The following is a 41,417-nucleotide window of genomic DNA, read 5'->3' as shown; positions in this document are numbered from 1 at the left end:
GGGCATCCAGCCAGCTCGCCAGGGCGGCGACCAGCGAGCCGGCGTGCAGCGGGCCGGTGGGCGAGGGCGCGAAGCGGCCGGTGTAGGCCATCGCACCCGGCTATGCCACGGCCAGCGCCAGCTCCAGCCCGGAGACGAAGGCGTCTTCCACCCGGTGGCCGATGCACCAGTCGCCCGCCACGCCGAGGCCGGCCTTCGCGTCCCACAGGTGCGAGCGGCCCAGCGGCGTCTCGGTCTTGGCCTCGGTCCACAGGCGCGCCTCGGCCAGGGTGGGCGTGGCGAGGATGCCGGTGATCTCGGCGAAGGCGCGCAGCAGCTTGGCTCGCACGCGCGCCGCGTCGTCGCGCAGGTGCTCGCGCGACCACTCGGCGCTGGCCTGCACCGTCCAGCGCTCGATGGCGCCGCGGCCGGGCTTGGAGGATTCGCGCGCCAGCCAGGCCACACGGTGGTGGGTGGAGCGCGCGCAGTTCCACTGCGGGCCCAGGTGCGGCAGGCCGGGCTGGCTGGCCTGCGCGAAGGCCAGGTGCAGCGACCAGCACGGCGCGATGCGCACGTCGGCCACCTGCCGCGCCAGGCCGTCGGCCACCGGCGCCAGCAGCGCTCGCGCGGCGGTCGGCGGCACCGCCAGCAGCACGGCGTCGAAGCCGGCCTGCACGGCGGTGTCGTCGGCCTCGCCCTGCGTGCGCAGCTGCCAGCGGCCGGGCTGCAGCGAGTCGGCTTCGATGCGAACGACGGTGGTGCCCCGGTGCAGCGCATCGCCCAGCGGCGCGGCCCAGTGGGCGGGCAGCGCGTCCATGCGCGGCACGGCGACCCAGTGCGGCTCCAGGCCCGGCAGCGCGGCCTCGACCAGCCGGCCGGCCGGGTCGAGCACGCGCACGGCGTTGGCGCTCCAGCGCCGGCAGGGAGCGCCGGTGGCGTCCAGCGCGCGGCGCAGGCGCTCGTCGCGCACGGTGAAGTACTGCGCGCCGCTGTCGAAGCTGCCGTAGGGAGATTCCCAGCCGGCCAGGCGGCCGCCGGGTCGCGCGTCGCGCTCGAACAGCGCGACCGCGTGGCCCGCCTGCACCAGCGTGCGCGCCGCCGTCAGGCCCGCGAGGCCCGCACCGACGATGGCGATGCGGCGGGGCGGCGGGGTGTGGCGGTCGGCGATGGGCATGGTGGCGGTGTGCGGTGAGGGGATGGCGCCCGACTCTAACCGCTCGGCCCGCGCCCGCGGTGCCGCGTGAGCAGCGCCTCGCGGGTGGTCGGATGCTCGAACTGCGCCAGCCACCACTTCAGCGCCAGCCCCGGCTGCGCGGCGCTGCGCACGCGCCAGGCGCAGTGCATGCGGCCCAGCGGCGCGGGGCGCTCGGTGGCGAGTTCCACCAGGTGCCCGGCCTCGACGTAGGGCCGCGCCATCGGCTCGGGCAGGAAGCCGGCGCCCAGGCCGTGCAGTTGCGCGTGCAGCTTGGCCTGCAGCGTGGGCACGGTGAGCACGTCCTGCCCTTCCAGCAGGTTCACGCTCATGCCCTGGCGCTGGCGGGCCGAGTCGGCGGCGGCCACGGCGCGATGCGCGCGCATCTGCGCCTCGGTGAGGGGCTGCGGCGCCCCGGCCAGCGGGTGGTGCGGCGCCACGGCGTAGACGAAGCGGATCTCGCCCAGCAGGCAACTGCGGATGCCGCCGCCGGTGAAGGCCAGGCTCTGGGCGTCGAGCACGGCGCCGATGGCCAGGTCGGCCTCGCCGCTGGTGAGCGCCTCGATGGTGCCCAGCAGCGTTTCGTCGCGCAGCTTCAGGCGCGTGGGCGGGTTCAGCGCGTAGAAGGCGCCGACCAGGTCGTACAGCGGGTCGCGCGCGATCGCGCTGTCGATGGCGATGGTCAGCTGCGGCTCCCAGCCGGTGGCGATGCGGCGCACGCGGTTGGCCACGGCGTCGATCTCGGCCAGCAGCCGGCCGGCGTCGCGCAGCAGCTCGGCGCCGGCCTCGCTCAGCCGCGCCTGGCGGGCGCTGCGGTCGAACAGCAGCACGTCCAGCGCGTCCTCGATCTGGCGCACGCGGTAGGTCAGGGCGCTGGGCACCACGCCCAGCGCGCGCGCGGCAGCGGCGAAGCTGCCGCGCTCGGCCACGGTCTGGAGCATCGCCAGGGCGTCGGGGGTGAGGACTTCGCGGGCGCCGGGCATGGGCGGATTGTCATTCAAATCGTTTGAATGGTGTCTTCAAGACGGCTGCCTCCCGGAGCCGGTTCCCCGGCCTAAAGTACCTTCCATCGCGGTGCAGTCCGGCACCGCCCACGAGAGGGCAAGGCATCCACGAGGCGCCCGCTGCCCGCATTCGAAAGGGTTCAACGATGTTGCAAGTCCGCAGCTCCCAGGAACGCGGCTACGCCGACCACGGCTGGCTCAAGTCCTTCCACAGCTTCTCGTTCGCGGGGTACTACGACCCGGCCTTCATGGGCTGGGGCAACCTGCGCGTGATCAACGAGGACCGGGTCGCCGCCGGCGCCGGCTTCGGCACCCACGGCCACCGCGACATGGAGATCATCAGCTACGTGCTCGACGGCGCGCTGGCGCACAAGGACAGCATGGGCAATGTGGAGTCGATCCCGCCCGGCGAGGTGCAGCGCATGAGCGCCGGCCGCGGCGTGATGCACAGCGAGTTCAACCACGAGGCCGACAAGACCACGCACTTCCTGCAGATATGGATCGAGCCGAACGTGCGCGGCATCACGCCGGGCTACGAGCAGAAGAAGGTCGACGCGGCCGACAAGCGCGGCCGGCTGGCGCTGGTGGCGGCGCCGGAAGGCGAGGGCGCGGCGGTGAGCATCCACGCCGACGCCCGGATGTACGCGGGCCTGTTCGACGGCGGCGAGGCAGCCGAACTGGCGCTGGACCCGCACCGCAAGGCCTACGTGCACGTGGTGCGCGGCGAGGTGCAGGTGAACGGCCGGCAGCTCGGCGGCGGCGATGCGGCGATGATCGCGGACGAATCGCGCCTGGCGCTGTCGCACGGCAAGGACGCCGAAGTCCTCGTCTTCGACCTGGCGCCGTAAAGTGCCGGTGCCGCGGCCTCGCAGAACGGGCCGCGGCTTTCCTTTCCCTCTTTTCACATGTTTGTCTTTTTCAACGCAAGGAGCCCTTCCATGGCCATCACCCAGACCTCTTCCACCACGCCCACCCAGGACGGCCTCGCGCTGCTGGGGCGCATCTTCCTGGCCGCGCTGTTCATTCCGGTCGGCTTCGGCAAGATCGCGGGCTTCGCCGGCACGGCGGGCTACATCGCCTCGGTGGGGCTGCCGATGCCGCAGGTGGGCGCGGCGATCGCCATCGTGGTCGAGCTGGGTCTGGGCATCCTGCTGCTGGTGGGCTTCAAGACGCGGCTGGCCGCGCTGCTGATCGCGCTGTTCACGCTGGCCGCGGCGCTGTTTTTCCACAACTACTGGTCGATGCCGGCCGACAAGGTGATGATCAACCAGCTCATGTTCTGGAAGAACATCGCCATCGCCGGTGGCCTGCTCGCCTTCACGGCCTTCGGCCCCGGCCGCTTCAGTATCGACAGGAAATAACAACCCCCATGCCGCTTCGCGGCTCCCCCTTCTCTCGCTTCGCGGGAAGGGGGCGCACCCGGCGGCCTGGCAAAGCCAGTTCCGCGGGTGCCCTGGCATGGCCTGCTCCGCGGCCACCTGATATTGAACGAACTGAATCGAGCACACGAACATGAGCGGCATCGTCATCGTCTACCACTCCGGCTACGGCCACACCCAGCGCGTGGCGCAGGCGGTGGCTGAGGGCGCGCAGGCCGAACTGATCGCCATCGACGCCGACGGCAACCTGCCGGTCGGCGGCTGGGAGGTGCTGGCCGCGGCCAGGGCCATCGTGTTCGGCTCGCCCACCTACATGGGCGGGCCGAGCTGGCAGTTCAAGAAGTTCGCCGACGCCTCCTCCAAGGTCTGGTTCGCCCAGGGCTGGAAGGACAAGCTCTTCGCCGGCTTCACCAACAGCGCGACCATGAACGGCGACAAGTTCGCCACGCTGACCTACCTGTGGCAGCTGGCCATGCAGCACAGCGGCCTGTGGATCAGCCTGGGGATCAAGCCGACCAACGACAAGGCGGCCACGCGGCACGCGCCCAACTACGTGGGCGGCTACGGCGGCCTGCTGACCACCTCGCCCTCGGACGCCAGCGCGGCCGAGGTGCCGCAGGGCGACCTGGACACGGCGCGCGCCTTCGGCGAGCGCATCGCGCAGGTCGTCGCGGCGCGCGGCTGAGGCGGCGCCCGCCTTTCCCACCGGCATCCGGACAAAGACAAGGAGCACCCCATGACCGATCCCCTGCAACTGCTCAAGCCGCACGACAAGGACCTGGGCGGCGGCTTCCTCGTGCGCCGGCTGCTGCCCGCCGCGCAGCAGCGCTCGGTCGGGCCCTTCGTCTTCTTCGACCACATGGGCCCGGTCACCGAGCATCCCGAGGACCGGCACGACGTGCGCCCGCACCCGCACATCGGCCTGGCGACGGTGACTTACCTGTTCGAGGGCGCGATGATGCACCGCGACAGCCTGGGCTCGGCGCAGGAGATCCTGCCCGGCGCCATCAACTGGATGACCGCGGGCCGCGGCATCGTGCACTCGGAGCGCAAGCCCGAGCGCCTGAAGGGCGGCACCTTCGTCAACCACGGCCTGCAACTGTGGGTGGCGCTGCCGCGGGAGCACGAGGAGGCGGAGCCGAGCTTCGTGCACACCGCCGCCGAGGCGATCCCCGCGCTGACGGAGCAGGGCGCGGCCGTGCGCGTGCTGGTGGGCGAGGCCTTCGGCGCGACGTCGCCCGTGGCCACGCTCAGCGAGACGCTGTACCTGGACATCCGGCTGCCGGCGGGCGGGCGCTTCGAGCTGCCGGCGCTGGCGCCCGAGCGCGCCGTCTACCCGGTCGACGGCGACGTGCGGATCGACGGCGATGCCGTCGCGCAGCACGCGATGGCGGTGCTGCCCGAAGGCCGCGCCGTGGTGATCGAGGCCGACGCGGCGGTCCGGCTGGTGGTCATCGGCGGCGCGCCGCTGGACGGGCCGCGCTTCATGGCGTGGAACTTCGTCTCCAGCCGCCGCGAGCGCATCGTCGAGGCCGGCGCGGACTGGGCCGCGCAGCGCATGGGCCAGGTGCCGGGTGAGACGGAATTCATCCCGCTGCCGGACCTCCCCGCCTTCAAGGCCGGCTGACGACCCAGGCCAGCGCCCGCAGCCAGTGCGGCTGCCAGGTGAGCACGAGGCTCACGGCGAGCGCGGCGCAGGCCAGGGCCATGACCCACACGAGCACCGCCATCGAGGCGTGATCCACGCGCAGGCACAGCGCCAGGCCTGCCGCCAGGCCGAGACCGCCCAGTGCGCGCAGCCGCAGCACGGCCGCCCGCGTGGGCGCGTCCGGCCGCACCTGCGTCCAGTGCGTCTCCATCGCCAGCGCCAGCCAGCCCATGCCGGCCACGCAGGCCGCCAGCGCCGCGGCCAGCAGCGCCGCCTCACGCATGTGCCGCCTCCGCGCGAGGGGCCGGCCGGACGCCTGCGGCCGCGCGACGGCCGAGCCGGCGCGCGGCCCCCGCCGCCAGCGCGGCGCTGGCCAGCAGGAACAGGTCCACGCCGGCCACCGGCCAGTAGGTGTCGATGAAGACCGTCCTGGCGAGGTGGTCGCCGGTGGTCAGCCAGTTCAGCAGCACGGCGGCCACCGCTATCGCCGCGACGGCCCAGCACTGCTCGCGCCACGCCGGGTTGGGCCGCCCCTGCGCCACCGGGGCGCTGCGCGCGAAGGCGTGCGCCATCGCCAGCGCCCAGCCGGCCCAGAACAGGTACTGCTCCAGGTCGCCGCGCGGCGGCCAGCCGGCCGGCAGCGATTCAGGCAGGAGGCGGTTGGCGATCAGGATCGTCAGCGCGGCCAGCAGCATGCCGGTCACCGTGGTCACCGCCAGCGCATCGACCACGCGGCTTCCCTGGCTGCCGGCGGCGGCGTGCTGCTTCTTGCGCTTCTCGACGAAGAAGATGAAGCCGGTGGCGATGCACACGCAGCCCAGCAGCCCGCCCAGCACGTACAGCCAGCGCAGCAGCCAGTGGCGGAAGTGCTGCAGGTGCAGCCCGGTCAGGAAGGTGTTGACGCTGTCCACCGCCGTGCGCGGCGGGTCCTCGCGCAGCAGTTCGCCGGTGCCGGCCTTGAAGTGGATGCCGTCGCCCACCAGCGCGATCCGGTCGGTGCCCGCGCGGTACACGCTGACGTAGCCGTTGGCGTCGCCGACGTGGCTCACGGTGAGCAGGCCCACCTCGCCGGCCATGCCCCTGGCGGCCCAGCGGCGCTGCGCCTCGGCGGCCATGGCGTCCACCGAGGCCAGCGGCGCGGCGACGCCGGCGCGGTCGTGCGGCAGGCCGGTCTCCTCGGCCTCCAGCTTCTCGTGCAGCTCATGCAGCGGGTTCAGCTGCGTGTGCGTCACCGGGAAGTAGATGCCCGCGAAGATCACCAGCCCGGTGAAGGCGAAGAAGAAGTGGAAGGGCAGCGCCAGCACGCCCGTCATGTTGTGCAGGTCCAGCACGCTGCGCTGCGTCGACTTCTTCGGCCGGAAGGTGAAGAACTCGCGGAAGATCCTGCGGTGCATCACCACGCCGCTGACCAGCGCGGCCAGCATCGTCAGCCCGGCCAGGCCCACGATCCAGTAGCCCAGGTCCTTCCAGCTCAGGTTCAGGCTGTAGTGCAGCGGATAGAAGAACTGGCTGCCGATCTTGAGCCGGTCGTCGGGCAGTGCGACGCCGGTGCGCGGGTCGATGGTGCGGTTGCCGCGGGCCGCGTCGTCGGGGTCCCTGGCGTTGGGCACCTCGTAGCTGGTGAACAGCGACAGCACCGGATCGCGGTGGGTGGTGTAGGCGCCCCAGCTGCGCACGGTGTCGAAGCGCGCGGGCAACGGTCCGTCGACCCGGTCGCGCAGGTAGTCCAGGCTCTCCTTGCTGGGCTGCATGTCCTGGAAGATGGGCTGCAGCAGCCTGTCGAACGAGGGCATGGACTGCGCGGCATGGCGCGAGGCGGGAATGGCCCAGCGGTCGATCTCGCGGTCGAACACCGACAGCGAGCCGAAGAAGAAGCAGGCCATCAGCACGAAGCCCAGCGCCAGGCCGAACCAGGTGTGCACCCAGGCCATCGCCTGGCGGAAGTTGGGGAACATGGCGTGCGTCCTTCAGAGCAGGGTCCGCTGTACCAGCGAGGCCGCGCCGGCCATCAGCGCGCCGCCGCCGGCCAGCACCAGCCACACGCGCGCCAGGCGGCGGGCCGCGAAGGCCCACAGGAAGGCTGCCAGATACAGCAGCATGCCCAGGATGCTGCTCAGGTGCTCGGCGTCGTGGAAGGGCATCCCCAGCGCGAACAGGCCGCTGGTGGCCAGGGCGATGAAGCCCCAGCAGAAGGCATAGCCGCCCAGCACGGCGGCGGCGACGCGCAGCGCGGCGTGCAGGCGGGGGCGGGAGGCAAGGCTGGCGGTCATGCGGGATCGGAAAGCCGGGTGGAATCGGGCCGCGGCGCTTCGGCGGGCGGCGGAAGCGCCGCATTGTGCAGGAGCATGCCCGGCCCCGATGCTGTCGGGGCCTCGCACGGGGTGCGCGGCCGCGGAAAAGAGAAAGGCCACGCCCTCGCGGGCATGGCCTTCCTTCCTGTTCCTGCCGTGCAGGACGCGGGTCAGTAGCCGCGGCGGCCGCCGCCGCCGAAATTGCCACCACCACCACCGCCGCCACCGCGGCGCTTGTTGCCGCCGTAGCCGCCGCCACCACCGCCGCCGCCGCCGCCGGTGCGCCGGTTGCGGCTGAAGGTGGCATCGACGCTGGTGCGCAGCGGGTCGGGCTGGCCGGCGCCGCCGCCGAGGGATTCGGCACGGCGGTGCGCCACCTGGTCGGCGTGCGAAGGGCTGGTCGTGTTGCCGTAGTGCTTGGGCTGGCGCTCGACGCGCTCCTCGTAGAGCGCGTGCGGCTGGGCCGGGCTGGGGTTGTGGTGGCGCTTGGGGGCGTGCTGGCGCGGCGGCTGCGCGCCGTCGCGCTGCTGGCCGCGGCCGCCGCCGGCATTGCCGTTGCCGTTGCCGCCGCCCGGCTTCTTCGGGCCGCGTCCGCCTTCCTGGCCCTTGTTCTCGCGGATGCGCTGCATCATCTCCTGGCGCGCGGCCTTGGCGGCGGCAGCCATCACCTCGCGGCTGGGCGGGCGGCCGGCGCCGCCCCACAGCGTCTGGCGGCCCATGGCGATGGGCTCGGCCCGCTCGCCCTCGTCGGGGCCGAAGCCCTCGATCACCTGCACGGGGATCTGCTGCTTGGTGAAGCGCTCGATCTCCTGCATGAAGCCTTCCTCGTCCAGGCACACCAGGCTCACGGCCTGGCCTTCCTTGCCGGCGCGGCCGGTGCGGCCGATGCGGTGGACGTAGTCCTCGGGCACGTTGGGGATCTCGTAGTTCACCACGTGCGGCAGGTCGTCGATGTCGATGCCGCGGGCGGCGATGTCGGTGGCCACCAGGGCGCGGATCTCACCCGTCTTGAAGCCACCCAGCGCCTGGGTGCGCGCGCTCTGGCTCTTGTTGCCATGCAGCGCCATGGCCGTGACGCCGTTCTTGTTGAGGAAATCGGCCACGTGGTTGGCGCCGAACTTGGTGCGGGTGAACACCAGCACCTGGCTCCAGTCGTGCTGCTGGATGATGTGCGCCAGCAGCTGCTTCTTCTTGGCGCGGCCCACCGGGTGCACCACCTGCGTGATGCGCTGCACGGTGGTGTTGCGCGGCGTGACCTGGATGCTCTGCGGGTTGCGCAGCAGGCCGTTGGCCAGGTCGCGGATCTCGTCGCTGAAGGTGGCCGAGAACAGCAGGCTCTGCTTGTCGTCGGGCAGCAGGGCCAGGATCTTCTTCACGTCGTGGATGAAGCCCATGTCCAGCATGCGGTCGGCCTCGTCCAGGACGAGGATCTCGACGGTGGACAGGTCCAGGTGCCCCTGCTGCTGCAGGTCGAGCAGGCGGCCCGGGGTGGCCACCAGGATGTCCACGCCCCGCTTGATGCGGTCGATCTGCGGATTCATGCCCACGCCGCCGAAGATGACGGTGGAGGTGAGGGGCAGGTTCTTGCCGTAGGTGCGCACGGACTCCTCGACCTGTGCGGCCAGTTCGCGCGTGGGCGTCAGCACCAGGGCGGCGATGCCGTCCTTGCCGAACTTGTTGGTCCTTCCCTGGCCCTTGGAGAGCTTGTGCAGCATCGGCAGGGTGAAGGCGGCGGTCTTGCCGGTGCCGGTCTGGGCGCCGGCGAGGAGGTCGCGGCCCTCGAGCACGGCGGGGATCGCCTGGGCCTGGATGGGGGTGGGGGTTTCGTAGCCTTGCTCGCGCACGGCCTCGAGGATGGCCGGGGCCAGCTTCAGTTCGTCGAAGTTCATTGAATCGAAAGAGCGCCTGACACGGCGCGGTGTTTCAGTGGCGTGACCGCCCGCCGCGGGCCGCCTTGAAGGGGGCGGCCGGGCCAGTCGAGGGCATGTCGAGTTGGGGGGTGGGAGCCTGCGAGGCGGGTGCCTCGTCGTCCCCGGCAGGAAGCCGTGTCGCGGATAACTGTGTCCGGCAACGGCGCCATTGTCGCACGACTCGGCAGGGGCACGCTGCGCCGGCTTGCCTCACGGGGGATAATCCACGTTTTGCGCCGCCCGGCACCCGGGCCCTTCGCCGCGCACACCCACCCCCGAAGCATTCGCAGGTAAGCAAGCACCGCCATGGCCCAGTACGTCTACACCATGAACCACGTCTCCAAGACCGTGCCGCCCAAGCGGCAGATCTTGAAGGACATCTCCCTCTCCTTCTTCCCCGGCGCCAAGATCGGCGTGCTCGGCCTCAACGGCTCGGGCAAGTCCTCGCTGCTGAAGATCATGGCCGGCGTGGACAAGGAGATCGAGGGCGAGGCGATGCCGATGCCCGGCCTGTCGATCGGCTACCTGGAGCAGGAGCCCAAGCTCGACCCCGAGCACACGGTGCGCGAGGCCATCGACGAGGCGATGAAGGAGGTCAACGACGCCAAGAAGCGACTTGACGAGATCTACGCCGCCTACGCCGAGCCCGACGCCGACTTCGACGCCCTGGCCGCAGAGCAGGGCCAGCTCGAAGCGGTGATCGCCGCCGCCGGCACCGACTCCGAGCACCAGATCGAGATCGCCGCCGACGCGCTGCGCCTGCCGCCCTGGGACGCCAAGATCGGCCAGCTCTCGGGCGGCGAGAAGCGCCGCGTGGCGCTGTGCACGCTGCTGCTGTCCAAGCCCGACATGCTGCTGCTGGACGAGCCGACCAACCACCTGGACGCCGAATCGGTCGAGTGGCTGGAAATCTTCCTGCAGCGCTTCACCGGCACCGTGGTGGCCATCACCCACGACCGCTACTTCCTCGACAACGCGGCCGAGTGGATCCTCGAGCTGGACCGCGGCCGCGGCATTCCCTACAAGGGCAACTACAGCGAGTGGCTGCTGCAGAAGCAGAACCGCCTGGAGGCCGAGCAGAAGGGCGAGGAAGCCCACGCCAAAGCCCTGAAGAAGGAACTGGAGTGGGTGCGCCAGAACGCCAAGGGCCGCCAGGCCAAGAGCAAGGCGCGCATCCAGCGCTTCGAGGAGCTGAGCGACTACGAATACCAGAAGCGCAACGAGACGCAGGAGATCTTCATCCCCGTGGCCGATCGCCTGGGCAGCCAGGTGATCGAGTTCAAGAACGTCAGCAAGAGCTTCGGCGACAGGGTGCTGATCGACAACCTGAGCTTCAACATCCCGGCCGGCGCCATCGTCGGCATCATCGGGCCCAACGGCGCGGGCAAGTCCACGCTGTTCAAGCTGATCGCCGGGCGCGAGCAGCCCGACTCGGGCGAGGTGGTGGTCGGCCAGACGGTGAAGATGGCCTACGTCGACCAGTCGCGCGACGCGCTGGCCAACGACAAGACCGTGTGGGAGGACATCTCGGGCGGCCTGGACATCATCAACGTCGGCAAGTTCCAGATGGCCAGCCGCGCCTATGCCGGCCGCTTCAACTTCAACGGGCAGGACCAGCAGAAGAAGGTGGGCAACCTCTCCGGCGGCGAGCGCGGCCGCCTGCACCTGGCCAAGACGCTGATCCAGGGCGGCAACGTGCTGCTGCTGGACGAACCCTCGAACGACCTCGACGTGGAAACCCTGCGCGCGCTGGAAGACGCGCTGCTCGAATACGCGGGCACCGTGCTGGTCATCAGCCACGACCGCTGGTTCCTCGACCGCATCGCCACCCACATCCTGGCGGCCGAGGGCGACTCGCAGTGGGTCTTCTTCGACGGCAACTACCAGGAGTACGAGGCCGACAAGAAGAAGCGCCTGGGCGAGGAGGGCGCGGCGCCCAAGCGCGTGCGCTTCAAGGCGCTGAAGTGATAGGCGGCGGGTGCGCAGGAGACGACTCCTCCGCACCCGCCGTCATTCGGCGCCGTCCAGCGGCGGATCGCCGAGCCAGCGGCGCGGCCCCGCGCCGCGCAGGCCCGCCTGGTCGCCCACGTTGGACAGCAGGCAGCGCTTCATCGACAGGCATCCGCAGCCGATGCACTCCTGCAGCCCCATGTTCAGGGCCTGCAGTTCGGCGATCCGCGCCTCGATCCGCTTCTTCCACTGGCTGGACAGGCGCTGCCAGTCCCGGCCCGTGGGCACGTGGTCCTTGGGCAGGTGGGCCAGTTCGGCCGCCACCTCGTCCAGCGTGAGGCCGACCTTCTGCGCGAACACGATGAAGGCCACGCGGCGCAATACCGAGCGCGGATAGCGGCGGTGCCCCGACTCGCCGCGCACCGATGCGATCAGGCCGCGCGACTCGTAGAAGCGAAGCGCCGACGCGGCGATGCCGCTGCGCTGCGCGATGCGGCCGATCGTGAGCAGCGGGTCCGGCTGGGAAGAGGACATGGCGGCCACCTCTTGACTTCAAGTTAACTTGAACTTTGATCATAGCGATTTCGACGGCGATCCGGGGTGACCGGGAGCGCCGTCGCGGCGGCCTTCGGGGCGCCGTCCTCCTGGCCTGACGAAGGAAATCCTATGGTTCAACGCATTCGACCCCGTCCTGCCGCGCGCGGCGCGGGAGCCCTGGCCGCCGCGGCGGCCCTCGCGGCGCTGCTGGCCGGCTGCCAGCCCGGCGCCGCCGGCACCGCGTCCGCCGCGTCGCCGCCCGAGGTCACCGTGTCGCCGGTGCTGGCGCGCAGCGTCAGGCCCTGGGACGAGTTCAACGGCCGGATCGCGGCGGTGCACAGCGTGGAGGTGCGGCCCCGCGTGAGCGGCGCGATCGAGCGGGTCGCCTTCGTGGACGGGCAAGAGGTGCGCCGCGGCGACCTGCTGTTCGTGATCGACCCGCGGCCGTACCGCGCGGCGCTGGCCAGCGCGCAGGCCGGGCTGGAACGCGCGCGCGCCGCCGCCTCGCTGGCGCAGTTGCAGGCGCAGCGCGCGCAGACGCTGGCGGCCGGCCAGGCCATCTCGCAGGAGGAGCACGACACGCGCAGCGCCGGGCTGGCGCAGAGCCGGGCGGACGTGCGCGCCGCGGAGGCGGCGGTGGCGCAGGCCCGGCTGGCGCTGGAGTTCACCGAGGTGCGCTCGCCGATCGCGGGCCGCGCCGGGCGGGCGCTGCTGACGGCGGGCAACCTCGCGCAGGCCGACCAGAGCCTGCTCGCGACCGTGGTGTCGCAGGACCCGGTGCAGGTGCACTTCGATGCCGACGAGCAGAGCTACCTGCGCTACCTCGGCGCGGCGCGCAGGGGCGAACGCGCCGTGCAGGTGGGGCTGGCGGACGAGGCCGGCTTCCCGCACACCGGCCGGCTGGATTTCATGGACAACCGCGTGGACCCGGCCACCGGCACCATCCGGGCGCGGGCCGTGCTCGCCAACCCGGCGCATCGCTTCACGCCGGGCCTGTTCGCACGGGTCCGGCTGGAAGGCGGCGGCGAGGCCGAGGCGCTGCTGGTCGACGAGCAGGCGGTGCTGACCGACCAGGACCGCAAGTACGTCTACGTCGTGGGCGGCGACGGCAAGGCCGTGCGCAAGGACGTGACGCTGGGCCGCAGGGTGGGTGCCCTGCGCGTGGTGCAGTCCGGCCTGGACGGGCGGGAGCGCGTGGTGGTCGACGGCATGCAGAAGATCTTCTATCCCGGCATGCCGGTGCAGGTGCGGGAGCGGCCGCCGCAGGAAGAAGACGCACGCGTGGCCCGGGCCCCGGCGCGTTGAAGGAGGCGCCGTGGACCTCTCCAAGTTCTTCATCGACCGGCCGATCTTCGCGGTCGTGCTGTCCGTCGTCATCTTCGCGCTGGGCCTGATCGTCATTCCCGCGCTGCCCTCGGGCGAATACCCCGAGGTCGTGCCGCCCAGCGTGGTGGTGCGCACCACCTATCCGGGCGCCAACCCCAAGGAGATCGCCGAGTCGGTCGCCATCCCGCTGGAGGAGGCGGTCAACGGGGTGGAGGGCATCATGTACATGAAGTCGGTGGCCGGCTCGGACGGCAGCCTCGCGCTCACCGTCACCTTCAAGCCCGGCATCGATCCCGACACCGCCGCGGTGCGCGTGCAGAACCGGGTGAGCCAGGCGCAGGCGCGCCTGCCGGCGGAAGTGCGCCAGTACGGCATCACCACGCAGAAGCAGTCGCCCACGCCGCTGATGTACGTGAGCTTCTATTCGCCGGACCAGCGCTACGACGCGCTGTACCTGCGCAACCACCTCAGCCTGCGCGTCAAGGACGAGCTGTCGCGCCTGGACGGCGTGGGCGACGTGGGCGTCTACGGCGCGGGCGAGTACGCCATGCGCGTCTGGCTCGACCCGGGCCGGCTGGCCGCGCGCGGCCTCACCGCGGCCGACGTGGTGCGGGCGGTGCGCGAGCAGAACGTGCAGGTGTCCGCCGGCCAGCTGGGCGCGGAACCCGCGCCGCGCGACAACCCGATGCTGCTGTCCATCAACGTGCAGGGCCGCCTGCACAGCGAGGCGGAGTTCGGCGACATCGTGGTCAAGCACGGCGAGGCGGGCCAGCTGGTGCGGCTGGCCGACGTGGCGCGTGTCGAGCTCGGCTCGGGCGACTACTCGCTGCGCGCGCTGTACGACGGCATGCCGCAGGCCACCATCGGCATCTTCCTGTCGCCCGGCGCCAACGCGCTCGCCGTGGCCGAGGCGGTGTACGGCCGGCTGGAGGCGCTGTCGCAGGCCTTCCCGGAAGGCATGGCCTACCGCGCCGTGTGGGATCCGACCGTGTTCGTGCGCGCATCCATCCAGGCGGTGCAGAAGACGCTGCTGGAGGCGGTGGTGCTCGTGGTGCTGGTGGTGGTGCTGTTCCTGCAGACCTGGCGCGCCTCGGTCATTCCGCTGGTGGCCGTGCCGGTGTCCATCGTCGGCACCTTCGCGGGGCTGTACCTGCTGGGCTACTCGATCAACACCCTGACGCTGTTCGGCCTGGTGCTGGCCATCGGCATCGTGGTGGACGACGCGATCGTGGTGGTCGAGAACGTGGAGCGCTACATCGAGCAGGGCTTCTCGCCGCGCGAGGCGGCGCACCGGGCCATGCGCGAGGTCTCGGGGCCCATCGTCGCCATCGCCCTGGTGCTGTGCGCCGTGTTCGTGCCCATGGCCTTCCTGAGCGGGGTCACGGGGCAGTTCTACAAGCAGTTCGCGGTCACCATCGCCATCTCCACGGTGATCTCGGCGGTCAACTCGCTGACGCTGTCGCCGGCGCTCGCGGCGCGGCTGCTGCGCCCGCACGGCGCGCCGAAGGACACGCTCACGCGCGGCATCGACCGCTGCTTCGGCCGCCTGTTCGGCGCCTTCAACCGCTTCTTCCTGCGCGGCTCTCACCGCTACGAAGGCGCCGTGTCGCGCACGCTGGGCCGGCGCGGGCTGGTGTTCCTGGTCTACGCGCTGCTGCTGGCCGCCACGGCCGTGCTGTTCCGGGCGGTGCCCGAGGGCTTCATCCCCACGCAGGACAAGCTGTACCTCTTCGCCGGCGCCAAGCTGCCGGAGGGCGCGTCGCTCGCCCGCACCGAGGCCGTGACGCGCCAGCTCAACGACATCGCGCACCAGGTGGAGGGCGTCGAAAGCGTGACGGCCTTCGCCGGGCTCAATGCGCTGCAGCAGGTGAACACGCCCAACGTCACCAACTCGTACATCGGCCTGAAGCCCTTCGGCGAGCGCACGCGCAGCGCGCAGCAGATCGCCGCGGAGCTGGGCGAGCGCTTCGCCGCCGTGCAGGGCGGCTTCGCCTACGCGCTGATGCCGCCGCCCATCGAGGGCCTGGGCAACGGCTCGGGCTACTCGCTGTACCTGCAGGACCGCGCGGGGCTGGGCTTCGGCGCGCTGCAGAACGCGCTGGCTGCCTTCCAGGCCGAGGTGGCGAAGACGCCGGGCATGGGCTATCCAGTCAGCGCCTACCAGTCCAACATCCCGCAACTGGAGGTCCGGCTCGACCGGGCGAAGGCCAAGGCCCAGGGCGTGGCGCTGACCGACGTGTTCGAGGCGCTGCAGGCCAACCTGGGCTCGGTGTACGCGAACGACTTCAACCTGTTCGGCCGCGTCTACCGCGTGATGGTGCAGGCCGACAGCGCGCACCGCCAGCAGGTGGCAGACATCGGCCGGCTGCAGGTGCGCAACGCGGCGGGCGAGATGGTGCCGCTGGGCGCGCTGGCCACCGTCGTGCCGACCTTCGGGCCGGACCCGGTGGTGCGCTACAACGGCTACCCGGCCGCCGACGTGATCGGCGACGCCGATCCCCGCGTGCTGTCCTCCGGCCAGGTGATCGCCCGGCTGCAGGAGATCGCCGAGCGGGTGCTGCCGCGCGGCATCGCGCTCGAATGGACCGACCTGAGCTACCAGCAGGTCACGCAGAGCCGCGCGGCGCTGGTCGTGTTCCCGGTGGCGGTGATCCTGGCCTTCCTGGTGCTGGCCGCGCTGTACGAGAGCTGGACCCTGCCGCTGGCGGTGGTGCTGATCGTGCCCGTGTGCATGTGCGCGGGCCTGCTGGGCGTGTGGCTCAGCGGCGGCGACAACAACGTCTTCGTGCAAGTAGGCCTGGTGGTGCTGATGGGGCTGGCCTGCAAGAACGCGATCCTGATCATCGAGTTCGCGCGCGAGATGGAGATGCGTGGCATGGACACGGTGCAGGCCGCGCTGCAGGCCTGCCGCCTGCGCCTGCGGCCCATCGTCATGACCTCGGTGGCCTTCATCGCCGGCGCGGTGCCGCTGCTGCTGGGCTCCGGCGCCGGCAGCGAGATCCGGCTGGCGACGGGCGTGACCGTGGTCGGCGGCATGCTCGGCGTCACGGTGTTCGGCCTGTTCCTCACGCCCGTGTTCTACGTGGCGCTGCGCCGTCTCGCGGGCACGCGGCTGGCCGCGCCCGGCGCCGGCGTTTCGGGAGAGGAGGCGACGCATGCGTGAAGCCATGACAAGCCTGCGCCGCCGACTGGGCGCGATGGCGGCCGCCGCCGCGCTGGCCGGTTGCGCGGTCGGCCCGGACCACCGGACGCCGCCGCCGCCCGACGCGCTGCCGGACCGCTTTGCGCGGGACACGCTGCCGCCCGCGAACGGCGCGCCGGCCGAAGACGCCGCCAGCGCCGCGTTCTGGCGCGCCTTCCGCGACGACCGGCTCGACGCCCTGGTGGCCCGCGCGCTGGACGCCAACCAGGACCTGCGGCTGGCGCTGGCGCGCTACGAGCGTGCCCTGGCCCTGGGCCGGGAGGCCGGCTTCGACCGGCTGCCCACCGTCACCGCAGGGGGCAGTGCGCGGCATGCCCGGCTGTCCGAGACCGAGGCCCAGGGACGGCCGCGCTCCGCCGGGAGCGTCGGCGCCGCCATCCAGGCCGGCTGGGAGATCGACCTGGCCGGCCGGGTGCGCCGGCACGTCGAGGCCAGCCGCGCCGATGCCGAGGCGGCCGGCGCCGACGCGCAGGCCCTGCGCACGGCGATCGTCGGCGAGGTGGCGGGCACCTACGCGCAGTTGCGCGGCCTGCAGGCGCGCCTGCGCGTGGCGCGCGAGAACGCGCAGGCCCAGCAGGAGACGCTGCGGCTGGTGCAGGCGCGGCTGGCGGGCGGGCGCGGCACCGCCTTCGACGAAGCCCGGGCGCGCATGCTGCTCGAAGGTACGTCCTCGCGCGTGCCGGCGCTGGCCGCGCAGATCGCCGTGGCCCAGCACCGCCTGGCGGTGCTGACCGGCCTGCCGCCGGGCGCGCTGATCGACGAACTGGATGCGCCCGGCCCGCTGTTCGCGCTGCCGCCGCGCCCGGACGCGGGCACGCCCGCCGCGCTGCTGCGCCGGCGTCCCGACGTGCGCGCGGCCGAGGCGCGTCTGCACGCCGCCACCGCGCGCGTGGGCGTGGCCAGCGCCGATCTCTTCCCCCGCGTCACGCTCGGGGCCGTGCTGGGCAGCGTCGCCGGCGGCGGCAGCGGCCTGTGGCGCAGCGCCAGCGAGTCGAACAGCGCCGTGCTGGGCATCGACTGGTCCTTCCTCGACGTGGGCCGGGTGCGCGCGCGCATCGAGGCCAGCCAGGCCGATGCCGCCGCGGCGCTGGCCGGCTACCAGCGCGCGGTGCTGGCGGCGCTGGAGTCCGCGGAGAACGCGCTGGCGCGCTACGACCGCACGCGCGAGGAGGACGCCTTCCTGGCCCGCGCGGCGCTGGACAGCGAGGCCGCGCTGCGGCTGGCGCGCGTGCGGCTGGATGCCGGCAGCATCGACCTGCTGGAAGTGCTGGACGCCCAGCGCGCGCAGCTCGCCGCGCAGGACGCCTGGGCCGACAGCCGCACGCGCGCCGCGCAAGCGGCCGTGGCGCTGCACCAGGCGCTGGCCGGCGGGTGGCCGGATGCGCCGGCCCAGGCGAAGGCGCCCGTCGGCGCGCAGACGCGATGAACACGCGAACCTCCACCCTGCGCGCATCGGCGGCGCCCGCCGCGCCGCAGGCCGAAGCCCGTTTCGACCGCGTCGTCGTCGTGCTGGTGATCCTGGCGGGCGTGGTGTCGGCGCTGCACGTGGGCAAGGCGCCGATCGCCATGAACGGCGTGGCGCGCGACTTCGGCCTGGGCCCGGCGGACCTGGGCGGCATGCTGTCGGTCTTCGCCGTCGTCGGCCTGCTGGGCAGCATGGCGGCGGGCCTGCTGGCGATGCGCTGCGGCGACCGGCGCGCGCTGGTCGCGGGCCTGTGCATCCTGGGGCTGGCCAGCCTGGCGGGCAGCGCGGCGCCCGCCTATGGCTGGCTCCTGGCGAGCCGGGTGGTGGAGGGCCTGGGCTTCGTGCTGGTGATGGTCGCGGCGCCGGCGGCGCTGAACCGCCTGACGCCACCGGCGCGCCGAAGCGTGGTCTTCGGCTTCTGGAGCACCTTCATGGGCATCGGCATCGCGCTGTCGATGCTGCTGGGGCCGATGCTCGGCGGCTGGCGCCTGCTGTGGCGGCTCGACGCGGCGCTCGCGCTGCTGATGGCGCTGTGGCTCGCATGGCGGCTGCCCGCACCGCCCGCGGCGGCGGCTGCGCGGCCGGACGCGTGGCAGGGCGCGCGCGCCGTGCTGCGCTGCTGGCCGCCGTTGCGGCTGGCGCTGGCCTTCGCCGCCTACAACCTGCAGTTCTTCGCGCTGATGGCCTTCCTGCCGGCCTTCCTGGCGCAGCGCGTCGGCCTGTCGGAAGGGCAGGCCGGGCTGGCGAGCGCCTTCGTCGTGGTGGCCAACATCCTCGGCAACGTGGCGGCGGGCGCGCTGCTGCAGCGCGGCGTGCCTGCCGGGCGGCTGATGGCCGCGGCCTGTGCTCTCACCGGCGCGCTGGGCCTGGCCGTCTTCCTGCCCGCCATGCCGGCGCCGGCGGTGATTCCGCTGTGCACGCTGTTCTCCGCGCTGGCCGGGGTGCTGCCGGCCGTCCTGCTGGCGAGCGCGCCGGGCGCGGCGCCCGCGCCGGAACTCGCGCCGATGAGCCTGGGCCTGCTGATGCAGGGTAACTACCTCGGGCAGGTGCTGGCGCCCGCGCTCGCCGGCCTGCTGCTGTCGGCCGTGGGCTGGCCCGCCGTCGGCGTGCAGATCGCCGTGGGCGCGCTGCTGGGTGTGGTGCTTGCCGGTGCGCCCGGCGCCCGTTCACGGTGACGGCGATGGCGCGGGCCCCGCTCCCGCCGCCGCCGGGCGCTTCGCCAGCAGCCGCTTGCGCACCGCATGGATGTTGTTGCGCAGCATGTAGAGCTCCTGCGCGTACGAGAGCGGCACCGTCACCTTGTTGGCGACGCGGTCCAGCTCGTCCAGTTCGTCCAGCAGTTCGTTGCGCTCGCCGGTGCCGGCGTCCACCTTGGCCTCGATCTCGCGCAGCCGCGCGTACCAGCGGAACACGCGCCGCCGCACGCGGAAGGTGTACAGCGGCGGCACGATGCGCGACAGCGGCAGCAGCAGCACGACCAGGCCGCCGAGCACCAGCCACATGCGCTCGACCAGGTTGCTGGCCCAGAAGGGCAGGAAGCGCTGCCAGAAGGGCGGCGTGCCGTTGATGGCGCGGTCGCCCTCGGGGCTGACGGGCAGCTCGCTGGTGCGGGTGTTGGGGAAGTCGCGCGCGCCGTTGAACCAGCCGGCGCCGCTGTGGATGCCCTGCGCCGCCTGCGCGAAGAGCTGGCGCAGGGCGGGGTGCGTGTCCTCGCGCGTGAGCAGCGAGGTGGTGGCGGCCAGCATGGCCACGTCGTGCGGCGGCACGTCGGCCGCCAGGTCGACCACGCCGCGCGGCAGGTCCACCGCCGAGAAGAAGGGGAAGATGCGCGTGTACGCCTCGGTCTGGCCCAGGTCGGCCAGCGCGATGCCCGGCGTGCGCAGCAGCCGCTGCACCAGCGGCGACTGCGGCGCCGAGGCGAGCACCACCACGTCGAGCAGGCCGGCTTCCAGCGCCTCGGTGGCGGGTGCCTGCTCGAGCTGCGACAGCCGCATCTGCGCCGGGTCGAGCCGGTTGGCGCGCAGCATCCGCTCGAACACCTCCGGCACGCCGCTGCCGGGGGTGCCCACGTTCACCCGCAGGTCCTTCAACTGCGCCAGCGAGGTGATGGCGGGCGCGCTGCGCCGCGCCGGCCGTGCGGACCGCGCGGGGGCCGGCTCGGGCGGCGCCTCCTGCCGGTAGAAGATCCACAGCGGCTCGTAGAACAGGGCGCCCAGCGAGGTCAGCCCCGCCTCCTCGTCGGCCACCGGGTCGGCCGCGCCGCCGCGCACGAAGCCCACGTCGGCCTGCCCCTCGCGCAGCAGGCGCAGGTTGTCCAGCGAGCCGCTGGTGGCCTGCTCGACCACCGTGATGCCGTTGGCGCGCAGGGCGGTGGCGTAGCGCCGGCCGAACTCGGCATAGGCGCTGCCGGCCGGGCCGGTGGCCAGCCGCACCGTCTTCGGCGGCTGCGGCTCCAGGTAGATGTAGGCGGCGATCAGCACGCCGATGACGATGAAGACCACCGGCCCGGCCGACGCGATCAGGTCGCGCACCGCCAGCACCGCGAGCTTGACGAAGCGGGGCACGCGCATGCTCAGCCCCGCGCGTCCAGGTCCGCCATGGCGGGGAAGTGCATCCCGCCCACGCGCACGCCCTGCGCGGCGCGCACCGCGCGCACGGTGGCGCGGGCGACCGCCTCGGCCGCCATGACGGACAGCACCGTCATGCCCGGACCGTCGTCGACCAGCGGCACGCGGCCGGTGGCCAGCGCGAACAGGGTGTCGCCGTCGCTCATGGTGTGCACCGGGTTGATGGCGCGCGCCAGGCCGTCGTGCGCCACGCTGGCCAGGCGGTTGGCCTGCACCTTGGTGATCCGCGCGTCGGTGGCGACCACGCCGATGGTGGTGTTGGTGCCGGCCAGCAAGGGCCGAGGCAGCTCGCCGCGCAGCAGGCTGCGGCGCGTGTCGCGCAGGGCGCGGCCGTCGTCGGTGCGCGCGCCCGCCAGCACGGCGCCGGTGTCGGGGTCGATCACGTCGCCCAGCGCGTTGACGGCGATCAGCGCGCCGACCGTGAGGCCGCCGACCTTCACCGAGGCGGTGCCGATGCCGCCCTTCATCGCGTGCTGCGCGCCGAAGAGCTTGCCCACCAGCGCGCCGGCGCCGGCGCCCACGTTGCCCTCGGCCGGCGCCTGCGTGCCGGCGGCGGCGCAGGCGGCGTGGCCGGCCGCGGCGTCGGGGCGGATGCGCGCGTCACCCACCGGCAGATCGAACAGCACGGCGGCGGGCACGATGGGCAGCGTGCCGAAGCGCACGTCCAGGCCCACGCCGTGCTCCTCCAGCCAGCGCACGGCGCCGTCGGCCGCGGCCAGGCCCCAGGCGCTACCGCCGGCCAGCACGATGGCGTGCACCTGCTGCACCAGGTTGCCGGGCGCGAGCAGGTCGGTCTCGCGCGTGCCGGGCGCGGCGCCGCGCACGTCCACGCCGGCCACCGCGCCCTCGCGGGCGATGACGACAGTGCAGCCGGTGGGCCGGCGGGTGTCGGTGAAATGGCCGACCTCCAGGCCGGCGACGTCGGTGATGGCGCCCTCGAAGGGCAGGGGAGCGAGTGGCGATCGGGGCATCGGCCGGCATGATAGGCCCCGCCTGCGCCGCTATCCTTGTCCGTTCGTTACCTCTGCCTTCCTCCGGAATCCCCATGTTCCAGACCGCCATGGTCGCCGTGCGCGACCGCCAGCGCCTGCAGGAAATCGTCGGCGTGCTGCTGCGGCACGGGTTGGGCGACGTGGCCCGGCGCCTGCGCCTGGCCGGCTGGCTGCCGGCCGGCGGCGGCGGCGATGCCCTCAGCGCCGAGGTGCGCGAGGCGAGCACCGCGCAGCGCCTGCGCATGGCGCTGGAGCAACTGGGGCCGACCTTCGTCAAGCTGGGCCAGATGCTGGCCACCCGTGCCGACCTGCTGCCGCCGGAGTGGACGCGCGAGCTGGAACGCCTGCATGCCGCCGCCGCGCCTGTCCCCTGGGAGGAGATCGGCCCGCGCCTGGAGGCGGACCTGGGTGGGCCGGTGGACGGCATCTTCCCCGGCTTCGCGCACGAGCCGATCGCGGCCGCGTCGATGGCCCAGGTGTACCGCGCACAGCTGCCGGACGGCCGCGTCATCGCGCTGAAGGTGCGCCGGCCCGGCCTGCGCCGCCGCATCGATGCCGACCTGCGGCTGCTGGGCCAGCTCGTCGCGCTGGCGGCGGAGCACTGGCCGGCGCTCACGCGCTACCGTCCGCGCGAGGTGCTGGCCGAACTGCATGCAGCGCTGCGCGAGGAGATGGACCTGACGCAGGAGGCGCGCAACACCGAGGCCGTGGCCGCCGAACTGGCCGGGCGCGAGGACGTGTGCATCCCCCGCATCCATTGGGCCTACACGACCGAGCGCGTGCTGGCGATGGATTTCGTCGAGGGCGTGACGCCGGGCGATTCCGCGCAGCTCGCGGCGCAGGGGCTGGACGGCCCGCGCGTGGCCCGGCGCGGCGCGCAGGCCTTCCTGCAGATGGTGCTGGACGGCGGGGTCTTCCATGCCGATCCGCATCCGGGCAACCTCTTCGCGCTGCGGGGCGATCGCGTGGCCTTCATCGACTTCGGCATGGTCGGGCGCCTGTCGCCGCGGCGGCGCGAGCAGCTGCTGTCGGTGCTGGCCGCCATCGTCGGCGGCGACGCGGATGCGCTGGTCGGCGTGATGCTCGATCTTTCCGAGGGCGGCGCGCCGGACGTCGCCGCGCTCGCGGCCGGCGCCGAGCGCTTCGTCGCCCGGCACGGCGGCGGCGTGCACGACCTGGTGCAGGCGATCGACGACTTCATGGCCATCGTGCGCGGCGCGAGCCTGTACCTGCCGGCCGACCTGGCGCTGCTGTTCAAGGCGCTGGCGACGGCCGACGGCATGCTCAGGCGGCTCGATCCGGCGCTCGATCTCGTCGCCACCGTGGCGCCGATGGTGCGCAGCGCCATGGCTGCGCGCTATTCGGCGGGTGCCGTCGGCGCGCGCGGCAGGGCCGCGGCCGCGCAGCTCTACGACATGGCCGGCGACCTGCCGCAGGTGTTGCGGCTCGTGCTGCATCACCTCAAGCAGGGCCGGGTGCATGCCGAGGTGGAGGTGCGGCACTTCGACCGCATCGCCGATGCACTGGAGCGTGCGGCCACCCGGCTGGCCATCGCCATCGTGGCCGCCGCCTTCGTGCTCGGCCTGGCGCCGCGGGTGCTGGGCTGGGGGCCGACGTGGGGCGGCATTCCCGTCTTCGGGCTGCTCGGCCTGGCGCTCACGGTGGCTGCGCTCATCGTGCTGCTGTGGACTTTCAGGCACCGCCGATGAAGCCCGGCGCGGCCGTGCCTACCATCCCTGCATGAGCACGACGGCATCGGGCGGCGGACAGCGCCACGTGGTGGTGATCGGCGCCGGCGCGGTGGGCTGCGCCAGCGCCATCGAGGCGCTGCGGCGCGGGCTGCAGGTCACGCTGCTGGAGCCCGGCGAGCCGGGCGGCGAGCAGGCGAGCAGCTTCGGCAACGCCGGCTGGTTCTCCTCGCATTCGGTGGTGCCGCCAGCGCTGCCCGGCGCCTGGCGCAAGGTGCCCGGCTGGCTGGCCGATCCGCTCGGCCCGCTGGCGGTGCGCTGGGGCTACCTGCCGCGCGCGCTGCCGTGGCTGCTGCGCTACCTCGCCTCGGGCTGGACCGAGGCGCGCGTGCAGCGCATCGCCGAGGCGCTGCGCACCCTGCTCGCGGACGCGCCTGCGCTGCACCGCGAGCTGGCGCGGGAGGCCGGCGTGCCCGAACTGGTCGAGCAGCACGGCCTGCTTCACGTGTACCGCTCGCGCGCCGAATTCGAGGGCGATGCGCTGGCCTGGCGCGTGCGGGCCCGCTGCGGCGTGCAGTGGGAGGAATGGGACGGGCCCGAACTGCGTGCGCGCGAACCCGACCTCGACGCGCGCTACACGCTCGGCATCTTCGTGCCCGAGGCCGGCCACTGCCGGCAGCCGGGCGCCTACGTGGCCGCGCTGGCGCGCCATGCCGAGCACTTGGGCGCACGGCGCCGCGCGGCCCGCGCGACCGGCCTGCGCATCGAGGGCGGCCGTCTGCGCGCCGTGCTGACGGACGCGGGCGAGCTGCCGGCCGACGCCGCCGTCGTCAGCGCCGGCGCGCGCTCGGGGGAACTGGCGGCGCAGGCGGGCACGCCGGTGCCGCTCGAATCGGAGCGCGGCTACCACGTCGTGCTGCCGGGCGTGACGGCGCCCGGCCCGCGCACGCCCATGATGGCCGCCGACGGCAAGCTGATCGTGCACGCGATGCGCGACGGCCTGCGCGCCGCCGGCCAGGTCGAGATCGCCGGCCTGGCGGCGGCGCCCGACTGGCGGCGCGCCGAGATCCTGCGCCGGCACCTGGCCTCGATGTTCCCGGCGCTCGATGTCCCGCCCGCGCAGATGACGACGTGGCTGGGCCACCGCCCCAGCCTGCCCGACGGGCTGCCCTGCATCGGCCTGGCGCGCGGCAGCGACGACGTGGTGCTCGCCTTCGGCCACGGCCACGTGGGCCTGGGCGGTTCGGCGCGCACCGGCCGGTGGGTGGCGCGGCTGCTGGCCGAGCGCCGCGCCTGGCCCGAGCTGGCGCCCTTCGATCCGCGGCGCTTCGGGCGCGGCTGACGGTCTTTACACGGCCGCGCCGCGCGCTGCCCAGGACTCTCGCTCGATGAGGTCGTAGGGCACGGTGATGCTGCGAGGAGGAGCCATGGGGTCGGCGCCTGGAGCCAGGCGCTCCAGCAGCAGGGCCTTCGCGTGCGCTGCCACCAGCTCTGCGTCGGTGCGCAACGCCGAGATCGCCGGATCATGCGTCTGCGTGAAATCGCTGTCGCCGATGCTCACGACAGAAAAATCGGCGGGAATCCGCCGGCCGGTGCGCGCCACTGCGCGCAAGGCGCTCACCAGGATGTGGGTGCCCTGCGCGATCAGGGCGGTGGGCGGGTCGGGGCCGTCCAGCAGCCGCAGCAGTTCGTCGTAGACGGAACTGGTGGGCGTGGGCTGCCGCAGGATGAGATCGGGCGCTGCCATCCCTGCGCCGCGATAGGCGGCGCGATAGCCCTCGATCCGCTTGCGGACCGGGCGGCTGCCTGCGTTCCAGAGCGCCAGCGCAATGCGCTCGTGCCCGAGGCCGAAAAGGTGCGCGCAGGCACGCTTCATCCCGTCCACATGGTCAAACAGCAGCGTGTCCGCCCGCGTGCCGGGCATCTTGCGGTCGTAGAGCACCACGGGCATCGACATCGCATTGATCATCGCGACCAGTTCGGGCGCCTGCTCGTGTCCGGGCGCGCAGATCACGCCGTCCATGCCGCGTGCCTGGAAGGTGCGCAGGCTTTCCAGTTCGCGCTGTACGTCGTTCAGCCCGTGCGCCAGCAGCAGCATGTAGCCGTCGGCGCGAAAGCTCTCTTCGAGGGCGCGGAATGCCCGCGCGTAGAGCGGATTGGTGACGTCGGAGAACATGCATCCGATGGTGCGGCTGCTGCGTGACCGAAGAGCTCTTGCCGTGTGGCTGGGCTGATACTGCAGCGCCACCATGGCGCGCTCGACCTTCTCTCGCACGTCCAGCGAGACGTTGGCGGCCCTGTTGAGCACGCGCGAAGCGCTGCCCACGGACACGCCTGCCATCGCGGCCACGTCCTGGATTCGAATCTTTCTGTCATTCATCGGGAAACCGCGGCCTCCTGCCGGCTGGGGCGTATTTCAGCACAGGACAGCAGCACATCCGTACAAATACCTATGAAATGAATCGATTCATATTCTAGGATCGCCTTCATCATGAATCGATTCACCACATCTGATATCCCTCAATGTTCCGGCGACGCGGCGCAGGGCCGCGAAGGGGCGCCTGTCTTGTCGCGCCGCTCGCTCCTGATGGCATCGCTGGGCACTCTGCCGGCACTTGCGTTGGCGCAAGCCGGCGGCTTTCCGCAGAGGCCGGTGCGCCTGGTGCTGGGTTTTCCGCCCGGCGGCGCCACTGACAACTCGGCACGCCTGGTGGCTCAGAAGATGGCCGAAATTCTGGGTCAGCCCATCGTGGTGGAGAACCGGCCGGGCGCCTCCGGGAACATCGCGGCGGAGGCCGTCGCGCGCAGCGCGCCCGATGGGTACACGCTGTTCTATACGACCAGCACCATTCACGGCATCAATCCGAATGTGTTTGCCAAGCTGCCCTATGACCCGGTGGGGGACTTTGCCCCGGTGCTCAACGTCAGCCGCACCTTGATGGTGCTGCTGGTGCGCAACGACCTGGGCGTCGCGTCGACCCGCGAGTTGATCCAGTTGGCGAAGTCGAAGCCGGGCAAGCTCACCTATGCGTCGGCTGGGCTGGGCAGCACCCAGCATCTGGCGGGCGCCTTGCTCTGCAGCAAGGCGGGCATCGACGCGCTGCACGTGCCCTACAAGGGCAGTTCGCCGGCGCTGACGGACCTGATGTCCGGCCAGGTCGATTTCATGGTCGACACCCTCTCGGCTTCATTGCCGTTCGTCAAGGGAGGCAAGCTGCGCGGGCTCGCGACATCGGGACTGGAGCGTTCGCCCGTTCTGCCGGAACTGCCCACCGTCGATGCCGACGGCGTGCCCGGTTACAGCGTGGCCGCCTGGGGCGGCTTCCTGGTGCCCAAGGGCACGCCCGAAGGCATCATCCGCACGCTCAACGACGCGGGCAACAAGGCGATCAGGTCTGCGGAAGTCGTGGCTCGCGCAATGGACACGGGCAGCGAACTCAAGGGCGGAGCGCCCGAAGCCTTCGGTGAGTTCATCCGTCAGGAACTGGCGACCTGGAAGGCGGCCGTCGCGGCCGCCGGGGTGCCCAAGCAATGACGGCCGCAGCAGGGCCGGTGTGCGCGCCGGCGAGCGTGCACGCGGGCGGCTCCATCGGCGAGATGATCGCCTGCGCCATCGGCCGCCATCCGGACCGGGTGGCGTTCGTCGACGATGACGGTTCCATCACCTACCGTGAACTGGGCCGGCGCATCGGGCAGGCCATGGCGGCCTTCCGGTCGCTGGGCTTGGGGCGCGGCGACGGCGTGATGCAGCTTTCCGGGAACCGGACGGAGGTCTTCGTCGTGATGGCCGCAGCCTATCTGCTCGGGCTGCGATCCGTGACGCTGCACGCCATGGGCGGATACGACGACCACGCCTACATCGTCCATGACGCGCAGCCCTCGGTGTTCATTTCCGAGGAGGCGCATCGGCAGCGCGCGATCGAATTGCGCGCGGGCTGCGCCGGCGTGCCGCACTGGTTTTCGCACGGCCGGTGCGACGGACTGGACGACTTCTGGACACTCGCCGGCGCCCTGGCGCCGGAGCCGCTGATTTCGCATGCTGCCAGCACTGACATCATCCGGCTGGCTTACACCGGCGGCACCACGGGAAAGCCCAAGGGCGTGATGCTGGCCAACCGCTCGGTGTGGATGCAGGCGGTCCTGCTGATGGCGGCGCGCGGGATGCCGCCGGGTGCGCGCGTGCTGTGCCCCACGCCCATTTCCCACGGAGCCGGCGCGATGATCGTGCCGACGCTGGTGATGGGCGGCACCTTCGTGCTCCAGCGCGGCTTCGACCCGGAGCGTTTCATCGATGCCGTGGAGCAGCACCGGATCGAGTCGGTGTTCCTGGTGCCGACCATGATCTACAAGCTGCTGGATCATCCGCGTTGTGCGACGGCGGATTTTTCGTCGCTGAAGCTGCTGTCCTACGGCGCCTCGCCGATGGCCCCGGCCCGCATCCGTGAGGCCATGCAGCGCATCGGTCCGGTGCTTTCGCAAAGCTACGGTCAGACGGAGTGCCCCAGCAACATCCTGCATCTGACGGCGCAGGACCATGCACGCACGGACGTGGACACCCTCTCTTGCGCGGGCATGCCGTATCCGGGCGTGACGGTGGCGCTGCTGGACGACAAGGATCAGCCGGTCGCGCCGGGAGAGGTGGGCGAACTGTGCGTGCGCAGCCCGCTGGTCATGGACGGCTACTGGAGACAGCCGGAACTGACAGCGCAAGTCCTGCGCAGCGGCTGGCTGCACACGGGGGACATGGCCCGGCGGGACGAGCACGGCTACTACCACCTGGTCGACCGGCGCAAGGACATGGTCATCTCCGGGGGCTTCAATGTCTATCCCAAGGAAGTGGAGGATGTCATCGCACAGCATCCGGCGGTGGCCGCCGTGGCGGTCATCGGCGTGCCGGACGAGCGCTGGGGCGAGGCCGTGAAAGCGGTGGTCGTGCGGCGGCCCCAGGCCCATGTGGAGGCCGAGGAGGTCCGTGAACTCGTGCGCCGTGCCAAGGGGGCCGTGTGCACGCCCAAGACGGTCGATTTCGAGCAGGCCCTGCCGCTGACCACGCTGGGCAAGCCGGACAAGAAGGCGCTTCGCGAGCGCTACTGGAGCGGCCATGCCCGCGCCATTCATTGAAACCAGACAGACAGGCGGATACGTTCCCATGGAATCCAATCAACGCAGTTTCGACCGTTCGCTGAAGGAGCGGGTGGCCATCGTCACCGGCGCCGGCTCGCGTGCCGAGGGCATCGGCAACGGCCGCGCCGCGGCCATCCTGCTGGCGCGCGACGGCGCCCGGGTGCTGCTGATCGACGCGGTGGAGGCGTGGGCCCGCAGAACCCAGGAGATGATCGCGCAGGAGGGCGGCGAAGCCGAGGTCTGCGTGTGCGATGTCGGCAGCGACGAGGCGTGCCGAGGCGCCGTCGGGCAGGCCGTCGGGCGCTGGGGCCGCGTCGACGTCCTCGTGAACAACGTCGGCGTCGGCGGACCGCAGGGCACCGCCGTCGACCTGGACCTGCAGGCCTGGGATCAGGCATTGCGCATCAACGTCACCGCCATGATGTTGATGGCGCGTCATGCCATCCCGCACATGCTCGCGCAGGGCAAGGGGTCGATCGTTAACGTGGCCTCGGTCGCCGGCCTGATCGGCGGACATCCGAGCCTGCTGTACCCCACCTCCAAGGGGGCTGTCGTGAACATGACCCGCGCCATGGCGGCGCACCATGGCGCGCAGGGCATCCGGGTCAACTGCGTGGCGCCGGGCATGGTGCACACACCCATGGTGTTTGCCCGCGGCATGAGCGAGGAAGTTCGGGAGATCCGGCGCAAGCGCTCGTTTCTGCAGACCGAGGGCAGCGGCTGGGACGTGGGTCACGCGATCCGCTACCTCGCCAGCGACGAGGCGGGCTGGGTGACCGGAACCATCCTGCCGGTGGATGCCGGCGCGACGGCGGGCCGCCATTCCTATTGAAATTCTGGGAGAACGCAATGAAAGATTTGAAGCGCAGACAACTTCTCGGCGGCGGCCTGGCCCTGGCCTGGCTTGCCGCAGCCGGCATGCATGCAGGTGCGGCCATGGCGCAGGACTATCCGGCGCGGCCTATCACGCTGGTGGTGCCCTTTGGCACGGGCAATATCGCCGACAACCAGGGCCGCATGATCGCGCGTCATCTCGCGACGGCGCTGGGCCAGCCGGTGGTGGTGGAGAACAAGCCTGGCGCGGGCGGCTCCATCGGCACGGAATACGTGGCGCGCGCGTCGGCCGACGGCTACACGCTGATGTACGGGACGCACGGCACCCAGGCCGCGAATGCCGCGCTGTATCCCAATGGGCGAGTCAACCCGGCCCAGGATCTGCGCGGCGTTCATTCGCTGTTCCGCCAATCGACGGTGCTCGTGGTGCCTGCCGAGCGGCCCTGGCGCAGCCTGAAGGAATTGCTGGAGGCTGCGCGCCGTTCCCCGGGACGCCTGACCTACGCCTCGTCGGGGATCGGAACGCAGACGCACCTGGCGGCCGCGAAGTTCCAGAATGCCACCCAGGTCGGCTTCACCCACGTGCCTTACAACAACCAGTCGTCCATGACCGACCTTCTCGCCGGCAATGTGGACCTGTCGTTCAGCTACGCGGAAAGCGTACTGCAGCACGTGGCCGGCGGGCGCCTGCGGGCGCTGGCCATCAATGGCAAGTCGCGGATGGACGTCCTGCCCGACGTGCCCACGGTCGGCGAGGCGGGTCATCCGGATGCGGCGCTGGAGGGATGGTCGGGCGTGTTCGTTCCGCGCGGCACGCCGGACGCCATCGTGGCGCGCCTGGCGCGCGAGATCGCCCGCGCGACGGAATCGGCCGATGTGAAGGCGGCCATGGCCAAGATTGGAAGCTACCCGATGGGGCTGTCCGATGCCGCGTTCCAGTCCTTCGTCGAATCGGAGGTGCCGCGCTGGCGCGAGATCGTGAAGGGTGCGGGCGCCGAGGCGCGCTGAGGAGGCACCATGTTCAAGAGCTACATCGGGGATGGGGACGCCGACCACATCCGCGTCCGCGGCCACGATCTCGTCGACGATCTGCTGGACAAGCATGATTTCGTCGATGTGCTGTGCCTGGCGATCCTGGGCGAGTTTCCAGACGAGCGGATGCGACGGATGGTCAACAACTCTCTCGTAACGTCGATCGACCACGGGCTGACGCCCAGCGCCTTGGCCACGCGGCTGACGCTGCATGGCGCTCCCGAATCGCTGCAGGGCGCGGTCGCGGCCGGGCTCCTTGGCGCGGGCAGCCGCTTTCTCGGCACGGTTGAGGTCAGTGCCCGTTTCATGCAGGAAGCGCTCAGCGGGCTGCAAACCCAGGACGATCCCAGCGACGCGCAACTGCGCCAGGCTGCGGATGCGGCGGTGGCCCGCAGCCGCGCGGCGCGCGGCAAGATCCCCGGCTTCGGCCACCCGATCCATACGCAGGGCGATCCGCGCGCATTGCGGGCCCAGCGCATCGCCCAGGAGGAGGGTTACTTCGGTCGGCACTTCCGCTTCGCCCTGCAACTGGCGCAGGCGCTGTCGGCGCAAGTCGGCCGCCCGATGCCGCTCAACGCGACGGGGGCCAAGGCGGCCGTCCTGCTGGACCTCGGCCTGAGCCCCGAGTTCGGCAAGGCGCTGACCCTCATCGGGCGCGTGGCGGGGCTGGTGGCCCATGCGTTCGAAGAGCGCAGCCGTCCGATCGGGCAGGACCTGTGGAACATGGCGGTGGCTGCGTCCGAGCGCGGCGAGCCATGACGCGCGAACCCGATGCGCGGCGCTGGCGCCATCGGCCGCCGCAGTCGAACTGGGGCGACTTCGGCGACGACGACCAACTCGGGCGCCTGAATCTGATCACGCCGGACTGCGTGCTGCGCGCGATGAGCGAAGTGCGCACGGGGCAGAGCTTCTGCCTGAGCCTGCCGCTGGACCTGCCGGGTGGCAACCTGCTGAATCCGCGCCGTTTTCCGCCACGGCTGCAGCCCACGCTGCGGGACGAAAAGCCGGTGTTCAACCTGCCGATCGGCGACGCCGCGCTGGGGCAGACCGACGTGCTGTGCGACGACGCCGTACTGCTGCACACCCAGTATTCGACGCAGTGGGACGGCTTCTCCCACGTGGGGCACCTGTTCGACGCCAGCGGCAGCGGTACGCCGCAAGCCGTCTACTACAACGGTTTCCGGGCCGGGGAGGATCTGATCGGCCCCGACGACGCGCAGGGCAGACCGGGGGGCGCGCGTCGCCTGGGCATCGACGCGTTCGCGGCCAAGGCCATACAGAGCCGCGGCGTGCTGCTCGACCTCAAGGCGCTGGCCGGGCTGCAGCGCATGCGCATCGGCTATGAGCCGTTCATGAGGGCGCTGGAGGCGGCCGACGTGGACCTGCAGGCTGGCGACATCCTGTGCCTCTACACGGGCTTTGCCGACCAAGTGCTGGAGATGGCCGGTGCGCCCGAGCCGGCGCTGCGCGACGCGCTGTGCGCCGTGCTCGACGGGCGGGACGAGCGGCTGCTGCGATGGATCGTCGACAGCGGCATTGCTGCGCTGTGCGCCGACAACTACGGCGTTGAGGATATCCCCGCAGGCGGCCCGCACACGTGTGGTGCCCGACTGCCGCTGCATGAGCTGTGCCTGTTCAAGCAGGGCATCCCCCTGGGGGAGTTGTGGCATCTAGGTCCGCTCGCCGAGGCCCTCCGACGTGAACGGCGGTCGGCGTTCCTACTGACCGCGCCGCCATTGCGGTTGCCGGGCGCGGTGGGGTCGCCCGTGACGCCCGTAGCAACAATTTGAGCCAAACCACGGACAGGAGTCCTTGGCATGCCGCACATTCGCCGGCGCATCCTTACAACGGCCACGTGCAGAGCGTGGGCTACCGCTGGGACTGCGCGGCTGGGTGCGCAACCGGCGCGACGGCACCGTGGAGGCGGTGGCCGCAGGCGATGCGGCCGCCGTGCAGGCGCTGGCCGGCTGGGCGCGGCAGGGACCGCCGGCCGCGCAGGTCACGCGCGTCGAGGTGGGCGACGCGGCGGACGACGGCGAGCTGCCTCCCGCCTTCGAGCAGCGCCCGACGGCCTGACCACCCGCCTTTCAAGAAAACGCCGGGCCGCCCCAAGTTTTCTTGCCCCCCGCGGGGGGGGCCGGGCACAGCCCGGCCCTGGGGGCGCTCATTGGGGTACCTTCGCCTCCGGCTGCGGTGCGAGCGCCTTCGGGCGGCCGGGCGGCGCTCATGCGTCCCGCGCAGGCGGGACGACCAGCATGTCCCCCTCGGCCATCTCCAGCGCGCGCTGCGCGGTGCTGCCCAAGAGCAGCGTGGCCAGGGCGCCGCGGCCGCGGGTGCCCATCACGATCAGTTCCTCCGGGCAGCGCTCGCCGTGCTGCGACAGCAGGTGCGCGGCGTCGCCGTACGCCAGCGCCAATTCGATGCGGTCGCGCGTGTCCTGCGGCAGGTCGGCCTCGGCCAGCCAGGCCAGCATCTCGCGCTGGGCGGCGTCGTGGCCGGCGCGCCGGGCCTCGCCGGCGTCCATGCCGGCCAGCACCGGGTAGGGGTTGCCGAAGGCGTGGAAGACGGTGAAGCGCGCCTGCGGGAACAGGCGTGCCGCCTGCTCCAGCGCATGCCGTGCGGCGTCGGAGAAGTCGGTCGCCACGCGCACCTGCAGGTAGGGGCCGCGCACGCGGCAGCGCACCACCAGCAGCGGCACCGGCAGGCGGCGCGCCAGCGCGTCCACGGTGGAACCCAGCACGATGCGGCTGAGCGCCTCGTGCCGCGCCACGCCGGTGACCACGAGGCCGCTGCCCTCGGCCTGCGCGGCGGCGATCACCTTGTCCGCCACGTCGCCCTGCTCGACGCGCACGCGCATCGCCACCGGCGAGCCGGCCAGGTCGCAGCGCAGCCGCCGCTCGGCCACCGACAGCGGCGAGGGCTGGGGCTGGCGGTCGAAGGGGCGCAGTGGCGGCTGCTGCGACGGGTCCACCACGGTCAGCGCGACGGCCGGCGCGTGCCACTGCCGCGCGAGCTGCACGCAGCGGTCGAGCGCGCGGTCGCAGCGCGGGCCGAGGTCGGTGGCCAGCAGCAGGGCCGGCGGCGGGGAGGAGGAGGCTGATGCGTTCATGTGAAGGACTCCCGGGTGGACGACGAGGACGAAGGGCGGGGCGCGGCCAGTTCCTCGAACACGCCCCAGCGGCGCAGCAGCGCCTTCTCGATCTCCAGCAGCACCATGCAGGCCAGGCCGATGGCGAGGATCGCCGCGCCGTCCACCAGCGGCACGGCGCGCGAGTCGAACAGGCGCTGCATCCATGGCGCGTAGGTGAAGGCGAGCTGCGCCGCCACCACCAGCGCCACCGCCGCCAGCACCGCCGGCGTGCCCCTGGCGCCGCGCCAGGTGAAGGAGCGCATGTGCAGGTAGCGTACGTTGAAGAGGTAGAAGATCTCCAGCACGCACAGCGTGTTGACGACCATGGTGCGCGCCAGCTCCACCGAGTGGCCGCGGTGCATGGCCCAGAAGAAGATGCCGAAGCTGCCGGCCATGAACAGCAGCGACACCACCGCCACCCGCCACAGCATGAAGGGCGAGAGCAGCGGCGCGTCGGGCCGGCGCGGCGGGCGCTGCATCACGCCCGGCTCGGGCGGCTCGAAGGCCAGCACCAGGCCCAGCGAGATGGTCAGGATCATGTTGATCCAGAGGATCTGCGGCGTGGTCATGGGCAGCGTCAGGCCCAGCATCATGGCCGCCACGATGGCCAGCACCTCGCCGCCGTTGCTCGGCAGCGTCCAGGCGATCACCTTGCGGATGTTGTCGTAGACGGTGCGGCCCTCGCTCACGGCGGCGACGATGCTGGCGAAGTTGTCGTCGGCCAGCACGATCTGCGCCGCCTCCTTGGCGGCGTCGGTGCCCTTGTGGCCCATCGCCACGCCCACGTCGGCCTGCTTGAGCGAGGGTGCGTCGTTCACGCCGTCGCCCGTCATCGCCACCACCTGGCTCTCGGCCTGCAGGGCGCGCACCACGCGCAGCTTGTGCTCGGGGTTGGTGCGGGCGAAGACGCTGGCGCGCCGCGCCAGGCCGCGCAGTTCCTCGTCGCTGGCGGCGTCCACGTCGGCGCCCGTGGCGACCACGGGCTGCTCGGCCAGGCCGAGCTGCGCGGCGATGGCGGCGGCGGTGGCGGCATGGTCGCCGGTGATCATCTTCACCGCGATGCCGGCGCTGCGGCAGTCGGCCACGGCGGCGGTGGCTTCGGCGCGCGGCGGGTCGATGAAGCCGATGACGCCGAGGAGCACCAGTTCGCGCACGTCGCCGAAGTCCAGCGCGTCGGCGCCGTCGGGCAGGGCAGGCAGCCGGCGGGCGGCGAAGCCGAGCACGCGCTCGCCGGCGGCGGCGGCTTCGGCGATGGCGGCCTCCCACTGCGCGGGCTGCAGCGGCCGGACCTGGCCGTGCGCGTCGAGCTGGCCGGTGCTCATCGCCAGCACGCGCTCGGGCGCGCCCTTGACCAGCAGCTCGGCGCTGCCATCGGCGCGCGCATGCAGCGTGGCCATGAAGCGGTGCTGCGCGTCGAAGGGGATCTCGTCGCTGCGCGGATGGCCGGCGCGCAGCGCGGCGGCATCCAGCCCGGCCTTCATCGCCAGCGCCACCAGGGCGCCTTCCATCGGGTCGCCGTCGACCTTCCATTCACCGCCCTGCTGCGCGAGCTGCGCGTCGTTGCACAGCAGGCCGCACTCGATCAGCCGGCGCGCATGGGCGGGCAGGGCGCCGCAGCCGGGCGGCAGCTCGAGCGCGCCCACCGGCGCGTAGCCCGAGCCGCTGACGGCGATGACGGCGCCCTCGGCCACCACGCGGCTGGCCGTCATCTCGTTGCGCGTGAGCGTGCCCGTCTTGTCGGAGCAGATGACGGTGGTGGCGCCCAGCGTCTCCACCGCCGGCAGCCGGCGCACGATGGCGCGCCGCGCCGCCATGCGCCGCACGCCGATGGCCAGCGTGATGGTGATGACGGCCGGCAGCCCCTCGGGCACCAGGCTCACCGCGATGGCGACCACCACCATCAGCGCGTCGAGCCAGGCCGCGCCCTGCACGCCGACCGCGAAGGCGAACAGCAGCGCCGCGCCCGCGATGCAGAACAGCGTGAAGCGCCGGCCGAAGGCATCGATCTGCCGCAGCAGCGGCGTGACCAGCGACTGCACCGAGCCCAACAGGCTGCTGATGTGGCCGATCTCGGTGTGGCGGCCGGTGGCCACCACCACGCCCTGCGCCTGCCCGGCCGCCACCAGCGTGCCGGAATAGGCCATCGAGGCGCGGTCGCCCAGCGCCGCGTCGGCGGCGACGGGGCCCTCGTGCTTCACGCTGGCGACGGATTCGCCGGTGAGCACGGCCTCGTCCACCAGCAGGCCGCGGGCGCGCAGCAGGCGCAGGTCGGCCGGCACGCGGTCGCCGGCCTCCAGCAGCACCACGTCGCCCGGCACCAGCTCGGCCACCGGCACCTGGGCGCGGTGGCCGTCGCGCAGCACGCGGGCATGCGGGGCCAGCATGGCGCGCAGCGCGTCCATCGCCTCCTCGGCCTTGCCTTCCTGCACGAAGCCGACGACGGCGTTGACCAGCACGACGCCGACGATCACCGCCGCGTCCACCAGGTGGCCGAGCGCGCCCGCGAGCACCGCGGCGGCCAGCAGGAACAGGATCAGCGCGTTCTGGAACTGCGACAGGAAGCGGCGCAGCGGCGAGACGCGCGCCGCGGCGGGCAGTTCGTTGGGGCCGTGGCGCGCCAGGCGCCGGCGCGCTTCGTCGGCGGACAGCCCGTCGCCCGAGGCGCCCAGGCGCTGGAGCGCGGCGTCGGCCGCCAGCGCATGCCAGGCGTGCGCGGCGGCGGGAGTGTCGGAAGAGGGGGCGGTGTCTGCGGATCCGGCGGCAAGGGAAGCGGCGGGCATCGTCATGCGCCGATGGAACCACAGCCGGCGCAGCGATGGGGGCAATACGGCAGCGCCGCGTGCGGGCAATGGGCGGGATTCGCGGCTCTGATTGACATGGATCAATCGAAGCCCAATACCCGGCGTCCGACGCAGGCGAAGGGTAGCGGCGGCCGGCCGGTTGCCGCTACCCTGCGGTCGACCCGCCGTGCGGCCGCTCCCGCTCCGCACTGCACGCCTGCCGACCTCCGCCTTCCTGCCGCATGCACCGCACCACGTCTTCCAACGCCTCTCCCGCTTCGGACCTCGACACCCAGGCCCGTGCCGCGCTGGCCCGCGCGACCGGCGCGCTCTCGCCGGCGGCCGGCATGCTGGCCACGCTGGACTGGAGCACCCACCTCATGTCGGCGCCCGGCAAGCGGGCCCTGCTGGCGCAGCAGGGCCTGCAGCAGATGCAGGACCTGGCGGCCTTCGCGCGCCGCAGCCTGTTCGACGCCGAGCCGGCCGAGGTCGCGTCCGACCGCCGCTTCGCCGCACCCGAGTGGCAGCAGTGGCCGTTCAGCCTGTGGCGCGAATCCTTCCTGGCCGCGCAGCGCTGGTGGGAGGCCGCCACCCGCGGCGTGCCCGGCGTGGAGCGCCACCACGAGGACCTGGTGGCCTTCGGCGCGCGGCAGTGGCTGGACATGCTCTCGCCCGGCAACCTGCCCTGGGCCAACCCGGTGGTGATCGAGCGCACGCTGCGCGAGGGCGGCGCCAACCTGGTGCGCGGCTTCGCCCATTGGGCGGAAGACCTGCAGCGCCAGGCCGACGGCGCGCCGCCGGCCGGCACCGAGCGCTTCCGCGTCGGGCACGAGGTGGCCGTCACGCCGGGCAGGGTCGTGCTGCGCAACCGGCTGATCGAGCTGATCCAGTACGCCCCGGCCACCCCCACCGTGCACGCCGAGCCGGTGCTGATCGTGCCGGCCTGGATCATGAAGTACTACATCCTCGACCTCTCGCCGCACAACTCGCTGGTGAAGTACCTGGTCGAGCAGGGCCACACGGTGTTCTGCATCTCGTGGAAGAACCCGCACGAGGCCGAGCGCGACCTGGGGATGCAGGACTACCTCGACCTCGGCCTGCGCGCCGCGCTCGACGCGGTCAACGCCATCTGCCCGAAGCGCAAGGTGCACGCCACCGGCTACTGCCTGGGCGGCACGCTGCTGGCCATCGGCGCCGCGGCGATGGCGCGCGACGGCGACGATCGGCTGGCGACCACCACCTACTTCGCCGCGCAGACCGACTTCTCCGAGCCCGGCGAGCTGGGCCTGTTCATCGATGAGAGCCAGCTCAGCCTGCTGGAGGCGCAGATGCAGCAGACCGGCTACCTCACCGCGCAGCAGATGGCCGGCGCCTTCAGCATGCTGCGCAGCTACGACCTGCTGTGGTCGCGCATGGTCAACGAATACCTGCTGGGCGTGCGCGCGCCGATGAACGACCTGATGGCCTGGAACGCCGACGCCACCCGCATGCCGGCGCGCATGCATTCGGAATACTTGCGCCACCTGTTCCTCGACGACGACCTGAGCGAGGGCCGCTTCCCGGTCGACGGCCGGCCCGTCTCGCTGGGCAGCCTGCGCCTGCCGACCTTCATGGTGGGCACGCTCACCGACCACGTGGCGCCCTGGCGCTCGGTGCACAAGCTGCACTTCCTCAGCCCGGCCGAGATCACCTTCGCCCTGACCACCGGCGGGCACAACGCCGGCATCGTCAACCCGCCCGTGCCCGACTCGCGGCGCAGCCATCGCCTGCTGACGCGCCCGGCCGGCGAACACGGCCTCGCGCCCGACGAGTGGCTGGCGCAGGCGCCGGAGCATGCCGGCTCGTGGTGGCCGGCGTGGCAGCAGTGGCTGGCCGCGCATTCCGGCGCGCGGGTGAAGCCGCCGCGCATGGGCGAGGCGCTGGCCGATGCGCCGGGCCAGTACGTGAAGGAACGCTAGGTGGGCCGCCTTTCGCTGCAGGGCCGCAGGGGCCTGGTGGTCGGCATCGCCAACGAGCACAGCATCGCCTGGGGCTGCGCCAGGGCCTTCCACGACGCCGGCGCCGAGCTGGCCGTGACCTGGTTCAACGACAAGGCGCGCCCCCACGTCGAGCCGCTGGCGCGGCAGGTGCAGGCCGCCGTCGCGCTGCCGCTGGACGTGGAGCAGCCGGCGCAGATGGCGGCGCTGTTCGACGCGATCGCGCAGCAATGGGGAAAGCTCGACTTCGTGCTGCATTCCATCGCCTTCGCGCCGAAGGGCGACCTGCACGGCCGCGTGGTCGACACCTCGCGCGAGGGCTTCGCGCGGGCGATGGACATCTCGTGCCACTCCTTCGCGCGCATGGCGCGCCTGGCCGAGCCGCTGATGAAGGACGGCGGCAGCCTGATGACCATGAGCTACGTCGGCGCCGAGGAGGTCATCCCCGACTACGGCGTGATGGGCCCGGTGAAGGCCGCGCTGGAGGCCGGCACGCGCTACCTGGCGGCGGAACTGGGCCCGAAGGGCATCCGCGTCAACGCCGTCTCGCCCGGCCCGCTGGCGACGCGGGCGGCCTCGGGCATCCCGAACTTCGATGCGCTGCTGGACGACGCACGCCGCCGCGCGCCGCTGCGGCGGCTGGTGGACATCGACGACGTCGGCGCGTTGTGCGCCTTCCTGGCCAGCGACGCGGCGCGCAACATCACCGGCAGCACGCTGTACGTCGATGCCGGTTTTCACATCCTCGGCTGACATGAACGACACCACCGCCGACCTCGGCCTGATCCGCAACCGCACCTTCGACGAGATCGCCGTCGGCGACAGCGCGAGCATCCAGCGCACGCTCACCGCGCAGGACATCCAGCTCTTCGCCGTGCTCTCGGGCGACGTGAACCCGCAGCACCTCGACGCGGAGTTCGCCGCCTCCACCCGCTTCCACGGCGTGATCGCGCACGGCATGTGGGGCGGGGCGCTCATCTCGGCCGTGCTGGGCACGCGGCTGCCCGGGCCGGGCACCGTGTACCTGGGGCAGACGCTGAAGTTCCTGCGCCCGGTGCGCGTGGGCGACACGCTCACCATCACCGTCACCGTGGCCGCGCGCGACGAGGCGAAGAAGCGCCTGACCCTGGCCTGCGCCTGCACCAACCAGGCCGGCGAGGCGGTGATCGAGGGCGAGGCCAGCGTGCTCGCGCCCACCGAGAAGATCGAGCGCGCCGCCGCCACGCTGCCCGAGGTGCGCATCAACGCCGCCGGCGACGGCCTGCCGCGCCTGCTGGCGCACGTGAAGCCGCTGGGCGCCATCCGCGTCGCGGTGGTGCATCCCTGCGATGCGTTGAGCCTGGGCGGCGCCATGGACGCGTGCCGTGCCGGGCTGATCGAGCCCGTGCTGGTCGGCCCGCGCGCCAAGGTGGAGGCCGCCGCGCTCGCCGCCGGCGTCGATCTCGCGGGTATCGCCATCGAGGACGTGCCCCACAGCCACGCCGCCGCCGCCCGCGCCGCCGAACTGGCCGGCCAGGGTGCGGTGGAGGCGCTGATGAAGGGCAGCCTGCACACCGACGAACTGATGAGCGCGGTGCTCGACGCCCGCGCCGGCCTGCGCACCAAGCGGCGCCTGTCGCACTGCTTCCTGATGCAGACGCCGGCCTACCCGCGCCCCTTCATCCTCACCGACGCCGCCATCAACATCGCGCCGACGCTGGAAGACAAGGCCGACATCATCCGCAACGCCATCGACCTGGCGCACGCCATCGGCGTGGCCGAGCCGCGCGTCGCCATCCTGGCGGCGGTGGAGACGGTCAACCCGCGCATGGCCGCCACGCTCGACGCCGCCGCGCTGTGCAAGATGGCCGACCGCGGCCAGATCGCCGGCGGCGTGCTCGACGGCCCGCTGGCCTTCGACAACGCCGTCTCGGCGGCCGCCGCGCGCGTCAAGGGCATCGCCTCGCCGGTGGCAGGGCAGGCCGACGTGCTGGTCGTGCCCGACCTGGAGAGCGGCAACATGCTCGCCAAGCAGCTCGAATACATGGGCGACGCCGCCACCGCCGGCATCGTGCTCGGCGCGAAGGTGCCCATCGTGCTGACCAGCCGCGCCGACGCGCGCGACACGCGCATGGCCTCCTGCGCCATCGCCGTGCTGCTGGCGCACCGCTGGCGCACGACGCCGCCGTGAAGGTATGGCAACAGCACTCAACACCCGTTCACGCTGAGCCTGTCGAAGCGCCGCACGGGGCTTCGATCCTTCGACGGGCTCAGGACAGGCCAGGCTCAGCCCGGACGGTTCTTGTGGATCAACCTCATGGCAACCAACGACCCTCCCTTCATCCTCGTCCTCAACTGCGGCTCGTCCAGCATCAAGTTCGCGCTCTTCGAGGCCGGCGCCGGCGAGCCCGCGCGCCGCCCGGCGTGGAACGGCAAGGTGCAGGGCATCGGCGGCCCGGACCCCGACTTCGGCGCACGCGACGTGCCGGTGGTGCCCGTGCCGCTGGACCCGGCGCACCCCTACCGCGCCGCGCTGCAGCTCATCCGCGAACACACGCTGCGCTGGCTCGCCGGCCGCCCGCTGGCCGCCGTGGCGCACCGCGTGGTGCATGGCGGCAGCAAGTACTTCGCGCCGGTGCGCGTCGATGCGCAGGTGCTGGCCGACCTGCGAAGCTACGTCCCGCTCGCGCCGCTGCACCAGCCCTTCGCGCTGGAGGCCATCGAGATCCTGCTGGCCGAGCGGCCCGACCTGCCGCAGGTCGCCTGCTTCGACACCGGCTTCCACCACACGCTGCCGCGGGTGGAGCAGATGCTGCCCCTGTCGTGGGACGCATGGCAGCGCGGCCTGCGGCGCTACGGCTTCCACGGCCTCTCCTACGAGTACATCGCCGCCGCGCTGGCCGAGCGCCACGGCCGCGAGGAGGCCGGGCGCGCCCGCACCGTCGTCGCCCACCTGGGCAGCGGCGCCAGCCTGTGCGCGATGCAGGGCCTGGAGAGCGTGGCAACGACGATGGGCTTCTCGGCCCTGGACGGCCTGATGATGGGCACCCGCACCGGCGCGCTGGACCCCGGCGCCGTGCTGTACCTGATGGAGATCGAGAAGCTGAGCCTGGCGCAGGTGGGCCGCGCGCTGTACCACGAGTCCGGCCTGCTGGGCATCTCCGGCCTGTCGAGCGACGTGCGCGTGCTGCTGGCGCGGGAGGACGAGGACAGCGAGGCGGGCGAGCGCTGCCGCGCGGCGCTGCAACTCTACGTGCGCCGCATCGTGCGCGAGATCGGCGCGCTGGCTGCGGTGCTGGGCGGGCTGGACCGGCTGGTGTTCACGGCCGGCGTCGGCGAGCACCAGCCGGCCATCCGGGCGCGCGTGTGCGA

34 protein-coding genes and 1 pseudogene are annotated in these 41,417 nt (G+C 72.4%); 22 read left to right on the top strand and 13 right to left on the bottom strand.

Annotated elements, in window-relative coordinates:
• The 3 genes and pseudogenes from ACIY1X_RS05195 to ACIY1X_RS05185 form a co-directional block, all read right to left on the bottom strand.
• A pseudogene (locus ACIY1X_RS05195) lies at positions 1-91 on the bottom strand (tRNA glutamyl-Q(34) synthetase GluQRS); the annotation flags it as partial.
• A gap of 9 nt (positions 92-100) precedes the next feature.
• A complete protein-coding gene (locus ACIY1X_RS05190; RefSeq protein WP_399678609.1) occupies positions 101-1,153 on the bottom strand; it encodes an NAD(P)/FAD-dependent oxidoreductase in 1,053 nt (350 codons plus the stop codon).
• 35 nt (positions 1,154-1,188) lie between these two features.
• Entirely contained in the window at positions 1,189-2,154 is a 966-nt protein-coding gene (locus ACIY1X_RS05185; RefSeq protein ID WP_399678606.1) for a LysR family transcriptional regulator, read from the bottom strand.
• Positions 2,155-2,321: 167 nt separating this feature from the next.
• Here ACIY1X_RS05185 and ACIY1X_RS05180 point away from each other — a divergent pair, with 167 nt between their 5' ends.
• The 4 genes from ACIY1X_RS05180 to ACIY1X_RS05165 all read left to right on the top strand — a co-directional run bounded on the left by ACIY1X_RS05180 (position 2,322) and on the right by ACIY1X_RS05165 (position 5,181).
• Positions 2,322-3,023 (top strand): pirin family protein, encoded by a 702-nt coding sequence (locus ACIY1X_RS05180; protein WP_038209929.1) that lies wholly within the window; start codon positions 2,322-2,324, stop codon positions 3,021-3,023.
• A 90-nt stretch (positions 3,024-3,113) separates the two neighbouring features.
• Positions 3,114-3,536: a DoxX family protein gene (locus tag ACIY1X_RS05175; protein WP_399678603.1), complete on the top strand. Its 423-nt coding sequence runs from the start codon at positions 3,114-3,116 to the stop codon at positions 3,534-3,536.
• Between the two features lie 151 nt (positions 3,537-3,687).
• Complete coding sequence (locus ACIY1X_RS05170) at positions 3,688-4,239, top strand: flavodoxin family protein (protein WP_399678600.1); 552 nt, start codon at positions 3,688-3,690, stop codon at positions 4,237-4,239.
• 51 nt (positions 4,240-4,290) lie between these two features.
• Entirely contained in the window at positions 4,291-5,181 is an 891-nt protein-coding gene (locus tag ACIY1X_RS05165) for a pirin family protein (protein ID WP_399678598.1), read from the top strand.
• Here the strand turns inward: ACIY1X_RS05165 and ACIY1X_RS05160 are convergent.
• The 4 genes from ACIY1X_RS05160 to ACIY1X_RS05145 form a co-directional block, all read right to left on the bottom strand.
• On the bottom strand, positions 5,168-5,485 hold the full coding sequence (locus tag ACIY1X_RS05160; RefSeq protein ID WP_399678595.1) for a DUF3325 domain-containing protein: 318 nt from the start codon (positions 5,483-5,485) through the stop codon (positions 5,168-5,170). The genes ACIY1X_RS05165 and ACIY1X_RS05160 overlap by 14 nt on opposite strands.
• On the bottom strand, positions 5,478-7,157 hold the full coding sequence (locus tag ACIY1X_RS05155; protein ID WP_399678592.1) for a PepSY-associated TM helix domain-containing protein: 1,680 nt from the start codon (positions 7,155-7,157) through the stop codon (positions 5,478-5,480). The genes ACIY1X_RS05160 and ACIY1X_RS05155 overlap by 8 nt, the downstream gene beginning before the upstream one ends.
• A 12-nt stretch (positions 7,158-7,169) precedes the next feature.
• Complete coding sequence (locus ACIY1X_RS05150) at positions 7,170-7,472, bottom strand: iron uptake protein (RefSeq protein ID WP_399678589.1); 303 nt, start codon at positions 7,470-7,472, stop codon at positions 7,170-7,172.
• Between the two features lie 191 nt (positions 7,473-7,663).
• Positions 7,664-9,382, bottom strand: coding sequence for a DEAD/DEAH box helicase (locus ACIY1X_RS05145; RefSeq protein ID WP_399678586.1), 1,719 nt, complete (start codon positions 9,380-9,382; stop codon positions 7,664-7,666).
• Between the two features lie 327 nt (positions 9,383-9,709).
• Between ACIY1X_RS05145 and ettA the strand changes: the two genes are divergently transcribed.
• A complete protein-coding gene (gene ettA, locus ACIY1X_RS05140) occupies positions 9,710-11,371 on the top strand; it encodes an energy-dependent translational throttle protein EttA (protein WP_399678583.1) in 1,662 nt (553 codons plus the stop codon).
• 42 nt (positions 11,372-11,413) lie between these two features.
• On the opposite strand, the gene soxR is transcribed toward ettA, so the two are convergent.
• Positions 11,414-11,887, bottom strand: a complete 474-nt coding sequence (gene soxR / locus ACIY1X_RS05135; RefSeq protein ID WP_399678580.1) for a redox-sensitive transcriptional activator SoxR — start codon at positions 11,885-11,887, stop codon at positions 11,414-11,416.
• Between the two features lie 132 nt (positions 11,888-12,019).
• Between soxR and ACIY1X_RS05130 the strand changes: the two genes are divergently transcribed.
• From ACIY1X_RS05130 to ACIY1X_RS05115, 4 genes are read left to right on the top strand one after another with little or no spacing between them, the layout of a single operon-like run.
• On the top strand, positions 12,020-13,195 hold the full coding sequence (locus ACIY1X_RS05130; RefSeq protein WP_399678577.1) for an efflux RND transporter periplasmic adaptor subunit: 1,176 nt from the start codon (positions 12,020-12,022) through the stop codon (positions 13,193-13,195).
• A gap of 10 nt (positions 13,196-13,205) precedes the next feature.
• Complete coding sequence (locus ACIY1X_RS05125) at positions 13,206-16,379, top strand: efflux RND transporter permease subunit (RefSeq protein ID WP_399678575.1); 3,174 nt, start codon at positions 13,206-13,208, stop codon at positions 16,377-16,379.
• The gene (locus tag ACIY1X_RS05120) at positions 16,372-17,844 is read left to right on the top strand and encodes an efflux transporter outer membrane subunit (protein ID WP_399678573.1); all 1,473 of its coding nucleotides are present in this window, start codon (positions 16,372-16,374) and stop codon (positions 17,842-17,844) included. Before ACIY1X_RS05125 ends, ACIY1X_RS05120 begins: the two co-directional genes overlap by 8 nt.
• Positions 17,841-19,058 (top strand): MFS transporter, encoded by a 1,218-nt coding sequence (locus ACIY1X_RS05115; RefSeq protein WP_399678571.1) that lies wholly within the window; start codon positions 17,841-17,843, stop codon positions 19,056-19,058. The genes ACIY1X_RS05120 and ACIY1X_RS05115 overlap by 4 nt, the downstream gene beginning before the upstream one ends.
• Here the strand turns inward: ACIY1X_RS05115 and ACIY1X_RS05110 are convergent.
• Together ACIY1X_RS05110 and ACIY1X_RS05105 are read right to left on the bottom strand one after the other, a co-directional pair.
• Positions 19,050-20,453, bottom strand: a complete 1,404-nt coding sequence (locus ACIY1X_RS05110; RefSeq protein ID WP_399678568.1) for a TAXI family TRAP transporter solute-binding subunit — start codon at positions 20,451-20,453, stop codon at positions 19,050-19,052. The two genes, ACIY1X_RS05115 and ACIY1X_RS05110, sit on opposite strands and share 9 nt — an antisense overlap.
• A gap of 2 nt (positions 20,454-20,455) precedes the next feature.
• Positions 20,456-21,481, bottom strand: coding sequence for a P1 family peptidase (locus ACIY1X_RS05105; protein WP_399678565.1), 1,026 nt, complete (start codon positions 21,479-21,481; stop codon positions 20,456-20,458).
• Positions 21,482-21,555: 74 nt separating this feature from the next.
• On the opposite strand from ACIY1X_RS05105, the gene ACIY1X_RS05100 reads away from it, so the two are divergent.
• Together ACIY1X_RS05100 and ACIY1X_RS05095 are read left to right on the top strand one after the other, a co-directional pair.
• The gene (locus ACIY1X_RS05100; protein WP_399678562.1) at positions 21,556-23,211 is read left to right on the top strand and encodes an ABC1 kinase family protein; all 1,656 of its coding nucleotides are present in this window, start codon (positions 21,556-21,558) and stop codon (positions 23,209-23,211) included.
• Positions 23,212-23,242: 31 nt separating this feature from the next.
• A complete protein-coding gene (locus ACIY1X_RS05095; RefSeq protein ID WP_399678560.1) occupies positions 23,243-24,532 on the top strand; it encodes an NAD(P)/FAD-dependent oxidoreductase in 1,290 nt (429 codons plus the stop codon).
• A gap of 6 nt (positions 24,533-24,538) precedes the next feature.
• On the opposite strand, the gene ACIY1X_RS05090 is transcribed toward ACIY1X_RS05095, so the two are convergent.
• The gene (locus ACIY1X_RS05090) at positions 24,539-25,570 is read right to left on the bottom strand and encodes a substrate-binding domain-containing protein (RefSeq protein WP_399678557.1); all 1,032 of its coding nucleotides are present in this window, start codon (positions 25,568-25,570) and stop codon (positions 24,539-24,541) included.
• 111 nt (positions 25,571-25,681) lie between these two features.
• Between ACIY1X_RS05090 and ACIY1X_RS05085 the strand changes: the two genes are divergently transcribed.
• From ACIY1X_RS05085 to ACIY1X_RS05055, 7 genes are all read left to right on the top strand, one after another.
• A complete protein-coding gene (locus ACIY1X_RS05085; protein WP_399678555.1) occupies positions 25,682-26,725 on the top strand; it encodes a Bug family tripartite tricarboxylate transporter substrate binding protein in 1,044 nt (347 codons plus the stop codon).
• Positions 26,722-28,311: an AMP-binding protein gene (locus tag ACIY1X_RS05080; protein ID WP_399678552.1), complete on the top strand. Its 1,590-nt coding sequence runs from the start codon at positions 26,722-26,724 to the stop codon at positions 28,309-28,311. The genes ACIY1X_RS05085 and ACIY1X_RS05080 overlap by 4 nt, the downstream gene beginning before the upstream one ends.
• Positions 28,292-29,146 (top strand): SDR family NAD(P)-dependent oxidoreductase, encoded by an 855-nt coding sequence (locus tag ACIY1X_RS05075; protein WP_399678550.1) that lies wholly within the window; start codon positions 28,292-28,294, stop codon positions 29,144-29,146. The genes ACIY1X_RS05080 and ACIY1X_RS05075 overlap by 20 nt, the downstream gene beginning before the upstream one ends.
• A gap of 17 nt (positions 29,147-29,163) precedes the next feature.
• Positions 29,164-30,156, top strand: coding sequence for a Bug family tripartite tricarboxylate transporter substrate binding protein (locus tag ACIY1X_RS05070; RefSeq protein WP_399678547.1), 993 nt, complete (start codon positions 29,164-29,166; stop codon positions 30,154-30,156).
• A 9-nt stretch (positions 30,157-30,165) separates the two neighbouring features.
• Positions 30,166-30,939: a citryl-CoA lyase gene (locus ACIY1X_RS05065; protein ID WP_399678545.1), complete on the top strand. Its 774-nt coding sequence runs from the start codon at positions 30,166-30,168 to the stop codon at positions 30,937-30,939.
• A complete protein-coding gene (locus tag ACIY1X_RS05060; protein ID WP_399678542.1) occupies positions 30,936-31,970 on the top strand; it encodes a cyclase family protein in 1,035 nt (344 codons plus the stop codon). The genes ACIY1X_RS05065 and ACIY1X_RS05060 overlap by 4 nt, the downstream gene beginning before the upstream one ends.
• Positions 31,971-32,073: 103 nt before the next feature.
• Positions 32,074-32,256 carry an acylphosphatase gene (locus tag ACIY1X_RS05055; protein WP_399678539.1) on the top strand — a complete coding sequence of 61 codons (183 nt, stop codon included), beginning with the start codon at positions 32,074-32,076 and terminating at the stop codon, positions 32,254-32,256.
• 148 nt (positions 32,257-32,404) lie between these two features.
• Here the strand turns inward: ACIY1X_RS05055 and ACIY1X_RS05050 are convergent, their stop codons facing one another.
• Both ACIY1X_RS05050 and ACIY1X_RS05045 read right to left on the bottom strand, forming a co-directional pair.
• The gene (locus tag ACIY1X_RS05050; protein WP_399678536.1) at positions 32,405-33,289 is read right to left on the bottom strand and encodes a universal stress protein; all 885 of its coding nucleotides are present in this window, start codon (positions 33,287-33,289) and stop codon (positions 32,405-32,407) included.
• Positions 33,286-36,096: an HAD-IC family P-type ATPase gene (locus ACIY1X_RS05045; RefSeq protein ID WP_399678534.1), complete on the bottom strand. Its 2,811-nt coding sequence runs from the start codon at positions 36,094-36,096 to the stop codon at positions 33,286-33,288. The genes ACIY1X_RS05050 and ACIY1X_RS05045 overlap by 4 nt, the downstream gene beginning before the upstream one ends.
• Before the next feature lie 236 nt (positions 36,097-36,332).
• On the opposite strand from ACIY1X_RS05045, the gene ACIY1X_RS05040 reads away from it, so the two are divergent.
• The 4 genes from ACIY1X_RS05040 to ACIY1X_RS05025 form a co-directional block, all read left to right on the top strand.
• The gene (locus ACIY1X_RS05040; RefSeq protein ID WP_399678531.1) at positions 36,333-38,048 is read left to right on the top strand and encodes a PHA/PHB synthase family protein; all 1,716 of its coding nucleotides are present in this window, start codon (positions 36,333-36,335) and stop codon (positions 38,046-38,048) included.
• Positions 38,049-38,819, top strand: coding sequence for an enoyl-ACP reductase FabI (gene fabI, locus ACIY1X_RS05035; protein ID WP_399678528.1), 771 nt, complete (start codon positions 38,049-38,051; stop codon positions 38,817-38,819).
• A 1-nt stretch (position 38,820) separates the two neighbouring features.
• The gene (locus ACIY1X_RS05030) at positions 38,821-40,236 is read left to right on the top strand and encodes a bifunctional enoyl-CoA hydratase/phosphate acetyltransferase (RefSeq protein ID WP_399678526.1); all 1,416 of its coding nucleotides are present in this window, start codon (positions 38,821-38,823) and stop codon (positions 40,234-40,236) included.
• Between the two features lie 126 nt (positions 40,237-40,362).
• Positions 40,363-41,417 (top strand): acetate/propionate family kinase (locus tag ACIY1X_RS05025; protein ID WP_399678523.1); only part of this gene is annotated, 1,055 nt, incomplete at its 3' end.

This window comes from Xenophilus sp. (assembly GCF_044462705.1).
GTDB lineage: Bacteria > Pseudomonadota > Gammaproteobacteria > Burkholderiales > Burkholderiaceae_C > Xenophilus > Xenophilus azovorans.
This window is presented reverse-complemented; position numbering and strand designations above follow the sequence as displayed.

Excerpts from the sequence above, each read along its gene's own strand:
- ACIY1X_RS05160 (WP_399678595.1), bottom strand. The coding sequence starts at position 5,485 with ATGCGTGAGGCGGCGCTGCTGGCCGCGGCGCTGGCGGCCTGCGTGGCC.
- ACIY1X_RS05110 (WP_399678568.1), bottom strand. The coding sequence starts at position 20,453 with ATGCGCGTGCCCCGCTTCGTCAAGCTCGCGGTGCTGGCGGTGCGCGAC.
- ACIY1X_RS05030 (WP_399678526.1), top strand. The coding sequence starts at position 38,821 with ATGAACGACACCACCGCCGACCTCGGCCTGATCCGCAACCGCACCTTC.
- ACIY1X_RS05105 (WP_399678565.1), bottom strand. The coding sequence starts at position 21,481 with ATGCCCCGATCGCCACTCGCTCCCCTGCCCTTCGAGGGCGCCATCACC.
- ACIY1X_RS05170 (WP_399678600.1), top strand. The coding sequence starts at position 3,688 with ATGAGCGGCATCGTCATCGTCTACCACTCCGGCTACGGCCACACCCAG.
- ACIY1X_RS05165 (WP_399678598.1), top strand. The coding sequence starts at position 4,291 with ATGACCGATCCCCTGCAACTGCTCAAGCCGCACGACAAGGACCTGGGC.
- ACIY1X_RS05070 (WP_399678547.1), top strand. The coding sequence starts at position 29,164 with ATGAAAGATTTGAAGCGCAGACAACTTCTCGGCGGCGGCCTGGCCCTG.
- ACIY1X_RS05060 (WP_399678542.1), top strand. The coding sequence starts at position 30,936 with ATGACGCGCGAACCCGATGCGCGGCGCTGGCGCCATCGGCCGCCGCAG.
- ACIY1X_RS05040 (WP_399678531.1), top strand. The coding sequence starts at position 36,333 with ATGCACCGCACCACGTCTTCCAACGCCTCTCCCGCTTCGGACCTCGAC.
- ACIY1X_RS05050 (WP_399678536.1), bottom strand. The coding sequence starts at position 33,289 with ATGAACGCATCAGCCTCCTCCTCCCCGCCGCCGGCCCTGCTGCTGGCC.
- ACIY1X_RS05095 (WP_399678560.1), top strand. The coding sequence starts at position 23,243 with ATGAGCACGACGGCATCGGGCGGCGGACAGCGCCACGTGGTGGTGATC.
- ACIY1X_RS05100 (WP_399678562.1), top strand. The coding sequence starts at position 21,556 with ATGTTCCAGACCGCCATGGTCGCCGTGCGCGACCGCCAGCGCCTGCAG.
- ACIY1X_RS05130 (WP_399678577.1), top strand. The coding sequence starts at position 12,020 with ATGGTTCAACGCATTCGACCCCGTCCTGCCGCGCGCGGCGCGGGAGCC.
- ACIY1X_RS05185 (WP_399678606.1), bottom strand. The coding sequence starts at position 2,154 with ATGCCCGGCGCCCGCGAAGTCCTCACCCCCGACGCCCTGGCGATGCTC.
- ACIY1X_RS05080 (WP_399678552.1), top strand. The coding sequence starts at position 26,722 with ATGACGGCCGCAGCAGGGCCGGTGTGCGCGCCGGCGAGCGTGCACGCG.
- ACIY1X_RS05090 (WP_399678557.1), bottom strand. The coding sequence starts at position 25,570 with ATGAATGACAGAAAGATTCGAATCCAGGACGTGGCCGCGATGGCAGGC.
- ACIY1X_RS05120 (WP_399678573.1), top strand. The coding sequence starts at position 16,372 with ATGCGTGAAGCCATGACAAGCCTGCGCCGCCGACTGGGCGCGATGGCG.
- ACIY1X_RS05065 (WP_399678545.1), top strand. The coding sequence starts at position 30,166 with ATGTTCAAGAGCTACATCGGGGATGGGGACGCCGACCACATCCGCGTC.
- ACIY1X_RS05075 (WP_399678550.1), top strand. The coding sequence starts at position 28,292 with ATGCCCGCGCCATTCATTGAAACCAGACAGACAGGCGGATACGTTCCC.
- ACIY1X_RS05190 (WP_399678609.1), bottom strand. The coding sequence starts at position 1,153 with ATGCCCATCGCCGACCGCCACACCCCGCCGCCCCGCCGCATCGCCATC.
- ACIY1X_RS05180 (WP_038209929.1), top strand. The coding sequence starts at position 2,322 with ATGTTGCAAGTCCGCAGCTCCCAGGAACGCGGCTACGCCGACCACGGC.
- ACIY1X_RS05175 (WP_399678603.1), top strand. The coding sequence starts at position 3,114 with ATGGCCATCACCCAGACCTCTTCCACCACGCCCACCCAGGACGGCCTC.
- ACIY1X_RS05115 (WP_399678571.1), top strand. The coding sequence starts at position 17,841 with ATGAACACGCGAACCTCCACCCTGCGCGCATCGGCGGCGCCCGCCGCG.
- ACIY1X_RS05150 (WP_399678589.1), bottom strand. The coding sequence starts at position 7,472 with ATGACCGCCAGCCTTGCCTCCCGCCCCCGCCTGCACGCCGCGCTGCGC.
- ACIY1X_RS05085 (WP_399678555.1), top strand. The coding sequence starts at position 25,682 with ATGAATCGATTCACCACATCTGATATCCCTCAATGTTCCGGCGACGCG.
- ettA (WP_399678583.1), top strand. The coding sequence starts at position 9,710 with ATGGCCCAGTACGTCTACACCATGAACCACGTCTCCAAGACCGTGCCG.
- ACIY1X_RS05155 (WP_399678592.1), bottom strand. The coding sequence starts at position 7,157 with ATGTTCCCCAACTTCCGCCAGGCGATGGCCTGGGTGCACACCTGGTTC.
- ACIY1X_RS05045 (WP_399678534.1), bottom strand. The coding sequence starts at position 36,096 with ATGACGATGCCCGCCGCTTCCCTTGCCGCCGGATCCGCAGACACCGCC.
- soxR (WP_399678580.1), bottom strand. The coding sequence starts at position 11,887 with ATGTCCTCTTCCCAGCCGGACCCGCTGCTCACGATCGGCCGCATCGCG.
- ACIY1X_RS05145 (WP_399678586.1), bottom strand. The coding sequence starts at position 9,382 with ATGAACTTCGACGAACTGAAGCTGGCCCCGGCCATCCTCGAGGCCGTG.